This is a genomic window from Bacillus sp. DX3.1, from assembly GCF_030292155.1.
GTDB lineage: Bacteria > Bacillota > Bacilli > Bacillales > Bacillaceae_G > Bacillus_A.
Window position 1 is genome coordinate 5121713 of record NZ_CP128153.1, and the last position, 56906, is coordinate 5178618.

55 protein-coding genes and 4 tRNA genes (1 of these 59 cut by a window edge) are annotated in these 56906 nt (G+C 35.6%); 7 read left to right on the plus strand and 52 right to left on the minus strand.

Annotated elements, in window-relative coordinates; translation table 11 throughout:
- Positions 1–1218: the final stretch of an efflux RND transporter permease subunit gene (locus tag QRE67_RS25640; protein WP_286122962.1), read on the plus strand. It extends 1896 nt beyond the left edge of the window; only the last 1218 of its 3114 coding nucleotides appear in the window; the start codon falls outside the window, past its left edge; the stop codon is at positions 1216–1218.
- Between the two features lie 25 nt (positions 1219–1243).
- On the opposite strand, the gene msrB is transcribed toward QRE67_RS25640, so the two are convergent.
- From msrB to QRE67_RS25685, 9 genes are all read right to left on the minus strand, one after another.
- Positions 1244–2209, minus strand: a complete 966-nt coding sequence (gene msrB, locus QRE67_RS25645; RefSeq protein ID WP_286122963.1) for a peptide-methionine (R)-S-oxide reductase MsrB — start codon at positions 2207–2209, stop codon at positions 1244–1246.
- Positions 2210–2308: 99 nt separating this feature from the next.
- Positions 2309–3343 carry an AI-2E family transporter gene (locus tag QRE67_RS25650; RefSeq protein WP_286122964.1) on the minus strand — a complete coding sequence of 345 codons (1035 nt, stop codon included), beginning with the start codon at positions 3341–3343 and terminating at the stop codon, positions 2309–2311.
- Between the two features lie 229 nt (positions 3344–3572).
- Positions 3573–4265 carry an antiholin-like protein LrgB gene (lrgB, locus tag QRE67_RS25655; RefSeq protein ID WP_286122965.1) on the minus strand — a complete coding sequence of 231 codons (693 nt, stop codon included), beginning with the start codon at positions 4263–4265 and terminating at the stop codon, positions 3573–3575.
- Between the two features lie 35 nt (positions 4266–4300).
- On the minus strand, positions 4301–4732 hold the full coding sequence (lrgA, locus tag QRE67_RS25660) for an antiholin-like murein hydrolase modulator LrgA (RefSeq protein WP_286122966.1): 432 nt from the start codon (positions 4730–4732) through the stop codon (positions 4301–4303).
- 132 nt (positions 4733–4864) lie between these two features.
- The gene (locus tag QRE67_RS25665; protein ID WP_286122967.1) at positions 4865–5605 is read right to left on the minus strand and encodes a LytR/AlgR family response regulator transcription factor; all 741 of its coding nucleotides are present in this window, start codon (positions 5603–5605) and stop codon (positions 4865–4867) included.
- Positions 5580–7355, minus strand: a complete 1776-nt coding sequence (locus tag QRE67_RS25670; protein ID WP_286122968.1) for a sensor histidine kinase — start codon at positions 7353–7355, stop codon at positions 5580–5582. Before QRE67_RS25670 ends, QRE67_RS25665 begins: the two co-directional genes overlap by 26 nt.
- 384 nt (positions 7356–7739) lie before the next feature.
- Positions 7740–8810 (minus strand): nitric oxide synthase oxygenase, encoded by a 1071-nt coding sequence (locus tag QRE67_RS25675; RefSeq protein WP_286122969.1) that lies wholly within the window; start codon positions 8808–8810, stop codon positions 7740–7742.
- Between the two features lie 347 nt (positions 8811–9157).
- A complete protein-coding gene (locus tag QRE67_RS25680) occupies positions 9158–10036 on the minus strand; it encodes an NAD-dependent epimerase/dehydratase family protein (protein WP_286122970.1) in 879 nt (292 codons plus the stop codon).
- 196 nt (positions 10037–10232) lie between these two features.
- Positions 10233–10823, minus strand: a complete 591-nt coding sequence (locus tag QRE67_RS25685) for an AmiS/UreI family transporter (RefSeq protein WP_286125380.1) — start codon at positions 10821–10823, stop codon at positions 10233–10235.
- A gap of 578 nt (positions 10824–11401) precedes the next feature.
- On the opposite strand from QRE67_RS25685, the gene QRE67_RS25690 reads away from it, so the two are divergent.
- Positions 11402–11740 (plus strand): SPW repeat protein, encoded by a 339-nt coding sequence (locus tag QRE67_RS25690; protein WP_286122971.1) that lies wholly within the window; start codon positions 11402–11404, stop codon positions 11738–11740.
- 169 nt (positions 11741–11909) lie between these two features.
- Here the strand turns inward: QRE67_RS25690 and trhA are convergent, their stop codons facing one another.
- Positions 11910–12557 carry a PAQR family membrane homeostasis protein TrhA gene (gene trhA, locus QRE67_RS25695; protein WP_286122972.1) on the minus strand — a complete coding sequence of 216 codons (648 nt, stop codon included), beginning with the start codon at positions 12555–12557 and terminating at the stop codon, positions 11910–11912.
- A 189-nt stretch (positions 12558–12746) separates the two neighbouring features.
- Here trhA and QRE67_RS25700 point away from each other — a divergent pair, with 189 nt between their 5' ends.
- Positions 12747–13310, plus strand: a complete 564-nt coding sequence (locus QRE67_RS25700) for a DUF1836 domain-containing protein (RefSeq protein WP_286122973.1) — start codon at positions 12747–12749, stop codon at positions 13308–13310.
- A gap of 207 nt (positions 13311–13517) precedes the next feature.
- Here QRE67_RS25700 and QRE67_RS25705 read toward each other — a convergent pair whose 3' ends face one another.
- The 6 genes from QRE67_RS25705 to QRE67_RS25730 form a co-directional block, all read right to left on the minus strand.
- On the minus strand, positions 13518–14132 hold the full coding sequence (locus tag QRE67_RS25705) for a hypothetical protein (RefSeq protein ID WP_286122974.1): 615 nt from the start codon (positions 14130–14132) through the stop codon (positions 13518–13520).
- Positions 14125–14673 carry a sigma-70 family RNA polymerase sigma factor gene (locus tag QRE67_RS25710; RefSeq protein WP_286122975.1) on the minus strand — a complete coding sequence of 183 codons (549 nt, stop codon included), beginning with the start codon at positions 14671–14673 and terminating at the stop codon, positions 14125–14127. The genes QRE67_RS25705 and QRE67_RS25710 overlap by 8 nt, the downstream gene beginning before the upstream one ends.
- Positions 14674–14783: 110 nt before the next feature.
- Positions 14784–16229 (minus strand): DEAD/DEAH box helicase, encoded by a 1446-nt coding sequence (locus QRE67_RS25715; protein ID WP_286122976.1) that lies wholly within the window; start codon positions 16227–16229, stop codon positions 14784–14786.
- Between the two features lie 168 nt (positions 16230–16397).
- Entirely contained in the window at positions 16398–17675 is a 1278-nt protein-coding gene (gene dctP, locus QRE67_RS25720) for a C4-dicarboxylate transporter DctP (RefSeq protein WP_286125381.1), read from the minus strand.
- A 122-nt stretch (positions 17676–17797) separates the two neighbouring features.
- Complete coding sequence (locus tag QRE67_RS25725; RefSeq protein WP_286122977.1) at positions 17798–18496, minus strand: response regulator; 699 nt, start codon at positions 18494–18496, stop codon at positions 17798–17800.
- On the minus strand, positions 18486–20087 hold the full coding sequence (locus QRE67_RS25730; RefSeq protein WP_286122978.1) for an ATP-binding protein: 1602 nt from the start codon (positions 20085–20087) through the stop codon (positions 18486–18488). The genes QRE67_RS25725 and QRE67_RS25730 overlap by 11 nt, the downstream gene beginning before the upstream one ends.
- A gap of 88 nt (positions 20088–20175) precedes the next feature.
- Here QRE67_RS25730 and QRE67_RS25735 point away from each other — a divergent pair, with 88 nt between their 5' ends.
- Positions 20176–21228: a TRAP transporter substrate-binding protein gene (locus QRE67_RS25735; protein WP_286122979.1), complete on the plus strand. Its 1053-nt coding sequence runs from the start codon at positions 20176–20178 to the stop codon at positions 21226–21228.
- A 508-nt stretch (positions 21229–21736) separates the two neighbouring features.
- On the plus strand, positions 21737–22720 hold the full coding sequence (gene guaC / locus QRE67_RS25740) for a GMP reductase (RefSeq protein ID WP_286125382.1): 984 nt from the start codon (positions 21737–21739) through the stop codon (positions 22718–22720).
- A gap of 379 nt (positions 22721–23099) precedes the next feature.
- Here the strand turns inward: guaC and QRE67_RS28740 are convergent, their stop codons facing one another.
- The gene (locus QRE67_RS28740; protein ID WP_353507049.1) at positions 23100–23198 is read right to left on the minus strand and encodes a lysozyme inhibitor LprI family protein; all 99 of its coding nucleotides are present in this window, start codon (positions 23196–23198) and stop codon (positions 23100–23102) included.
- A gap of 375 nt (positions 23199–23573) precedes the next feature.
- Here QRE67_RS28740 and QRE67_RS25745 point away from each other — a divergent pair, with 375 nt between their 5' ends.
- On the plus strand, positions 23574–24935 hold the full coding sequence (locus QRE67_RS25745) for a pectate lyase family protein (RefSeq protein WP_286122980.1): 1362 nt from the start codon (positions 23574–23576) through the stop codon (positions 24933–24935).
- Positions 24936–25353: 418 nt separating this feature from the next.
- On the opposite strand, the gene QRE67_RS25750 is transcribed toward QRE67_RS25745, so the two are convergent.
- From QRE67_RS25750 to QRE67_RS25870, 25 genes are all read right to left on the minus strand, one after another.
- Positions 25354–26232, minus strand: coding sequence for a radical SAM/SPASM domain-containing protein (locus tag QRE67_RS25750; RefSeq protein ID WP_286122981.1), 879 nt, complete (start codon positions 26230–26232; stop codon positions 25354–25356).
- A gap of 409 nt (positions 26233–26641) precedes the next feature.
- Complete coding sequence (locus QRE67_RS25755; RefSeq protein ID WP_286122982.1) at positions 26642–27697, minus strand: glycosyltransferase family 2 protein; 1056 nt, start codon at positions 27695–27697, stop codon at positions 26642–26644.
- Between the two features lie 186 nt (positions 27698–27883).
- Positions 27884–28363, minus strand: a complete 480-nt coding sequence (gene rlmH, locus QRE67_RS25760; protein ID WP_286122983.1) for a 23S rRNA (pseudouridine(1915)-N(3))-methyltransferase RlmH — start codon at positions 28361–28363, stop codon at positions 27884–27886.
- 59 nt (positions 28364–28422) lie between these two features.
- Positions 28423–28608 (minus strand): CxxH/CxxC protein, encoded by a 186-nt coding sequence (locus QRE67_RS25765; protein WP_286122984.1) that lies wholly within the window; start codon positions 28606–28608, stop codon positions 28423–28425.
- Positions 28609–28663: 55 nt separating this feature from the next.
- Positions 28664–29845, minus strand: coding sequence for a S1C family serine protease (locus QRE67_RS25770; RefSeq protein ID WP_286122985.1), 1182 nt, complete (start codon positions 29843–29845; stop codon positions 28664–28666).
- A 63-nt stretch (positions 29846–29908) separates the two neighbouring features.
- Positions 29909–30703, minus strand: a complete 795-nt coding sequence (yycJ, locus tag QRE67_RS25775) for an exodeoxyribonuclease YycJ (protein WP_286122986.1) — start codon at positions 30701–30703, stop codon at positions 29909–29911.
- A gap of 6 nt (positions 30704–30709) precedes the next feature.
- Positions 30710–31525, minus strand: coding sequence for a two-component system regulatory protein YycI (locus tag QRE67_RS25780; protein ID WP_286122987.1), 816 nt, complete (start codon positions 31523–31525; stop codon positions 30710–30712).
- Entirely contained in the window at positions 31506–32855 is a 1350-nt protein-coding gene (locus QRE67_RS25785; RefSeq protein WP_286122988.1) for a YycH family regulatory protein, read from the minus strand. The genes QRE67_RS25780 and QRE67_RS25785 overlap by 20 nt, the downstream gene beginning before the upstream one ends.
- On the minus strand, positions 32852–34687 hold the full coding sequence (gene walK / locus QRE67_RS25790) for a cell wall metabolism sensor histidine kinase WalK (protein ID WP_286122989.1): 1836 nt from the start codon (positions 34685–34687) through the stop codon (positions 32852–32854). The genes QRE67_RS25785 and walK overlap by 4 nt, the downstream gene beginning before the upstream one ends.
- Positions 34688–34690: 3 nt before the next feature.
- On the minus strand, positions 34691–35398 hold the full coding sequence (walR, locus tag QRE67_RS25795; RefSeq protein ID WP_286122990.1) for a cell wall metabolism DNA-binding response regulator WalR: 708 nt from the start codon (positions 35396–35398) through the stop codon (positions 34691–34693).
- Positions 35399–35701: 303 nt separating this feature from the next.
- A tRNA-Phe gene (locus tag QRE67_RS25800) sits at positions 35702–35774 on the minus strand.
- A gap of 42 nt (positions 35775–35816) precedes the next feature.
- Positions 35817–35892: transfer RNA gene (locus tag QRE67_RS25805), tRNA-Asp, on the minus strand.
- A gap of 24 nt (positions 35893–35916) precedes the next feature.
- Positions 35917–35988 (minus strand) — tRNA-Glu (locus QRE67_RS25810).
- Between the two features lie 13 nt (positions 35989–36001).
- Positions 36002–36077, minus strand: a tRNA-Lys gene (locus QRE67_RS25815).
- Between the two features lie 149 nt (positions 36078–36226).
- Positions 36227–37516, minus strand: coding sequence for an adenylosuccinate synthase (locus QRE67_RS25820; protein WP_286122991.1), 1290 nt, complete (start codon positions 37514–37516; stop codon positions 36227–36229).
- Positions 37517–37731: 215 nt separating this feature from the next.
- Positions 37732–39093 (minus strand): replicative DNA helicase, encoded by a 1362-nt coding sequence (gene dnaB, locus QRE67_RS25825; RefSeq protein ID WP_286122992.1) that lies wholly within the window; start codon positions 39091–39093, stop codon positions 37732–37734.
- 27 nt (positions 39094–39120) lie between these two features.
- The gene (gene rplI / locus QRE67_RS25830) at positions 39121–39567 is read right to left on the minus strand and encodes a 50S ribosomal protein L9 (protein ID WP_286122993.1); all 447 of its coding nucleotides are present in this window, start codon (positions 39565–39567) and stop codon (positions 39121–39123) included.
- A complete protein-coding gene (locus QRE67_RS25835; RefSeq protein WP_286122994.1) occupies positions 39564–41537 on the minus strand; it encodes a DHH family phosphoesterase in 1974 nt (657 codons plus the stop codon). Before QRE67_RS25835 ends, rplI begins: the two co-directional genes overlap by 4 nt.
- A gap of 188 nt (positions 41538–41725) precedes the next feature.
- Positions 41726–42664 carry a YybS family protein gene (locus tag QRE67_RS25840; protein WP_286122995.1) on the minus strand — a complete coding sequence of 313 codons (939 nt, stop codon included), beginning with the start codon at positions 42662–42664 and terminating at the stop codon, positions 41726–41728.
- A 79-nt stretch (positions 42665–42743) separates the two neighbouring features.
- Positions 42744–42980, minus strand: a complete 237-nt coding sequence (gene rpsR / locus QRE67_RS25845) for a 30S ribosomal protein S18 (protein ID WP_020059677.1) — start codon at positions 42978–42980, stop codon at positions 42744–42746.
- A gap of 44 nt (positions 42981–43024) precedes the next feature.
- Positions 43025–43540, minus strand: a complete 516-nt coding sequence (gene ssb / locus QRE67_RS25850; RefSeq protein ID WP_286122996.1) for a single-stranded DNA-binding protein — start codon at positions 43538–43540, stop codon at positions 43025–43027.
- A 30-nt stretch (positions 43541–43570) separates the two neighbouring features.
- Positions 43571–43858 (minus strand): 30S ribosomal protein S6, encoded by a 288-nt coding sequence (rpsF, locus tag QRE67_RS25855; protein WP_286122997.1) that lies wholly within the window; start codon positions 43856–43858, stop codon positions 43571–43573.
- Positions 43859–44048: 190 nt separating this feature from the next.
- Complete coding sequence (gene ychF, locus QRE67_RS25860; RefSeq protein WP_286122998.1) at positions 44049–45149, minus strand: redox-regulated ATPase YchF; 1101 nt, start codon at positions 45147–45149, stop codon at positions 44049–44051.
- A 116-nt stretch (positions 45150–45265) separates the two neighbouring features.
- Positions 45266–45463, minus strand: a complete 198-nt coding sequence (locus QRE67_RS25865) for a DUF951 domain-containing protein (RefSeq protein ID WP_286122999.1) — start codon at positions 45461–45463, stop codon at positions 45266–45268.
- 22 nt (positions 45464–45485) lie between these two features.
- On the minus strand, positions 45486–46343 hold the full coding sequence (locus QRE67_RS25870) for a mechanosensitive ion channel family protein (RefSeq protein WP_286123000.1): 858 nt from the start codon (positions 46341–46343) through the stop codon (positions 45486–45488).
- 330 nt (positions 46344–46673) lie between these two features.
- On the opposite strand from QRE67_RS25870, the gene yyaC reads away from it, so the two are divergent.
- A complete protein-coding gene (yyaC, locus tag QRE67_RS25875) occupies positions 46674–47270 on the plus strand; it encodes a spore protease YyaC (protein ID WP_286123001.1) in 597 nt (198 codons plus the stop codon).
- 17 nt (positions 47271–47287) lie between these two features.
- On the opposite strand, the gene QRE67_RS25880 is transcribed toward yyaC, so the two are convergent.
- From QRE67_RS25880 to rpmH, 10 genes are all read right to left on the minus strand, one after another.
- Positions 47288–48139, minus strand: a complete 852-nt coding sequence (locus tag QRE67_RS25880; protein WP_353507050.1) for a ParB/RepB/Spo0J family partition protein — start codon at positions 48137–48139, stop codon at positions 47288–47290.
- The gene (soj, locus tag QRE67_RS25885; protein ID WP_286123003.1) at positions 48132–48893 is read right to left on the minus strand and encodes a sporulation initiation inhibitor protein Soj; all 762 of its coding nucleotides are present in this window, start codon (positions 48891–48893) and stop codon (positions 48132–48134) included. The genes QRE67_RS25880 and soj overlap by 8 nt, the downstream gene beginning before the upstream one ends.
- Positions 48894–49080: 187 nt before the next feature.
- Complete coding sequence (noc, locus tag QRE67_RS25890) at positions 49081–49953, minus strand: nucleoid occlusion protein (protein WP_286123004.1); 873 nt, start codon at positions 49951–49953, stop codon at positions 49081–49083.
- A gap of 105 nt (positions 49954–50058) precedes the next feature.
- Entirely contained in the window at positions 50059–50778 is a 720-nt protein-coding gene (gene rsmG, locus QRE67_RS25895; RefSeq protein WP_286123005.1) for a 16S rRNA (guanine(527)-N(7))-methyltransferase RsmG, read from the minus strand.
- A 21-nt stretch (positions 50779–50799) separates the two neighbouring features.
- Positions 50800–52689, minus strand: a complete 1890-nt coding sequence (mnmG, locus tag QRE67_RS25900; protein ID WP_286123006.1) for a tRNA uridine-5-carboxymethylaminomethyl(34) synthesis enzyme MnmG — start codon at positions 52687–52689, stop codon at positions 50800–50802.
- 46 nt (positions 52690–52735) lie between these two features.
- A complete protein-coding gene (mnmE, locus tag QRE67_RS25905; protein WP_286123007.1) occupies positions 52736–54112 on the minus strand; it encodes a tRNA uridine-5-carboxymethylaminomethyl(34) synthesis GTPase MnmE in 1377 nt (458 codons plus the stop codon).
- 232 nt (positions 54113–54344) lie between these two features.
- Positions 54345–54962: an RNA-binding cell elongation regulator Jag/EloR gene (jag, locus tag QRE67_RS25910; RefSeq protein WP_286123008.1), complete on the minus strand. Its 618-nt coding sequence runs from the start codon at positions 54960–54962 to the stop codon at positions 54345–54347.
- A complete protein-coding gene (gene spoIIIJ / locus QRE67_RS25915) occupies positions 54959–55726 on the minus strand; it encodes a YidC family membrane integrase SpoIIIJ (RefSeq protein ID WP_286123009.1) in 768 nt (255 codons plus the stop codon). The genes jag and spoIIIJ overlap by 4 nt, the downstream gene beginning before the upstream one ends.
- Before the next feature lie 58 nt (positions 55727–55784).
- Positions 55785–56132: a ribonuclease P protein component gene (gene rnpA, locus QRE67_RS25920; protein WP_286123010.1), complete on the minus strand. Its 348-nt coding sequence runs from the start codon at positions 56130–56132 to the stop codon at positions 55785–55787.
- A gap of 76 nt (positions 56133–56208) precedes the next feature.
- Positions 56209–56343: a 50S ribosomal protein L34 gene (gene rpmH / locus QRE67_RS25925; RefSeq protein WP_000831901.1), complete on the minus strand. Its 135-nt coding sequence runs from the start codon at positions 56341–56343 to the stop codon at positions 56209–56211.
- Between the last annotated feature and the right edge of the window lie 563 nt (positions 56344–56906).

Genomic DNA, 56906 nt, shown 5'->3' on the forward strand with positions numbered 1-56906 from the left:
CAAGCTATGTTCTTCGTTCAGTATGACAATGACACGAAAAACTTTGAAAAAGAGAAAGAACAAGTTGTCAAAGACTTACAAAAAATGACAGGTAAAGGTGAATGGAAAAACCAAGATTTCGGAGCTAGCGGAGGCAGCAACGAAATTAAGCTATACGTATACGGAGATAGCTTAGAAGACATCAAACCTGTCGTAAAAGATATTCAAAATATCATGAAAAAGAATAAAGATTTAAAAGATATCGACTCTAGTATTGCAAAATCCTATGCAGAATACACATTAGTCGCAGATCAAGAAAAACTAAGTAAAATGGGCCTAACGGCTGGCCAAATTGGAATGGGACTTTCTAATCAACATGATCGCCCTGCTCTCACAACAATTAAAAAAGACGGTAAAGATATTAACGTCTATGTAGAAGTAGAAAAACAAAACTATGAAACTGTTGATGATTTAACAAACCGTAAAATTGAAACACCACTTGGCACTGAAGTAGCTGTTAAAGACGTCATGACTGTAAAAGAAGGCGAAACTTCCAACACAGTAACACACCGTGATGGACGTACCTATGCAGAAGTGACTGCTAAATTAACGACAGATGATGTTTCAAAAGCATCAGCTTCCGTCCAAAAAGAAGTAGATAGAATGGACCTTCCTACTGGCGTAGACGTTTCTATGGGCGGTGTCACAGAAGATATTCAAGAATCATTCACACAACTTGGCTTAGCTATGCTAGCTGCGATTGCAATTGTATACTTCGTTCTTGTTGTTACCTTTGGCGGTGCACTAGCACCATTTGCGATTTTATTCTCGCTACCATTTACAATTATCGGGGCTCTCGTTGCACTATTGATTTCTGGTGAAACATTAAGTGTATCAGCAATGATTGGGGCGCTTATGTTAATCGGTATCGTTGTAACGAACGCTATCGTTTTAATTGACCGTGTGCTTCATAAAGAGCGCGAAGGACTCTCTACTCGTGAAGCGCTACTCGAGGCTGGTGCAACTCGCTTACGTCCAATTTTAATGACAGCAATTGCAACGATTGGAGCGCTTATCCCACTTGCACTAGGATTTGAAGGAAGCGGCTTAATTTCAAAAGGACTTGGAGTAACCGTAATTGGTGGATTAACAAGTTCAACATTATTAACGCTTCTTATTGTTCCAATTGTATACGAGGCTTTGAGTAAGTTTAAAAAGAAAAAGAAAACAGTAGAATAAAAAAATGACCTCGCATATAGCGAGGTTATTTTTTATTTCCAAACAAGATTAAAAAATCTCCATATCCTTCTTTCTCTAACTCTTCTCTCGGAATAAACCGAAGCGCCGCTGAATTAATACAGTAGCGTAATCCATTGGGGCCAGGACCATCCGGGAATACATGACCTAAATGAGAATCTCCTTCTTTACTTCTCACTTCTGTACGTGTCATATTGTGGCTGACATCCATTTTCTCTTTTACACTCGCCGACATAATAGGCTTTGTAAAACTCGGCCAACCACATCCACTATCGAATTTATCAAGTGAAGTAAAAAGTGGCTCACCTGAAACGATATCTACATAAATGCCTTCCTGTTGATGATTCCAAAATTCATTTTGAAAAGGAGGCTCTGTTCCATTTTCTTGTGTTACATGAAACTGCATATCTGTTAATCGTTCTTTTAAATGAGCGTTATCTCTTGGCCAATGTTGTTTAATAAAAGCATCACGGCCTGATCCTTGGCGATATAACTCATAGCGGAATGTATTTTTCTTATGATACCCTTGATGATACTCTTCAGCTGGATAAAACGTAGCAGCAGGAAGAATCTTTGTAGCGATTGGCTTTGTAAAGCGTCCACTCTCAACAAGCGCTATTTTTGACGCCTCCGCTTGTTCACGTTGCTCTTCATTATGATAAAAAATTACGGTTTCATAAGATTGCCCACGATCATGAAATTGACCTCCTACATCGGTTGGATCAATCTGTCTCCAATACATACCTAACAGTTTTTCGTATGGCATTTTATTGGCATCAAAGGTAATTTGTACTGCTTCATAGTGCCCTGTTGTTTCTGAACAAACCTCTTTATAAGTCGGGTTCTCTTTATGCCCACCCGTATAACCTGAAACGATCTGTATAATGCCTTCCATCTCTTCAAATGGTGAAACCATACACCAGAAACATCCTCCAGCAAACGTAGCCAGTTCTATCTTTTCAGTTATAGCCATTTTTTCACCCCAATTATTTATTCTCCTTACAGTATGGCATACAAGGATAGAAGTTATAAAAGAAAAAGCATCGATATCCGATGCTTTTTCTCATACTCTCTATTTTTCAGCAGAATTTTTTTCTTTCTCATCACTCGTCACTTCTAATACATCTAGTAAAAATATAAAGATTGGAATACCAATAATTAGTCCCCAGACACCTAAGAAGTGTTCCGAGAAAATTAACACCATAAAGGTATAGAAAATTGGTAGGTTTGTTTTTTGAGACATGAATTTTGGATTTAGTACATAACTTTCAAGTGCATGAATCACAGCAACAATAATTAATATATAGACAACATATGTGATACTGCCAATATTATAAGCAATCATACAAAGCGGGAATAGTGAGATAATCACACCTGCCACTGGAATTAGACCTAGCAAGAAGATCATTAATGCTAAACCAAGCAATTGCGGGAATCCTAAAATCCATAAAGCAATAACAGATAAAACACAATTAACAACTGCAATTAAAAATTGGGCTTCAATTACTTTACCAAAAGAACGAGCAAATTTTCTTCCGAAATATTCAATCTCAGTATAGAAAATTGCTAGCCTGCTCCCTTTAAATTTTGCAGTAAATGCAACAATACGAGATTTCTCTAATAAGAAAAATAAACTTAAAATCATGGAAAGTAAAAATTGCAATCCAACTTTTCCGACATTGGCAATTGATTTATAGATAATATCGACGCCTTGTTCAATATATTTAGAAAGTTCCATATGGTTAATTGTAGAAAGTAAATATTTAATAATTTCATTATCCGGTGGGTTTTTGTAGAATACATTGAACTGATAGATTAATTGTGAAATTTGTACAGTCAATACTGGTAAATATCTATATAATGTAATAGCGATGCCACCCACTAACATCACATATAAAAAGGCAATAATAATTTTTCTATTAATCGGCATAAAGTGATCAAACTTACGAGAAATAAACTTCTGGAATCGATCCATCAAATACGTAAGAATAAACGTAATTAATATTAAATTAAACATACTTCGTAGCCCGTATAACATAAGGGCCAGTAAAAGTAGTACAAGTAATCTCTGAAATCCTTTACTTTGAAACAGGTTTTTCATTTGCATAATCGACGAGTGATCTCTCCTGTCCTATAAATCATGTTACTTTCTATTTTACAATACAATGGCCCTTTTCAGAACGCATTATATAAAGTATTAACGAAGATTTAAAAAAAATCTCATTTTCTCTCATATAAAAGAGGTCTTACCACCACTGTAACACAAAAAGCAAGCTATCAGTAGAAATCTGTTCTACGAATAGCTTGCTTTTTTGTTTTGACAAAGATATGTCATATTATGCTATGAATGGCATGAACATTGGGATGACAACCACGGTTACAACCCCGACAACCGTTACTGCAATGCTTGCCATCGCTGCTTCTACTTCACCCATTTCAATCCCAACTGCAACGCCAAGTGCGTGTCCTGCAGTTCCTAACGCTAACCCTTTCGCAATTGGGTTTTTCACTCTAAATGTTTTTAAGAAGAGAGCGCCAAGTGCATATACGATAACAGCGTTAAAAATAACTGCAAAGGATGTAATAGCTGGAATACCACCAATGCCTTCAGAGATTGGCAACGCAATTGCTGTTGTAGCAGCTTGTGGTAGCATAGAATTCATAACAGATGTATCTAATCCAATCGCTTTTGCGACAATGAACACGACAACCACTGAACAAATGGAACCAACGACGATAGCGGATAAAATTTGCCACCAATATTTTTTCAATTTATCAACCTGTTTATATAATGGAATTGCAAAAGCAATTGTTGCTGGCTCTAAGAAAAAGCTAATCATTTTACCGCCAGTGTTGTACTCTTCAAATGTAAAGTTTCCAACCTTTAAAAAGACAATTCCAAGTACCATTGCTACAAACAGTGGTGTAAATAAGAAGAATCCTTTTGAGTGTTTAAATAAGAATGTTCCGATTCCGTATGCGATTAATGAAACGACGATTCCAAAATAGGGAGTCATTGTGCTTGCCATATTCATTACCTCCTAACCATATGTGGTTCAATCTATTACGCAACTTTTCCGTGCTTGCGTCCTTTATTTACAACATCTAATTGTTTTGTATCTGTAGTTTCTTTTTCATCTTTGCCGAGAATAAATTGTGCAAATAAACCTGTTACCGCTAATAAAATAACAGTTGCAACAACGATTACAGTTATAATTTGTACAAAATATTGGCTCATTACGCCAAGAGAGTTAATAACGGAAATACCAGATGGTACGAAAAGAAATCCGATAATACCAGTTAACGCTGTTCCAAGTGATTCCACTTGTTCTAATTTAATGACCTTTAAGCATAATAGACTAAACAAAATAACTAATCCGATTACTGATGAAGGCATTGGAATTGGTAAGTGTGTTGCAATAATATGAGAAACAAACATAATAGCTGAAAAAACAAATGCTTGTGATAGAAAACTGTATACTTTTTTTGTACTCATTTTTGCCACCTCTTTCGATTTGGTACCTTTATTGTATATGATGAAACCGCTTAAGTAAGCGTTTTCAATACGGAGCGTCAAATACATGGAATCAGTTACAAAAAAAGCGGGTTGAAATACAAAAGCTGCTTCTTAAATACGAAGCAGCTTTTTTAATTCCTTTGCATATGTACGGCTCACCGGCACTTTTGATTCGTCTTTCATAATTAAATTATAGGTGGAATTAAACCAAGGTTGTATTTCAGAAATATGATTGATATTCACAATAAAACTACGGTGGACACGCATAAAGCTTGTTTGTGGCAATTTCTTCTCTAAAATAACCAATGTATCGTGCGTTACATATGTATCATGCATTGTCTTTACAATCACCTTTCCATCTACGAGTCCTGCATAGACAATATCACCTATACTTACTAGCACAATGGATTCTTCTATTGGAAGGGCAAGCTTGTGCATCCCATTTGCTGCATCTGGCGCTTGCACCTCTTGCTTTTTTGCCGTTTCACTTTGCTTTTGTTTCTTATATTTTTTCAGCGTCTGTGCAATTCGTTCTTCATCAAATGGTTTTAAAATATAGTCTAGCGCATCTACCTCAAATGCTTGCAATGCATATTGATCATACGCTGTTGCAAACACAATAGCCGGTGGGTTCTTCATTTTCTTTAATATATTTGCAATTTCAAATCCGTTATCATCCGAAAGCTGAATATCTAAAAAGACAAGATCTGGCTTACTATCCATTAGCTTTTCTAACGCATCTTCTACACAGTCCGCCTCCTCGATTACATCGACTTCTTTCGTTCGCTCTAATAAATATTTCAACTCGTCCCTTGCTAGCATTTCATCATCTACTACTAATACTTTTAACACCACTCTCTTCCTCCTCTATTCTTTGAATCGGAACCGTAAAAGAAATCTCTGTCCCTTTGTCTACTCCACTAGCAATATGAAGCGTTATATCTTTCCCAAACAATCCTATTAACCGTTGATTAATATTATATAAGGCCGTCCCCGTTCCTTTTTTCGACGGTACCACGGCTTTCCCTAATTGCTCTAAACGTTTTTGTTCAATTCCCTGCCCATTATCTTTCACCTTAAAATGAACCATACCCTGATCAGTATAGGCATGAACTTCTACTTGGCATATTGGCTGTTTCTTTGGAAAAGCATGGCGAAGTGCATTTTCTACTAACAATTGCAGTACAAATGGAGGCAACAAAATCGTATTTAAGCCTTCTCCAATATATGTTTTCACCTCATACTTATTTGGAAATCTTGCTTGCTCTAATGATAAATACGCATGTACATGATTCAGCTCTTGCTCAAGTGGAATGAGAAGCTGACGTGCACCTTGTAAATTACAGCGGAAGTATACGCTAAGCTGCAATAAAAGTTTTCTCGCCTTTTCTACATCTGTACGACATAAAGCCGACACCGTATTGATTGCATTAAATAGAAAATGCGGGTTAATTTGTGCTTGTAGCGCTTTTATTTCTGCATCCTGAAGCAACTTACTCTGCAATTCGGCTTCTCCTAATTCAAGCTGCGTAGAAAAGATTTTTGCTAATCCTTCTGCTAGTTCTTCTTCCACACGACTTAATCGGTTTGAATTTTCAAAATACAGCTTTAATGTCCCAATCGTATTCCCATGTGATGTTAACGGAATTACAATAGCAGCTTGCAATGGGCACCCTTCATGCTGGCAATTAATCTCCTGCCGTGATTTCGCTTTCATAATTTTTCCGGTCTTTAACACTTCCTTTGACAACCCCGTAATTAAGCTATGGGAAGGAATATGGTGATCAGATGCTAAACCAACATGTGCTAATATTTTTTCTGTATCTGTTAAAGATACCGCATCTGTTCCCGTAAAGCGATGGATAATCTGTGCCACATGCTTACAAGACTCTTCTGTTAACCCACGGCGGAAATAAGGAAGTGTTTTATCAGCAATACGTAACACTTTATGTGTTTGTAATGCTTTTGCATTTTCCTCTTGGCGCAAAATGGCTTGTACCATAGAAAGTAAAATAAAACTACCAAAACTGTTTACAAGAATCATTGGAATCGCAATCGTTTTTACAATATTCCAGCCATCCTCGACAATACAAAGAATCATCACCATTTCTAAAGATACAATCAGGACACTTAAAACCGCCGAAAACTTAGGTGTTATCACACGGTTATATTTTTGATAAATAAGACCAATATAGCCAGTAATAATTCCAGCTAAAATAGAAGAAATTGCACAACTAAGGGCTGTCGTTCCTCCCAGCATATAGCGGTGAATTCCAGCGATAAATCCAACTCCCACTCCGACAACTGGTCCACCAAGTAAACCACTGATCCCAACACCCATAATACGCGTATTTGCAATTGTACTAGATGAAGAAACGCCTTGCAGCCAGTTTTCGTTCATAATCGTATTCCCTGCAATTTCAATCCCTGTATAATTGCTTACAATTGTAAATAACGAAAAAATACAAATGAGCATAAGATTATCTTTATATCCACTTTGTTTATGAAGAAGGCGTCTGAATATTTTAATATGCGAAAGTAAAAAACCTAAAATAACAATTAAACCAACACGTTCAATCATCATTAGCAATAAATCGAGCATCTTGCATTCATCCTTTATTTGTTTAGTTAGTTTTATTATCGGAAAATAATGGAGTAAGAGTCAAGAAAGAAACTACCACGAAGAATATTATATAAAAATAGGATGTTTTCTTTCCCTTCCTTTTCTGTATAAATACAAATTAAAAAACCGACATAAGCCCCTTCTTTTTAGGTGGGAGAGAGCATACGACCATGCATAGAAGCGGTCAGATCCTTTTCCTGCCCTATGCCAAGTGAAAACAAAGAGAGAAAACGAGTGTAGGTCACCTTTTGTTATCCATAGCCGCGGCTATATATCAAAAAATCAAAATGGATTTATATACTCATGAAATGGAACCAAATAAAAAAGCATTGAAATCCTCGATTTCAATGCTTTTTTAACAAATTACTTATGAAAGAAATTCGGTGTAAGAATTTCATTCGGATAAGGTTTATGATACATATGCGTCGTAGCTGGAGATAACGGTGGGATTAACCAGACCCAATTTCCTGTTACAACACGTCCACAAGCTGCTTCTTGCTTCTCAAACTGTTGAAATTGCTGGGCTGCCGTATGATGATCAACAATACTTACCCCTTGTTTTTTGAATGAATGTAATACAGCTACATTCAATTCGACTAACGCCTTATCTTTCCACAATGTACTGTTTCGAGAAGTATCTAAATTCATGATTTCTGCAACAGCGGGAAGCAAATTATAGCGATCATGGTCAGCTAAGTTACGAGCACCAATCTCCGTTCCCATATACCAGCCGTTAAAAGGAGCAGCTGTATACGAAATACCTCCAATTTCTAAGCGCATATCTGAAATCATTGGTACACCATACCATTTTACCCCTAATGATGAAAATGGGTATTCTGGATGTTCAATCTCGATCTCTTTTACATCTTCTTTAGGAACTGGCATGCATACAGGCTCGCTTCCATCAATAGAAAATACGAGCGGCAATACATCAAAATGTGTTCCTTCACCATTCCAACCGAGCTCTTTACAAAACGTTGTAAACGAAATTGAATTAGAATCACCAATGACCCCCGCCGCTGTTTCGTACCCCGCATAGCGAATCAACTGATGATTATAAATTCGAATGTTATTTTTTTCCCCACTATGCTGCTTAAAAATGGTAATAGTCGGTTTAATCTTTCCATCATTTGTTGCATAGCGAATATGATGAAGTAACGCGTTATATACATCTTCTGTATCGTTTACTTCACGGGCATCTAATATGTGCATTTTGTTCCAAAAAAGACGACCTATACAACGATTACTATTGCGCCATGCCATACGAGCACCATGAACAAGTTCCTCAAACGTATGCTCATACGTTCCTGTCTCCAATATTTCCGCTTCTATTTGAGCTAAGCGTTCTTCTATTTCAAGAGCTTTACCAAGCTCTTGATAGCAACTTGTAATAAACTTTGTTGCTTCCTCTATTAATTGTTTCATCGTAATCATAGAAAATTCCCTTCTACTTCATAAAGGCATTGTTACCTTTCAGTATAGCAAAAAGAGAGATGGTAACAAACAAAATGAAGTTATTTTACTTTCTTCTACAACCAACAAAATATAAGGTTTCTTCAGAAAATTAATATCATTATCCGTTTTATTGTTGTGTTGACTTATATAAATACAAATTAAAAAACCGACGTAAACCCCTTCTTTTTAGGCGGGAGAGAGCATCCGGCCATGCATAGGAGCGGTCAGATTCTTTTCCTGCCCCATGCGAAGTGAAAACAAAGGGAGAAAACGAGTACAGGTCACCTTTTGTTATCCATAGCCGCCGCGGGATATATGAATGATTATCAAATTACATTAATATACTTTTCTAATAAACTGTATATATCGCCCTTCAATTCTCTAAATTGAAATCCTAATGCTTCTGCTCGTGTATTATCTACAGTGCAATTCGTCAATCCATTATACGGAGCTATATTTTCTCCCGTTTCTTGGACGATAGCTTTCACTCCTGTATTCTCTTCTATAAAATGAATCACTTCTTGCATCGTAATAACACCATTACTACATGCATTAATGGGTCCTCTTATATCTACTGTATTTAGCCATGCTAGAAATTTCCCCGCTTCTTTTGCATGTATAAAAGACATTTCACCTTCTATATCTTCTACTACAAAGGGCTTTTGTTTCACAATGTTATCAACATAGAAGTACAATCTTTTTGTGTAATCATCACTTCCAATTACAACGGGAAAACGAACTGAAATAACTGGAAATGTGGCATGTGTAAACAACACAGTCTCTGCTAACCTCTTCCCTTCACCATAAGAAAAATCATGTCTATTTCCATAGATAATGGGATATGTATATGGATTGAAATCTTCTTCATTTAAAGAACGTGCTGGCTTATAAACAGCCATCGAAGATGTAACAATATATTTTTTTACTTTGCCCTGTAATACATTGCATATTACCTTTGCCGCATTTGGGCTATAACAAAGATTATCATACACAACATCATAACTTTTCCCTGCTAATTTTTCTTTCAACGCTTTCTCATCTTCTCGATCTACGATAATTCTCTTTACTCTTTTACCAAATTGATCTCCTGCAATTCCTCTCGTTGCAATTGTTATATCATGCCCATCTTGTAAGAGCCTTTCAACTAGTCTTTTTCCAAAAAATCTTGTTCCACCCAATACTAATATTTTTTTCAAATTCACCATTCCCACCTAATCATTTGAGTTTTTCATGATGACTGAATAAGTTGTTGTTACTTCATTATAATTGAATTTATTACCATTTATATATATAAAAGCAGAGATCGTATTTATAAGATCTCTGCTTTTCGATTTCATTTACCCGTATTGTCTCTAAACCATTATAATTTGTTTGTGCATCCATCTGTTTACATTTAATGTCTTACGTTGCTTTTAATTTAAAAGTACGATAACCAAAATAGATAATAGAAAGGATTGATACATATACCCATGCTTCATATACAAGTGGAGTTTCCCATACCCCCATGAAATATAGAAGTGATGGAAGTGTTAGTGTCACCCACGATTGTACAAACGCTATCCTTCCCAGGTATTGATTTATATCCTTTTTTTGTACATTTAATACATAGAACAAATACCATAGAAATGCCCACATAAACCACGTTAATGCATTAACGATATCTTGAAATTGTATAATCGATACAATCATATAGAATAGTGCAATGATAGCTACCCATAAGCAAAACCAGCCCAATCCATTATTACTCATTCCTGTAATAAAAGTGATTCCTACATATAAGTAAGTTAAACCAAATAAAAAAGTAGCAGCATACGAATAAACTGTCCAATTGCTTTGATCAGAGACTAAAATTAAATAAAAAGGAATTACAATTTGTAAGACACCTACAAATAAATTAAATACACCTACACTTTTTTCTTCTGCCTTTCCTAATATAACAAGGCTATTTAAAAACAGCGCTGCACCTGAAAGTAATAATCCAACATAACCCATATGTATTCGAGTGAAAAGCAATAGTGCTTCCCTCTACCCCCTCATATTATAAATTCGTCTTAAAAAGAATATAACAACAAAAATAACGCCTCAGCTCCGATAATATGTAACAGAGGCAATTCCTTTTGTTGTAGAAGTTTCGTTTTATATACGCTTTAAATAAAACGCTTACAAAAAATACTTAACATATCGAATATTAGGTAGATTCTCTTTTCATCTACTCTGATCTAAACCTTCTTCTGAAAACGATACCAACATCATAACAGCATCAACTCAAAAAATAAACACTAAAAACACTGGAATAAAACGCCATCAAGTGAAACTTTAATCAACCCTCACCGATCGGGCTTTTTTACGGGCTGTTTATCCTCCACCTAACTTCTTTATTTTTTGCTGAACTTTGAGGTGGGGTTATTACTATCCGCTAATAGCGGGATAAATAATGAAGTATATGCTCATTTATAATGTACATAATTGTTACGAAATAATTATTCAATTTTTGATGCAATTTTTCATTTGTCCAATCATATAATTTATTAAACAAAATATTTAATACTATCAACTTCATAGGGGGTGACATGATGAAAACAAGAAGTGCATTAAACGGATTAATTGGTTTATGGTTTATTATTGCGCCATGGGCTCTTGGATTCTCCGATAATGACAAAATGCTTTGGTCTAGTGTCATTATAGGGCTTATTCAATCCATTGTTTCATTTTGGGGTTATGATAAATTCGGATGGAATTCCTGGCAACATTGGGTATCCCTACTGACAGGACTTTGGTTCGTTATTTTTCCATTCACTTATTCATTATCAAGCGGTGAATTCTGGGCGAGTGTTATTTTAGGGGCTATTACAGTCTTATTTAGTCTGTGGAATTTAGGCTCAGCTGAGCAAAGTACAGATGTGGAGTAAATGTTTATCCCGCATTAACCGGCAGGAATCCCCACTGAATGAAAATTTCACTTTATATTAGCCCCTCTGATGAAATGATAGAGGGGCTTTTTAATTTGTATTTTCCTATACCTAAACAAGTCGTTCACTGAGCAAGTGTGTTAACGCGGGAGAGCATACATACCTCTCCCTAAATTACGTAGAAGTAAACACATAAAAAGTGAGCTAAACTTCCAAGTAAAACAAAAATATGAAAAATTTCATGATGACCCATATATTTAAATTCTAACCATCTTGGTTTTGCACCATAAATGAATCCACCAATTGTATAGAAGACCCCGCCAAGCACTAAAAGCATAATGCCATTGCTACTCAGATTTTGTGATAATGGCGCAAAGAAGAAGATGATTAACCATCCCATGACAAGATAAATAGCTGTCGATAGCCACCTTGGACAACTAAACCAAAACATTTTAAAAGCAATTCCACATACAGCGGTTGCATAAACTAACGTGAATAATAGTAAGCCGTTTTCAGCTTGTAATGTAATTAAACAAAAGGGTGCATATGTGCCTGCAATTAACATAAAAATCATGGAATGATCCAGTTTTCTAAAGAAATAAATAACACGTTCATTCGCCACAACCATATGGTATACAGTTGAAGCACCATAAAGAATCATCATCCCCACTCCAAACAGAATAACCGCTGAAATTGTAGGAACAGAAGGCATTTTCACAGAAACTTTCACGACCATGGCAAGAAGGGCAACAAATGATAAAACTGCGCCTCCTAAATGCGTAAACGCATTAACTGGTTCTCTTACATAAGCATTCACATTAACAACTCCTTATATAATTACATGTAGTTTTGATAACTACATGTAATTATATAAGAATTAAATCCACAGGTCAACATTTACAAGTAATTCGTTTCGTAATACTATAATTGGATATATAGTGGTAATTATAGAGCGTTATACCCACTAACTAAATTCACATCATTCCTATAAAGGTGAGGGTTTCATATGGAAAACGTAAACGATTTACTGGAAACATTACATTTAGAAAAAAAAATTACACTTGAAGATATTCCTAACGTAGATTTATACGTGGATCAAGTCGTTCAGTTATTTGAAAACAACTACAATCTGACGACGAGAACAGCGGATGAAAAAGTACTAACAAAAACAATGATTAACAACTATGCAAAAGGAAAGTTATTCATCCCTATAAAAAATAAGAAATACTCGAAAGAGCACATGATCTTAATTAGCCTCATTTATCAATTAAAAGGCGCACTTTCCATTAACGACATCAAAAGCTCTTTAGCTGGTCTCAATGAAAAATTAGTAAACGAAGACAATTTTGAACTGGATGCCCTTTATAAAAGTTACCTCAATCTCACAGAAACCAATGTCGATAACTTTCAAAAGGACGTTAACAATCGGATAGACGAAGTAAAAGCAGAGGCAACTACTTTTGAAGATGAAGATCTTGAAAAGTTCTTATTACTTACCTCTTTCGTAACGATGAGTAATATGTATAGACGCTTGGCAGAAAAAATGGTAGATGATCTGCAGCAATCCTAAATACGTAATAAAGCCACCTATTTCTAGGTGGCCTTTATTCATTTTTATTTTTCACCATTTTCTAATGCCCTCATTAGTTTCAACAAATGAATTTGTAGCGGTTTACGGGGAGCTATTCTATGAATAATACCTTCCTTCGTTAAATCATTTAATAATCTTGTTACTGTTAAAGCGATGTACTTTTTATATTCTTGATTAAAATCTTTACTAATTCTTTCTTTTTATATTTATCTCCCTATCCAAATACTTAGCTATAATATCTCTATCCAAACTATTAATCACCATATTAATTCTCCCTTGTAAATACCCATATAACATCCAACTTGAGCACTCTCTTAAATGTTTATACTTATCCTTTTTAGCTTTAAAACACAATACTGTATAGTTCTTTCTTACTTTGTAATAGTATTTAAAGATATCATCATAATCAATAATATATGCTCTTTGAATTTGATAAAGCTCCTTTACTTCATAAATCATAATTTTATTTCTTGTCCCAAAAACAACAAATCGATTTCCTACATCCATAAGGACTAACGGCATTGCTGCATAATCTGCTGAACACATGACTGCTCCATAATAGTATCCACCTGTAGCGCTTGCTTGAAATTGCAATTCAATAAATTCATTTTCTTCTAATTCATCATTTGCCTTTGCTTCTATCTCTTGAAAATTTTCTCTAGCAATTCGTCTTCTTATGTCTTTTTTCTTATTTTCCAAATTCCCAACAAGGCGCTCTCCTATTTCTTCAAATTGGGATATTTCCTGCTCATTCCACTGCTCGAAAACAATTTGATCTATACTATAGTCTGCACTATTCATAATATCCCTCCATTACCCTTTTTAATTTTTGCTTTCCCCTTGATAATCTTGTATAAATGGCACTTGTACTCATATGTAACCTTTTCGAAATATCCTCTATACTTTCATCTGCAATATACCTTTGATAAAAAATACTATTGTCTACATCATCTAGTTGATTGATTGCCTGCAAAACAAATTCTTTTTCCTCTTCTTGCAGCAATACCTTTTCTACATCTTCACCATCTTGTAAAATAAGTTGTTCTATTGTCTGCTCAATCCTTTTTCGCTTAATTTTCCTTTTATAATCTAGCGCCTTAAACTTTGCAATAGAAATTAACCAATTCTTAAATTGTCCTTTCTCAATTCGAAAACTATCTATTTTATACCACAGTATGAGAAGAACATCGTTGTAGCATTCTTCAATTTCTCCTCTTTCATGGTGCTCTCCTAATACACTTCCAATTACGCCATAAATTAAATTGCTATATTGAAGAATCAATTGATCCAATGCTTCCGTATTTTGTTTTTTTATTTCATCTACTAATTCCATATCATTCATATTCATGATCCCTTTACTTATATATACGAATGTAATAATTATATCCTTACACGATTTCCTTATTTTTCAAAAACAAAAAACTACCCACCTGTTATAGTGGGTAGTTCCTTTTACTTAATGGCCTCATGAACTTTTAACTGCTTACCTTTTATCGTTGTATTCTTCATTACCTTTAAGACAAGAGGACCTTTACCATTTAATATATCAACATACGAAACATTATCCTGTATCGTAATAATTCCAATATCATCCGCTGCCACTCCTGGAATTTTCGCAATGGTCCCAACGAAATCTACCGCTCTAATCTTCTTTTTCTTACCACCATTGAAATAGAGTTTCATGATTTCTTTATTTAATCCTGCACTCTTATCTTTTTTAATCATTGGTCTAGCGTTGATTTTCTCCTCAAAAGCAGCCTTCCCTTTTGTAACATCTTCTTTTGATGGAGCATCCATTTGCGGGATTTCAAAACCAATATAACCTTCAATTTCTGCTAAAAATTTCTTTTCGTAAGGTGTTACAAAGGTAATTGCTTTTCCACTTTTACCAGCTCTACCTGTTCTACCTGTTCGATGTACATAGCTTTCTTTCTCTAATGGAATGTCATAGTTGATAACATGTGTAATATTATCAATATCAATTCCTCTTGCGGCTACATCTGTAGCAACTAAATAACGGAATTCTCCTCTTTTAAAATCGTTCATTACATCAAAACGATCTTCCTGCACCATACCCCCGTGGATTTTATCACACGGATAGTTTGAATGATTTAATTGTCTAAACACATGATCTACTTGTTCTTGTGTCCGACAAAAGATAATACAGCTATCTGGATTTTCAACAGTTGTTACATCTTTAAGAAGAGAAAACTTAGCTTCTTCTCTCACTTCTAAAAGGGCATGTTCAATTTTATCTGTCGTAATTCCAGTTGCTTTAATCTCAATATTCATTGGAGTTTCCATGTATTTATGAGATAGTTTTTCAACATCTTCTGGTAATGTCGCAGAGAATAGCATCGTCATTCTATCCGTAGGTAATTCCTCAATAATTGCCTCTACTTGATCAATGAATCCCATATTCAGCATCTCGTCCGCTTCATCAATTACAAGATATTTTAAACGGTCTAAAGCAAGCGTTCCTTTTTCAATATGATCTAACACACGCCCTGGAGTCCCAACGACCACATGTGTCTTTTGCTTTAATTCTAATTTTTGTCTAGCAAACGGTGATTTTCCATACACAGCAGTCGCTTTAATACGTTTAAATCTTCCTATATTCGTGATATCCTCTTTCACCTGTGCAGCAAGTTCACGCGTTGGTGTAAGGATTAATGCTTGTGGTTTATTCTCTTCCCACTCCACCATTTCACAAAGCGGAATACCAAAGGATGCCGTCTTACCACTTCCTGTTTGTGATTTCACGACAAGGTCTTTTCTTTCTAGTGCAACTGGAATTACTTTCCCTTGCACCTCTGTTGGATATTCATATTTCAAGCTAGCAAGTGCTCTTACGATTTCTTTACTTAATGCATAATCTGCAAAACTTTTTTTACTCATGTAGTAACCTCATTTTATTTTATATTCTTTTATTTATTTTTCACCATCGTATAAACATCATATACGTTATTGCACCATATTTCATTATACTTGAGTCTACCTCTAAATCGGGATTAATATATATTTCAAAATAAAAAGCAGACTTATTATTAAGTCTGCCTTCTTATACTATACAGCTTCTTTCGTTTCCTTCAATACTTTCATATCAGAAACGGCTTCTGCATGTTTTACTTCATCAAATTCATTTTCACTCTTTGCAACAATCATTGTAGCAATTCCATTTCCAATTAAGTTTACAATCGCTCTTCCCTCACTCATAAAACGATCCACACCTAAAAGCAATGCTAATCCTTCTAAAGGAATAACCTTTAGTGCCGCTAACGTAGAGGCTAATACAATAAATCCACTTCCTGTTACACCAGCAGCGCCTTTAGATGTTAGCATGAGCACTAAAATAATTGTAATTTGCTGCCCAATCGTTAAGTCTACACCAAATACTTGTGCCAAAAAGACAACCGCCATCGATAAATAAATAGATGTACCATCTAGGTTAAAGGAATAGCCTGTTGGAATAACAAGGCCCACAACGGATTTTGAACATCCATATCGTTCCATCTTATTCATCATTCTTGGTAATACAGATTCCGAAGAACTCGTCCCTAATACGATTAATATTTCATCTCGAATAAACTTTAAGTAATTCCATAAACTAAATCCATATATCTTACAAATAATATTTAAAACGACAAACACGAATAAGAACATCGTAATATATACTGACATCATCAATTTTCCAAGCGGTACGAGTGAAGCCAGCCCGAAATGACCAATTGTGTAGGCCATTGCACCAAATGCGCCAAGCGGAGCTGCTTTCATTACATAACCAATAATTTTAAAGAATACATGTGAAAGTTTATCTAAGAAATCAATTACTGTTTTTCCTTTTTCCCCAAGGGCAGCCAGCCCAACCCCAAATAAAATTGAAAAGAATAATACTTGTAAAATGTCACCCTTAGCAAATGCATCAACCATATTAGAAGGAACAATATGAGTCACAAAATCAATCCAATTAATACCTTGGCCCCCGCCTTGTGTGTATTGTGAAACATCACCTTTTGCAAGTTCGTTAAAATTAAGACCTTCTCCTGGCTTTATAACATTTACGACAATTAACCCAACAATAAGTGCAAATGTTGTTACAACCTCAAAATAAATAAAGGCTTTTCCTCCAACCTTACCAACCTTTTTCATATCTCCCATTTTGGCAATACCAAGTACAATTGTTAAGAAGATAATCGGTGCAATTACCATTTTTACAGCATTAATAAATGTGTCACCTAATGGCTTCATCTCTTTTCCTACGCTTGGCCAAAGAAGACCGACTAACACACCTAGTGCAATCGCCGTTAATACTTGAAAGGTTAAATTTTTGAACAGTCGTTTCACCTTCAACTTTTCTCCCCCTTTTTTTTGAAAACTTTCCCATCCCTATGTTTTAAATAATGATAGCGTTTTCAGTTTAAAGTGAGAAGTTTATGGTCATAACGAATGTTTTGGTCATTTTGGTCTCATTTTTTCACTTCACGAAATACATAACGATTAATTGGTCTTCCAACTCCACCATATTGAACCGCTAAACGAATCAAACCGCTCTTTTCTAGATAATCTAAATAGCGCCTAGCAGTTACTCTAGCTATCCCAATTGCACTTGCAACTTCTTCTGCAGAATGCGGTTCATCTTGCTTTTTTACATAATCCGCAATTTCATTTAATGTAAATTCATTTAACCCTTTCGGTAAGTTATTTTCTACTTTCTTAGATCGCCCAGAATATAATAATAAATCAAGCTGTTCCTGTGAAATTGCCCCAGATTCCTTCAAACTCATTCTATATTGCCGATATTTTTCTAAAGATTGCTGAATTCGATACAATTTAAACGGCTTAATAATATAGTCCATGGCTCCGTTTTGAAGCATAAGTTTAATTGTTTCTCTATCTTTAGCAGCAGACACAACAATGACATCCGGTTCTAATTCTTGCTTTCTAAATTCCTGTAATACCTTAATGCCATCCTTTTTCGGCATGAAAATATCTAAAATCACAAGATCTGGATTCATTTCTTTTACGAGGTCAATTCCTTCCTCACCATTACTAGCAACAGCGATTACCTGAAATCCACTTACACTTCTTATAAACTCTTTATTTACTTCCTGAACCATCGGATCATCTTCAATTAACAGCACTTTGATTTCCTCTTTATATGCCATACAATTCCGCCCCCATCTCCATTGGAAAAGTAATGATAAAAGAAGTTCCCTCACCATAAAAAGATGAGACTCTAATTTCCCCTCTCCCTTTTTCAACAATTTGTTTTACTAAAAAAAGCCCATAACCTGTACCACTAATTTTATTTACAGTAAATCCTTTCTCATACAGTCTCGGTAAATGTTCTTCACTTATGCCGCATCCATTATCCTCAATCAATATCGCACATACATCTTCCAATTGTTCAATACTAATATCAATTCTTTTATTCTCCACCTCGGTTTGCTCAAATGACCCAAAAGCATTTTCAATTAAATTACCTAATAATACAACGAAATCATGTTGATCTAATTGATACGGAAAATTTTCCAAATAACTATTTTGATCAATACTCACCTGAATCCCAAGTTCTTTTCCTCTGCTTACTTTACTTAATAAAAGACCTGCAACTGCATCATTTTTAATTGTCTCATTTAAAAAATTAGTTACACTCTCTTTCTCCTCTGATGTGTTATAGGCAAGTTGTAATGCCTTATCAGCTTTTCCAAGTTGAATTAATCCTGCTATTGTATGAAGCTTATTCATATGCTCATGGCTTTGTACTCGAAGTGCCTCTACAAAATTTTTAACCCCAGTTAATTCCTCAGCAAGTTTTGTAACCTCCGTACGATCTTGAAAGATTGCTACAGCCCCAATCAATTCATTATCCTTCTTAATTGGTATACGATTGCTCAAAATAACCTTGCCACTTACTTTTATCTCTTCATTATATACTGGCTGATTCTTCTCCACGATTTCTGGAAGCCTTGTATCCTCTAGCACTGTACGAATCGGCTTTCCTACAACATCTCCATCCACACGAAAAACCTGCCTTGCTTTCTCATTGAAAATCGTAATAATCTCTTGATTGTCAATTGCAATCACACCCTCATTAATTGAATGAAAGGTTGCTGTTCTTTCTTCTAGCATTCTTTTAATTTCAAACGGCTCCAATTGAAACATTTGCTTTTTAATATGATTAGCTAGCATTAATGAACCTATCAATCCAAATATTAAAGTTAATATAACAATAAAAGAAATCTCTTCTGCCAGTCCAAGCATAATCTCCCAAAAGTTTGGTACCCTATTTCCTACAACGACAACCCCAATTTGATTTAGATCTTGATCTTTAACAGGCATAAATGCACGAATTACAGTACCTATTTCTCCCTTTGCTTTTGAAAAATAAATATGCTCAGCAAATGCCGGCTCTTCATCCGCTCCCTCTGAAGGTCTCCCAATCATTTCTTTTACGGGATGAGAATATCGAATATGCTCCATATTCATTACTACAATATAATCTGTTTCATTAATTACTCTAATATTTTCAACAACAGGATTTAATGTAAACCAACCGTGTTTTTCCTGAAGAGATTTCTTTACATCTGATAATTCAGCTACCGTCCGCGCTGTATTCATCGATCTAATTCGGAGCTCTTTCTCTTCTTTTTGTTGAATATTTGCGATGATAACAATACCACCTATAAGCAATGAAAAAATAACTACTACATAGGATAAAATTGTAATTTTCCAGCGAATTGGTAATTGTTTCATTAACTATCCCCCCTTTCATCTAAAGGCACCTTTACGAATTAAAATCTTCTCGGTATGCTTACCATAACAACCTAAGAGGAGGTTTAAGATGAAAAAAATAGCTATTATCATACTCTTTTTCATCGCTTTCATTGCTAGCTCTTTCTTTGTAGGGTACCATAACTTTTCTTCTCAAGATGCCATTTCGTATGACGATGATCAAGAAGGACTTAAAGAACAAATTGTTTTTAAATTTAGCCACGTTGTTGCAGAAAATACCCCTAAGGGACTTGCTGCCAGTAAGTTTGCTGAACTTGTTAATGAAAAATCAAATGGCGATATAAAAATAGAAATTTTCCCTAACGGAAGCCTATATTCCGATATAGAAGAAATCCGCGCATTAAAGGCTGGACAAGTTCATTTTATTGCTCCCTCTACATCAAAACTCGGCATGTTATCTCAAGAATGGGGCGTCTTAGATTTACCATTTGCTTTTCCGAATTATGAAGCCATTCAAGAAGGCTTAAACGGAAAAATTGGAGAACAATTACTTCAGTCCTTACAAAAAGATAACATTAAAGGTCTTGCCCATTGGTCAAATGGTTTTAAACAAATCACCTCGAATAAAGGACCTATTTATACCCCAAAAGATATACAGGGACAGTCCTTTCGCATTATGCAAAGTGATGTAATTCAATCTCAGTTTGATTTACTAAAGGCTGACGCCCATCAAGATTCCTTTAACTCCACATATAAATTAATTGAAAGTGGTAAAGTTGATGGTGAAGAAAATACAATTTCAAATATCTACTCTAAAAAATTCTATAACGTTCAGAACTATTTGACAATTAGTAACCATGGATATTTAGGCTATGCCGTAATGATGAATCAAAAAACATGGAATCAACAGACTAAGAAAACGAAGCGAATATTACTTGAAGCAATGAAAGAAGCCACCGCTTGGAACAATCAGCAGGCCAATCGAATGAATGAAGAACAACTCGAGCTTATTAAACAAAATTCACCCATCCAAATTCATAAACTAACTGATGCAGAAAGGAAAGAATGGGAAAAGGCACTAGCCCCTATATATGAAGATCTTGCTCCTACAATTGGAGAAGAATTGGTAAATGATTTGAAGGCATTACAGAAAAAGTATTAAGTTTTTAAAGTTAGTAACTAAAAAAGAAAAAGAGTATTTTTTAATACTCTTTTTTCACATCATCATTCTATATAAATACCAATTAAAAAACCGACATAAAACCCTTCTTTTTAGGTGGGGGAGAGCATCCGGCCATGCATAGAAGCGATCAGATCCTTTTCCTGCTCCATGCCAAGTGAAAACAAAGAGAGAAAACGGGTGCATGTCACCATTTGTTATCCATAGCCGCGGCTATATGTCGAAAAATCAAAATGGATTTATATATATCAAAATAATATTGTGATATTACTAATCAAACTCTTGAAATATATAATTTTGAAGAACGAAAAGAACTCTCCCCGAATAAGAATTTGATTTACTATTGCTTCTGTCACGATTAAATTTCACATCCATATTCGATATATAAATAATAAAACTTTGACTTACTGGGAAAAATAAGGTACATTATCAAATGAACGAACATTTTTAGTTATAATTAATAAAACATTCGTATTTAGAGGTGTAAATGATGGAAAACGTATTCGACTATGAAGATATTCAATTAATTCCTGCAAAATGTATAGTAAATAGCCGTTCTGAGTGTGATACAACTGTAACCTTAGGTAAACATACATTCAAATTACCTGTAGTACCTGCAAATATGCAAACAATTATAGATGAAACAATCGCAACTTACCTAGCTGAAAATGGTTATTTCTATGTAATGCATCGCTTTGAACCAGAGAAACGTATATCCTTTATTCAGGATATGCACTCACGCGGATTAATCGCATCTATTAGTGTTGGAGTTAAAGAAGAAGAGTATGGATTTGTACAACAATTAGCAGAAGAACATCTTTCACCAGAATACATTACAATAGATATTGCACATGGTCATTCCAATGCTGTAATAAAAATGATTCAACATATTAAAGAATACTTACCTGAAAGTTTTGTGATTGCAGGAAATGTAGGAACTCCAGAAGCAGTAAGGGAGTTAGAACATGCTGGTGCTGATGCAACAAAAGTAGGCATTGGACCTGGTAAAGTATGTATTACGAAAATTAAAACTGGCTTTGGCACTGGTGGTTGGCAATTAGCTGCGCTACGTTGGTGTGCAAAAGCAGCAAGCAAACCAATTATTGCTGACGGAGGCATTCGTACACATGGTGATATAGCTAAATCAATTAGATTTGGTGCAACTATGGTTATGATCGGTTCATTATTTGCTGGACATGAAGAATCTCCAGGAGAAACAATTGAAAGAGATGGAAAACTCTATAAAGAATACTTTGGCTCAGCTTCAGAATTCCAAAAAGGTGAAAAGAAAAATGTGGAAGGCAAAAAAATGTTTGTCGAACACAAAGGCTCTTTAGAAGATACATTGATTGAAATGGAGCAAGATCTTCAGTCTTCTATTTCTTATGCTGGCGGAACTAAATTAGAAGCAATTCGTACTGTAGATTATGTTGTCGTTAAAAACTCAATTTTTAACGGTGATAAAGTATATTAAGAGTTATCTATTATTTTTATATTTATTAAATAGGTGAGCAAGATACTTTATTTAGTGCTTGCTCACCTTTTATCTTATACTTATTTATTTTTCAGGGTTTTATTTAAATTATTTTTAACCTCAAAATAATATTTGATCTTTATTTCTTCAGAACGTAATATAAAACTCAGAGTTTTATGATCTCTCTCTGGTTCAGGCTACTGTTTTAACAGCATTATTATTAAGTCTCATTTACTTATGATACAGTTCACTGTAACAAATTAACCTGCAATTTTCTAAACATACAAAGATACCCCGTATTATTTCATATATTGCTCAACTAATTCATAACATCTTTATTTTGTAGTTGTTGCCAAGGATTCAATATATCCTACCCTTCCTAATGTTCACGTTGTTTTTCCTTTAATGCTTTCATTTCGTTATTAGAAAGTTGTGTTTTTAGTACACCGTAAATCTCGTTTAAAGCATCATCCCACACTTTATTTTTTTAATTGCTCCTTTTTCTCTCAATATCACTATCTTTTCTCCATACTTCTTCTCCTCATAAAGAGCTTCGCTTTTTTATTCCGTTTAAACTACCTGTTATACTAGAGAGTCTTAATCCACTATTTAAATTTTAATGTAACTTTAGTTTATCCCGCATTAACGGGCAGTAATACCCCCACTGATTAAAGTTTCACTTTATAAAAAATATGATAAAATCGTATCTATTAAATTTATAGTCATTATGTTGTGAGCATTTTGCAAAATTGAACACTTATTTAGCGAAAGTGTTCAATTCTATTCAGTGGCCACAGTTATACTAATTAACAAAAAAACGCTGGCATCAAGAGCTTTTATAAGGAGAGAAAACATGAGAAACCTTTATAAAAAGAAGTGGATATACCTGGTTCTATGTATTTTTTTCAGTGCATTTTTTTTCAATGCCTTAAACCATTTGCGAAACTCCTCTAATTCAAAAACTTTTTATTATACACCTATTACGCCTGAGCAATTTGGAGCAACTGGACTTGGTAAAGAATTCGATACAAAAGCTTTACAAAAAGCCATTAACAGTGGTTCACACCTTATTTTAGAGAGTGGTGCTACCTATCTCATTGATAAACCTCTTATTATCAATCATTCTATTAAAATTGAAACAAGTAAAAAGAACGGAAAACCAGCTATAATTTTACAAAAAAATAAAGATAGTGCACTTATTTTTAAAAATGATCCCGTGAAATCAACTTATGTAAAACAAACAATTACCCCTAATCAATCTTATGTTGTATTAGAAAGTACAGAAGGAATGAAAATTGGTGATCTACTACATTTAAAGTCTGATAAGTTATGGTATTGGGATAATCGGCGTTATTTGACTAAAGGTGAATTACATAAAATCACAAAAATCCAGGGAAATAAAGTGTATCTTGAAAGCCCAACAAATGAATATTATAAAATAAAAGAAGAGGAAAAAGTTACAGCCACCACATATCCTGAACAAAATCTAGAATTGTATAACATTTCATTCAAGCATCCAAAACCTCAAAATACAACAATGCTAAAAATAAATTATGCGAGCAACGCCAGAATAGAAGGTATTTCTGTAATAAATTCTAAAATAACAGGTATTTTCCTAAACAAAACATTTCATACATATGTTTCGAATAGCTATGTAGAACTAGGTACAACAAAAGAAATACCAACTGGTTATGGTATACAAGATTACGGAGGGTTAGGAAACGTTATTACAACCAGTACCTTTAAAAAAGTGAGACGTGGAGTAGACTTTTCCGGAGATACACCATCTCGTTATGGAACAGTTTCCTATTCAAAATCCTTTGGATATAAAAAAGGTACATTGGCAGCAGGAAACAGTGGCTTTGGTACCCACTCAACAGCTGAACATATTGTCTTTGAAAATAATTATATTGAAAATTTCAATCATGCTTTTATTACACGAGGAAATCATATTTTAATCAGAAATAATATATTAAAAGGTTTTAGTCAAGGTTTCGTAACTACTTCATATGGTGATAATGTGAAAATATGGGATAATGTGTATGAGAGTAAAAATGGGAGCAAGTTAGATTATTTCGCAATTATTCATAAGCAATACCACGGAGCGTTTACTGTAACAGAAAATACTATCAATGGCCTGACTGGACCATTGATTAAAAAAAATTCAAAAAATATTCGTTATCTACACGTTAACTCTAATCATACTATGCCTTAAAATAAAAAGGAGTTTATCAATTTAAACTCCTTTTTAAAAAATCACTTATGATAAGGCTCACTGCGTTATATCTAAATGAGATAATTCCATTAATTTCACATTTCGTTTTTGTTCCTTGAGATCTGTTTATATAAATCCATTTTGATTTTTCGGCATATAGCCGCGGCTATGGATAACACAGGGTGACCTGCACTCGTTTTCTCTCTTTGTTTTCAATTGGCATGGAACAGGAAAAGGATCTGACCGCTTCTATGCATGGCCGGATGCTCTCCCCCACCTAAAAAGAAGGGTTTTATGTCGATTTTTTAATTTGTATTTATATAGTGGTCTTAACTAATTAATTCTTTTTATGATTTCAGCAGGAGTAATGGATTGGGATGAATCCGTCTAACTTACTCAATCCTGGCCATTTTCCTATCTATTTTCCAAATCTTTTGCGATATCCGCATTTTCTACATAGTTCTTCCACTGCCACTCTTTGTGAAAATCCATCTACAAGATTTTTCGCTCTATCTCCTTCGATAATATCAGAAAATGAGGCATCATTAATATTTCCAAGGTTGATAACTCCCTCACCATCTAAACAACAAGGGATAACAGTCCCGTTCGCTAAAATACCTGCCTGATTTCGAAGACCATAACAGAAACCCTTCCCGTCGTCCTCTTCTTCATGTAATGCAGGCCATTGAAACTCATAATCTTGATTGATGAAGATGCGGTCCGCAATTTTCACACCACTCCCTGGTGTGACCTTCTCTTCAATTTTGTAGTTTAAATCAAATTCTTTCTCAATGATTTCTAACAAATTTCTGTTTCGTTGTCTTTCAAGATTCGTCGCATTATCTCGTGTGAGATTCCATAGTCTGAGCGAAACAATCATTTCCGATTGACTCGTTGCTTCTTTAATAAAAGAAAGTATACTCCTTACATATCCTTCCTTATCTTTAGAACCAGCATGGCCATCAAAGCTATGAAGTGAAAAATTCATCTGTCTTATTGCAGGTTTATTTAATAACTTGTGCTTCCTTTTATTAATCAATGTTCCATTGGTTGTAATATTAACTTTAAACCCTTTTTCATGACTTAAATCTAACAATTGATCTATTTTAGGATGGAGCAGTGGCTCACCTTTTACATGTAAATAAATGTAGTCTGTGTGAGGTTTAATTTGGTCTAATCTCTTAGAAAAATCCTCCACAGAAATGAATTGCTTCTGCCGTTCTGTTGGCGGACAAAAGCTGCATGCGAGATTACATACACTTGTAATCTCTAAGTAAAACTTCTTAAACTTTTTCAACCTCAATTCCTCACTTCTTTGGCTACTTAGAACAGGATGAAATATTGTTCTATCACTATTACAGCATAATTTTTCATAAATGGAAACATGCTTATTCAAGGAAACTAATGTTACCATTTTCTCTGTTTGAAAGAATGCAATTGTATTTTACTCATTACTTATCCTGCTACAATCTAAACAGGGATTCCTTCACTTATTATGATCTATATAAATCCATTTTGATTTTTCGACATATAGCCGCGGCTATGGATAACAAGAGGTGACCTGCACTCGTTTTCTCTCTTTGTTTTCACTTGGCATGGAGCAGGAAAAAGATCTGATCGCTTCTATGCATGGCCGGATGCTCTCTCTCACCTAAAAAGAAGGGGTTTATGTCGGTTTTTTAATTTGTATTTATATATACTTTGTTTTAACAAACTTTTGAAAGTATATTAAAAAGTAATTTTCTTGGTCTTTCCCTCTTAAAACTCTTCTTACCTAGCTTATAAAGAAATTCTGTATTTTGGTGTGCTATTGCATCTAGATAATCTTTTTCAAAATATATTTGACATCTTTTATTTGATAAAGATTCTCTAATAGAATTATTTGTAACAAATTCGTTTATTTTATTCTTTATTTCTGATTTATCTAATCCACTATAAAACAAGTTAGTTAAGCATGTTTTAAATGTATTAAGAAGCATAACACTGATTCCGTTATATCTCCTTTGTTTACTATCTTGATAATATTCCTCAATAACCTCTTTTTGTATTTCATAACCGTTAACCATATCATCAAATAGATAAGACATGTATTTGCTTGTAGTTCCACCTACTCTATAATAATATAATGGCTTATTAATAATTTTTACTCTATTTGCTTTCAATAACATTTCCAAGTTATAGTAAAGGTCTTCTCCTAGAAAACATATTCTCTCTAAATAATTCCCACTAGTTATTAACAACTCTCTCTTATATAACTTTGCAAATAGATTTGCTGGAAATGGATATCCATGAAGGTATGCAACTGCTAACTCATTTTTTATTCTATCGCCATTGTATATCTTATCCTCTTTAAAATATCTACTCTCATTCTTTTGTCTGATGAGTGCATGATTTCCTATTACTTTATACATATTACACACTGTAATATCAATATTATGATGAATGGCTTCATTATATAATATTTCAATAGCATTTTTATCAATCCAATCATCAGCATCAACAAACATTACATATTCAGAACTCGAAGTTATGACGCCTTTCCTCCTTGTAGCAATGCACCCTTCATTATTTTTGTTTATCAAGATTATTCTTTTATCCATCCTACTAAATTTATAACAAATATCTAAACTATTATCGGTTGAGCCATCATTGACTAAAATTAATTCAATATCCTTGAATGTTTGATTAATTACAGATGTTATACATTTTTCTAGTTTCTTTCCTGCATTGTAAATAGGTACAACCACACTTACTTTACTCATAAGAACCTCCGAATAAAACTTTAATTATGTATTAACTCTATAAAAAATTATAACATGTCCTTAATAAGGATTTACTTCATACAATCATTAACAAAATAACCGTTAATGAAGGAAATTCACCTACTGAAAAAAGCGTCAAAGACATGGAGTTGTACTTTGACGCTTCAGAAAATAATAACTATGTGCTTACTTGTGATACGGTTCACCACGGTTAATCCGAAATGCTCGATACACCTGCTCTAATAACACCAATCTCATCAACTGATGGGGTAATGTCATTTTCGAAAATGAAAGTGATTCATTGGAACGCTTCATCACGTCTGAACTTAATCCGAGTGATCCCCCAATTACAAATGCCACTTTACTTTTTCCATATGTAGCAAGGCGATCAAGACTCTCTGCAAATTCTTCTGATGATTTTTGTTTTCCTTCAATCGCTAATGCAATGACATGCGTATCATCTGAAATTTTATCCAGTATACGTATACCTTCTTTATCTTTTACAATTAACATTTCTGCTTCGCTTAAATTTTCCGGCGCTTTTTCATCTGGTAATTCAATGACTTCTACTTTTGCATAAGCAGATAATCGTTTTAAGTATTCTGCAATACCTTGTTTTAAATATTTTTCTTTTAATTTTCCGATTGAAATAATCGAGATATTCACACGTCTTCCCCACCTTACAAACACGTTATCCACAGAAGTTATCCACATATCCACATGCATTACCCACATATTGTGTGGGAATCTGTGTTCGATACAACATATGTCGCCTTATTTTGACAAAATTCACATATTTTTTGCTCGTTTTCACAGTTATCCACATTGTTGATAACTGGTGCCACTTCACACTCATCCACAATGATATCTAGTGCTAATTCTACATGTTCTAAACAACAAGGTAACTTCAAATTTTCCACCTCACTTTTCCACAATAGAAAACAGGAGGGCAGGCCTCCTGTTTTTTTAATACTGTTGACTGCCTAACTTCACTGTTGTTGTTGCTCTTTTTGTACCGCGATAAAATGTAATCGTCATTTTATCATTGATTTTTTTATTATATAAAACAGTTCGGAATCCAATAATATCATGCACTGTTTTTCCATCTATAGCTACAATTACATCATGTTCTCGTAAAGCTGCATCTGCCCCCGGTGATGGACTCTTCACATCTAAAATGCACACACCGTCCGTTACATTGCTTGGTAAATGCAATGTTTTATCCCAGTAATAGTTCGGAATTTCATTTAAAGATCTTAGTTCAATTCCAACATATGGGCGGCTTACTTTCCCACGCTTTTCGAGTTCACTTATAACTGGAACTGCTCTGGTAACAGGAATCGCAAGTCCAATTCCTTCCACTTCTTTTGCAGCAATTTTCATTGAATTAATTCCAATCAATTGCCCTGCTTCATTTACAAGAGCTCCACCGCTATTACCTGGATTAATAGCAGCATCTGTTTGAAGCACTTCTACTTGCCAATCATAATGTCCATCTTGATCTAAATCTACAGGAACAATTCGTTCATTCGCCGAAATAATCCCTTGTGTAACGGTACCTGAAAATTGTAACCCAAGTGGATTTCCAATTGCAATGACAGCCTCACCACGGCGAACCTTTGTAGAATCACCGATTTCAATTACTTTCTTTACATGCTTGGCATCTACTTCTAAGACAGCTAAATCTGTAACAACATCGCTGCCTAAGATTTTACCAGGAATTTTTTTACCATCACTTAAGCTCACTTCAATACGGTTCGCTCCTGCGACAACATGATGGTTTGTGACGATATAAGCACGGCCATTTTCTTTCTTGTAAATCACACCTGATCCCGTTCCTGCTTCTGCATCTGCTTCTGAAAAACTATCGCGCTGTATGTTAATTACACCTACAACCGCTTCAGATGCACGATCAACAGCGTCAACAAATCCTGAACGACTTGTCTGTGACTGCGCTACATATGTTTTCCCTTCACTTGCTTCCACTTGTTGCACTGTTTTTGAACCAGGCTTAGAAAATATTGGAGCCCCAAATGCAAACAATGTAGCCCCAACAATTGTTCCTACTATACTAGAAATGAAAATACCTCTATGCTTCTGTTTACCTTTTCGTTTCATACGGAATTCTTCTTCATCAATAAAGGACATACTTGTTCACCAATCCTTCCGAAAACAACTGTATTCCCCTTTATTGTTTACTAAAAAAAAGAATTATACGTATTGAATTTTCGTTGGTGCTTTTGGATCCGTATTATGTATTTTAAATGCGTCTCCTGCGGCAAATCCTTTTTCTTCTAACACCTGTGCGACAGACATACGTGCTAGTTCTTTCATATTGTTATCTGAACTTAAGTGCGCTAAATAAATATGTTTCGTCTCATCTGTAATGACATCGGTCATCGCAAGTGCAGCATCTTCATTCGAAACATGACCTACATCACTTAAAATACGTCGTTTGGTGCTCCATGGATAGCGTCCCATACGGAGCATCTCCACGTCATGATTACTTTCAAAAACAAAAGCATTCGCACCTTTAATGATTCCCTTCATACGGTCACTTACATAGCCTGTGTCTGTAATATGAGCTAACTTTCTACCATTATGATGAAACGTATAAAACATCGGTTCTGCGGCATCATGAGAAACGCCAAATGATTCCACTTCAATATCGCCAAATGTTTTTACGTCTCCAATTGAGAAAATAAACTTTTGATCTGTTGGAATATTGCCTATTGAATGTTCCATAGCATTCCACGTTTTTTCATTGGCATACACAGGCAAATGATATTTACGTGCTAAAACGCCAAGGCCTTTAATATGATCGCTATGCTCATGTGTCACGAGAATACCTGAGATATCACAAATATCTAATTCAGCTTGCTGAAATAAAGCTTCTGTCGCTTTTCCGCTTAAGCCTGCATCAACGAGCAACTTTTCTCGTTCTGTCCCCACATATAGCGCATTTCCCGTACTGCCACTTGCAAGTACACTAAAATGCAAACTCATTTATGCTCACTCCATTATTTGTTCGTTTTCCTTCTCTTTATCCAGCTTAATAACTTGTCCTTCAATAGCATTTACGAAATAGTCTACTTTTCGATCCGTTCTTAAATTCCATGTTGGAGCAAGCACTTGTACATTGGAAGAGGAAGGCGCGACAACAGTTGAATATCCAATCTGTGCCACTTTAAAATTCGTGTTTTGTTTCAATTGGTTTTTCCCGTATAAAGTTTCTAAAGCATTTTGAGCTGTGATAATCTCTTGCTCTTTTGGCTTTCCATCGTCACCCATCTCTTTCAATTCAGTTAACATCGTTTGTGTATATGAAACAAACTCATTTTTTTCATTTAACTCTGCAACAATCATCCCATGATCATTGTAAAAGATCGGTTTATCTTTATACTTTTGAAAGAAATAGATTTTCATTCCATCAGCTTTACCAAATTCATATTTCTGACCATCTAACACATAATTTTTTAAAAACTCACTATAGTTATCTTTTGAAAGTACTTTTGCACTTAACAATGGTTCTTTTAACTTACTTACAATTTTGTTTGAGTCCTGTAAAATAGGTGTTTGATTTTTTAAAGAATGAATATCCTCTTCTGTAAATGTCTTATTTCTCGCCGTGATAAACGAATCTTTCTTTGGCTCTTTTGGTAAGTTACCAATTGTAATTTTATCCGCTTTCAATTGATCACTAACATCTGTTTCCGTCATCAGTTCTAATTGATTACTATCTTGTTTTTGAATGAATTGAAAAACGAGAAAGAGATCTAAAACAAAAAAGGTAACAATAAAAATTGTTTTAATCCTGTTCCAGTCCAATTAACTCTCCCTCCTTCTCCTCATTCCACTCATATACCAAATGATTCTCGCCATAAACCACATACCAAATCGGTTTTAAATTAACCGCTGCTACATTTCCGTTTATTCCAGTAACCGGTAAAAGTTTATAGCCGAATCTAATATCTTGAATTAACTCTTTATTAATTGCTGGGTTCTTTTCTAATGATTGAATAACAACCCATCCACTTGGAAGAGACGTAGGTTTATCGTCCCCTTTATTAGTAAGCAACTTAAATAACGGACGTTTATAACTAATTAAATCCTCCGCACCCCACACTTGTGTTAATGTAGATAACCCTTCTTTGTTAAACACTGGGAAGTCACCCACATATAAACGAAATTGCGTTTCACCTGTCGAATCCATGTAATCAAAATGGTAATCATCCGTTAAACCACTATGACCATTAATAAATTCAAAACTACGGTCCACGAGAAGAGATCCGTACATATGCCCACCATCTGCTACAGATGAATTTGTGTATTCTAACACTGGGTTATGTTTATTTACTTGCATAAGGCGAATACCATCCGTATATGTGTCCTCTGTTTCACCAGGGATTCTCTTCACATAACGAGGGTCTCTAAACAATGCATTTTTAAATGAATCTACCTCAATGTCAGTGGTCATATAAAACTTAGCTTGCATTTCTATTTGACCATCTGGTAAAAATATTTTTTTCATATCATTTATGTCGTATGCAAAATACGGTCTTGCTAGTTCCGAAAATTGATTTTGTGCATTTATCACATCTCTAAGGGCAACACCGGTCAATGTCATTTTATATATTTTCCGATTACTATATGAAACAAAATTCACATCAATATTTTGATCACGGCTTCTAGAAGGATCCACAACAATACGATCAAATGTATACTTTTCTAACTTTTTATCCTTAATTGTTAATACGCCTCTGATTGTATCAAATGGAATTTCTGTCGGGAAAATAATTTCCATCTTACCATCACCGTGCACATAAGAGAGGAACTCACTCTTAGGAATTGAACCTGAAATATCCTTAAAATCGTGAAACTCCCCTCTCTCAAGTATTGTATATAGTAAGTTAATAAGTTCCTTCTTTTCACTTGCAAAATGCTTGTTTTCCTTATTATCCTTATGAATAATCATAGAAGACGGCACAATGACATTAGAAACGTCTTGTTTTGTTTCCGTTGTATTCCCTTGTCCAAAAAACTTTGTACTTTGCAATGGATTAGATTCAGGTACATATGTCCATAAATTAAAAGTAAGAAATAAACTAATGACAACTAAATTAATTAGAACAATGGTTTTAAAGTTTTCCATATTCATTCCCATTCGTCCTCTTCTTCCTTCGCCATTGGAAGGATGAAATAAATAGTTGTCCCTTTTCCTTCCTCACTTTTCGCCCAAATAGATCCACCATGTGCTTGAATCATTTCCTTAGCGATGGCTAAACCTAGACCCGTTCCACCCATCTGTCTGGAACGCGCCTTATCTACACGATAAAAACGCTCAAAAATCTTATCTACATTTTCTTTCGGAATCCCCATTCCCTGGTCACTTACACTAATTTCTAGCATATCCTCTCGATCGCGCAAACGATATGTTACCGTTCCACCTTCTGGAGAGTACTTTAAGGCATTCGAAATAATGTTATATAAAACTTGGGTAATTTTATCAGTATCCATGTCGATGAAACGAGATTTTTTAGAGAATGAACGTTTAAAGATGACATTTTGTTCTTTTGACATTTCGAAACGATCAATTATGTTATTAAAGAAATCTGTGAAATCAACCCATTCTTTCATTAAACGATATTCTGTACTATCTAATTTAGATAATTGTAATAAAGCATTTACAAGTCGAATCATTCTTTCTGTTTCATCTTGTGTTACCGCTAAAAATTGCGGTGCAATATTCGGATCTTGCCATGCACCTTCGCTTAATGCTTCTAAATAACTGCGCATCGTTGTTAGCGGTGTACGAAGTTCATGCGAAACATTCGCGACAAATTCACGACGTTCTCGATCAATACGCTCTTGTTCTGTCACATCATACAACACAGCAATTAAACCGTTTGCTTTACCAGTGTCTTTTTGAATAACAGAAAAACTAGCCCGTAAAATATATGGCTCATCTCGCGTACTAAAATCTAATAACACAGAGTCTGGTTCTTCATATAAATGATCTAACGTAAATTCTTCTTGAATACCTAACACTTCTAAAATTGACTGATCTAGAGCCGTTTCACGTGAAACGTTTAACATTTTTTCAGAAGGATCATTTAATAAAATAATATCCCCTTTTCGATCTGTAGCAATTACACCATCTGTCATATGAGATAAAACAGATGACAGCTTACGTCTTTCACTTTCTGTAGAAGAACGTGCTTGTTGTAATTTTTTCGATAAATTATTAAATGATAAGGCTAACTGACCAATTTCATCATGACTATGCACTTTTACTTTACGCGAGTAATTTCCTTTCGCCATTTCAATCGCTTGTCTTCGCATATCCGAAATCGGTCTTGTAATTGTCTGAGCTAATAAAATTCCTAGGACTGCAGTCACTAATAAAGCAATCACTGTCCCAGTCGCAAAGATTTGATTAATATCTTTCATCTGCTTATAAACATCTTCCATAGAAGCAATGATATGGATAACACCAATTATTTTTCCGTTTTTCCCTTCAATTGGAGTTGCCATGACCTGGACACGCCGACCCGTCTTGCCATCCTTCTCATCCTTACTATTTGTCTTTTTTTGTACGATTGCCCGCTGCACCGATATATCAGTTACCGTCTTACCTACCATATCTTGCCTAGATTGATCAGATGTTGCTAATAAGCGTCGGTTCGGATCAATGACACGCACTTCTTGAATAGCTGTATTTCGATTCGAAGAAAATTCCTCTATAGTCGTTTTAATAACCTGTTCTAACGGCGGATCTGTTTTCTCACGCTCTTTTGTAAACTCTTGTTTCAAATTGTAAGAGAGTAAATTCGTTTGCTGCGTTAGCGAATCTTTAAAGCTCATTACAAGACTTTTTTCTAACTCTCGAACAAAATATACACCAATAACCTGCATGGCTATTAAAATTAATAGCATATAAATGAGCACAAACTTTAAATGAATGGACTGAAAAAAACCAACTTTCTTCATATATTATTCCTGCTCTGGATCACGCAAGTAATAGCCTACTCCACGTCTTGTTACAATTAAAGTTGGGTGACTTGGGTTATCTTCAATTTTCTCACGTAAACGTCTTACTGTTACGTCTACTGTACGTACATCTCCAAAATAATCGTAGCCCCAAACTGTTTGTAATAAGTGTTCACGCGTCATAACTTGTCCTAGGTGCTTTGCTAAATAATGAAGCAATTCAAATTCACGATGCGTTAGCTCAATACTTTCTTCCCTTTTTGTTACACTGTACGCATTTGAATTAATAACAATTGGTCCAATGACCATTTCCGTGTTTTCTTCTTTTTCTGCTGAACTACCTTGTTGATGGCGACGCAAGTTTGCTTTTACACGTGCGAGTAATTCACGCGTACTGAATGGTTTTGTTACATAATCATCTGCACCAAGTTCTAAACCTAATACTTTATCGATTTCGGAATCCTTTGCAGTTAGCATAATGATTGGCATTTCATGATTTTTTCGTATTTCACGACAAACCTCTAAACCATCTTTCCCTGGTAACATAATATCTAATAAAACCATATCTGGTTGCTCTTCATTTGCCTTTTCAATGGCTTCATCACCATCATGTGCCATTACAATTTCAAAACCTTCTTTTTCTAAGTTAAATTTTAAAATATCTGCAATCGGCTTCTCATCATCAACGACTAAGATTTTTTTTCCCATCATCGTTTGTTTCCTCCTAATAAAAATATGGTCAATCATCCTCAAACATACGTAGGCATCTATATGTAGTCTACATCCTACATATAGATGTTCAATACAAACACATCCACTGTCTGAGTATTTTCTCCTCTATTCTCATAGAATCATGTATGTTCCACTTACAAGCGGAACCTTATACGATCTACAGAAAAGCCTCTAGCTTCAACTGCTAGAGGCTCCTCATTCTATTGTAAAAGAACTGCTCTCATTTGTAAAATTGAACAATATAAAAAGGATATTAAGTGGGCCCACTTAATATCCTGAGAGTGGCTCGGGACGGAATCGAACCGCCGACACGAGGATTTTCAGTCCTCTGCTCTACCGACTGAGCTACCGAGCCAAAACATATATATAAAACCACTAATGGTGGTATAAACAAAAGTGGCGGTCCCGACCGGGGTCGAACCGGCGATCTCCTGCGTGACAGGCAGGCATGTTAACCACTACACCACGGGACCACAAAAAATATATATAAATAAAAATGACCCGTACGGGATTCGAACCCGTGTTACCGCCGTGAAAGGGCGGTGTCTTAACCACTTGACCAACGGGCCACGAAAAATTAAATGGTGAGCCATGAAGGATTCGAACCTTCGACCCTCTGATTAAAAGTCAGATGCTCTACCAACTGAGCTAATGGCTCATTCTCACCAACGTCATATTTTCGTGACGACAAGAGTTATCATATCATGAAGTGATTTGTTTTTGCAATACTTTTTTTTATTTCTTATACAAAACATGAAAAAAGAACCCATGTGAACATGGGCTCTTTACTAATATCAATGGCAATGATTAGATGCCGTATACATTACGAACAATGTTTGTTTGGTTACGGTCTGGTCCAACAGAGAACATAGATAATGGAATACCTGTTAATTGAGATACACGCTCTACATAATGTCTTGCATTTTCAGGAAGTTCAGCTAATGTTCTCATGCCTGTAATGTCTTCTGTCCAACCTGGAAGCTCTTCATATACTGGCTCACATTTTGCTAAAATATTTAAGTTCGCTGGGAACTCATCGATTACCTCACCGTTATATTTGTATGCAGTACAAATTTTCACAGTTGGAATACCTGTTAATACGTCGATAGAGTTTAAAGATAAGTCTGTCAGACCACTCACGCGGCGTGCATGTCTTACTACAACACTATCGAACCAGCCTACGCGACGTGGGCGACCTGTAGTTGTACCATATTCACGACCAACTTCACGAATTTGATGACCAATTTCATCATTAAGTTCAGTTGGGAATGGACCATCACCAACACGGCTTGTATATGCTTTACATACGCCTACTACATGTTTAATTTTAGAAGGACCAACACCAGAACCAATTGTTACACCACCAGCAACTGGGTTAGAAGATGTAACGAACGGGTACGTACCTTGATCGATATCAAGCATAACGCCTTGTGCACCTTCAAATAATACACGGCGTCCTTCATCTAACGCATCATTTAAGACAACAGATGTATCACATACATATTGTGCGATTTGTTGACCGTACTCATAATATTCTTCAAAAATTTCTTCAGCAGTGAAACCTTCAGCATCGTACATTTTTTCAAACAAACGATTCTTATCTGCAAGGTTACGCTCAAGCTTTTCTTTAAATGATTCACGATCTAAAAGATCAGCCATACGGATACCAATACGAGCAGCTTTATCCATATATGCAGGACCGATACCTTTTTTCGTTGTACCAATTTTATTATCACCTTTACGATCTTCTTCTAACTCATCTTGTTTTAAATGATAAGGTAAGATAACGTGTGCACGGTTACTAATACGTAAATTATCAGTGCTCACACCACGATCGTGTAAGTATTTTAATTCTTCAAGCAATGCTTTTGGATCTACTACCATACCGTTTCCGATAACACAAATTTTTTCTTTATAGAAAATACCAGATGGAATTAAGTGCAATTTATACTTTACACCGCCAAAAACGATTGTATGTCCTGCATTATTCCCACCTTGATATCTTGCAACTACTTCCGCATGTTCAGAAAGGAAATCAGTAATTTTACCTTTTCCTTCGTCGCCCCACTGTGTTCCTACAACTACTACTGAAGACATTATTCAAGCACCTCCGCAATTTTCAAACGATCTTTTCAAACAATATAATTGTACCAAAATGAAAAGAGAAGTCAATTTGAAAACGAACATTTTTTAAACTTTTATCATTTTCGTTCGTAAGAATTCTTTGTTTCCGCTGTGAAAGCCCTATCTTTTATACACAAAAAAAGAAACACATCTTATTATAAGAAATGTGTTTCTTTTTTATACTTTCCCTATGCCGGCGGTGCATGTCCATCATCAAAACGGCGCTCTAAGTTTACGAATTTGTTAAATTCCTTCACAAACGCAAGCTCTACAGAACCTACCGGACCATTACGTTGCTTTGCAATAATAATTTCAATCGTATTTTTATTTTCCGTTTCACGATCATAGTAATCTTCACGATATAAGAACGCTACAATATCAGCATCCTGCTCGATACTTCCTGATTCACGAATATCAGACATCATCGGACGTTTATCTTGACGAGATTCAACGCCACGAGATAGCTGAGATAAGGCAATAACTGGAACTTGTAACTCACGCGCGAGCCCCTTTAGTGTACGTGAGATTTCAGATACTTCTTGTTGACGGTTTTCACCTGATTTTCCGCTACCTTGAATCAACTGCAAGTAATCAATTAGGATCATCCCAAGGCCATGTTCTTGTTTTAATCGACGGCATTTCGCACGAATCTCACTCACACGAATACCTGGTGTATCATCAATAAAAATCCCGGCATTTGAAAGACTTCCCATTGCCATCGTCAATTTTGCCCAGTCATCTGAATTTAATGAACCCGTACGTAGCCGCTGTGCATCGATATTTCCTTCCGCACAAAGCATACGCATAACAAGCTGATCAGAACCCATCTCTAAACTGAAAATCGCAACATTCTCATCTGTTTTCGTAGCTACGTTCTGTGCAATGTTTAACGCAAAAGCCGTTTTCCCTACTGATGGACGGGCTGCTACAATAATTAAATCATTACGCTGAAATCCCGCTGTCATTCGATCTAATTCAGTAAAACCAGTGGGGATACCTGTAATATCACCCTTTTGATTATGCAATAATTCAATTTTATCGTAAGCAGTTACGAGAACATCTTTAATGTTTTGGAAGGCTTTTGTATTAGTTTGCTGTGATACCTCTAATATCTTTTTTTCCGCCTCATTTAAAAGCGCCTCTACATCGTCTTCCCGTTCATAGCCATCTGACACAATGTGCGTTGCCGTTCGAATCAAACGACGCAAAAGTGATTTTTCTGCAATAATGCGTGCATAGTACTCTACGTTAGCAGCTGTCGGAACAGCTTCTGCTAATTCTGCTAAATAAGAAACACCGCCAACTTCCTCTAATAGCCCTTGGTCAGCAAGTGATGCTGTTGCCGTAACTAAGTCAATTGGTTCTCCTTTATCAGATAGTTCAAGCATAATTTGAAAAATCTTCTGGTGTGCCGTTCGATAGAAAGCCTCAGGCAGCAGCATTTCTGAAGCTGAAGTTAACGCTTCTTGATCGAGAAAAATAGCCCCTAAAACAGCCTGTTCAGCCTCTATATTATGCGGAGGGGTACGATCAGCAAATACGTCACTCATACGCAATCCTCCTTGCCTAAACTATTTTTATTGTTCACTAACATGAACTTTTACTGTCGCTGTTACTTGTGGATGTAATTTCACAAGTACATTTGTATATCCTAGTGCGCGAATTGCATCATCCATTTCAAATTTACGTTTATCAAGCTTAATGCTGTGTGCTTTTTGCATTGCATCTACAATTTGTTTACTTGTAATGGAACCAAATAAACGACCGCCTTCACCTGATTTCGCTTTAATTTCTACTGTTAGCTTTTCTAAAGTCTCTTTTAACTTTTTAGCATTTTCAAGCTCAGCAGCTGCATCTTTTTCTTCTTTACGTTTTTGCGCATCTAATATTTTCATACTGCCGCTTGTTGCTTCCGCAGCTAATCCTTGTTTTAATAAGAAGTTATTTGCATAACCATCCGGTACGTTTTTTACTTCTCCTTTTTTCCCTTTACCTTTTACGTCTTTTAGAAAAATTACTTTCATGATTGTGTGCCTCCCTGTAAATAATCCTCAATAACAAATTGAAGTTTTTCTTCTGCTTCATCTACGGTTACATTTTTCATTTGTGTGGCAGCATTCGTCAAATGCCCGCCACCTCCTAAGTTTTCCATAATTAGCTGCACATTCACTTCTCCTAAAGAACGACCACTAATTCCGATGAAGCTTTCCCCACGTTTTGCAATGACAAAAGAAGCAATTACTCCTGTCATAGTCAGCAACGTATCAGCTGATTGTGCAATTAATACTTGATCGTAATATTCATCACCATTTACTTTGGCGATTGCAATTCCTTTTTTATAAATGTAAGCATTTTGAATTGTTTTTGCAACTTGTAAATAATGTTCCATATCTTCTTTTAACAGTTCCTGTACAAGAACTGTATCCGCCCCATGCGAGCGTAGATAGGAAGCTGCATCAAATGTACGAGCACCCGTCCGGAACGTAAAACTCTTCGTATCCACAATAATACCAGCCAGCAAAGCAGTGGCTTCTAGCATTGTCATTTTTAAACGTTTTGGCTGGTATTCAAGGAGCTCTGTTACTAATTCTGCTGTTGAAGACGCATATGGCTCCATATACACAAGAAGAGGATCCTCAACAAACTCCTCACCCCGGCGATGATGGTCAATGACAACTACATTTTCAATCTTATGTAGAAGCTTCTCTTCCATCACCATCGAAGGCTTATGCGTATCTACCACGACGAGCAATGAATCGTCATTTGCAAATTCCATAGCCTGTTCTGGTGTAATAAAGTGAGACCATAAATCATCATTCCGCTTCACTTTATCCATTAAACGTTTAATTCCTTTATCGGAGTCATTCTCATCTAACACAATGTATCCTTCACGCTCATTTAGCTGCGCTACCTTTAAAATACCAATTGCCGCTCCAATAGCGTCCATATCAGGAGCACGGTGACCCATTATAATGACATTACTGCTCTCTAATACTAAATCTTTTAAAGCGTGGGATATGACGCGTGCACGTACACGTGTGCGTTTTTCAACAGGGTTCGTCTTACCACCGTAAAATTTCACTTTGCCAGTCGCCTGTTTGATCGCAACCTGGTCTCCACCTCTTCCTAATGCAAGATCTAAGCCAGACTGCGCCATCGCTCCAAGTTCCGATAAAGATAAATCACCCGATCCAACACCAACACTTAATGTAAGTGAAATGTTTCGTTTTGATGTTTCTTCACGCACTTGGTCTAAAATATCAAACTTACTTTTCTCCATTTGTGCTAAAATACTTTCATTTAACACAGCGAAAAAACGTTCAGACGAGGCGCGTTTTAAATATGCACCATACTTTAAAGCCCATTCATTTAAACGAGATGTAACAAGACTCGTTATATTGGTACGCAATTGATCATCTAGTCCTTGTGTCACTTCATCATAGTTATCCAAATAAATAACTGCCAACACTGTTCGTTGATCCTCATACATTTTTTCAATTTCAGTTTGTTCTGTTACATCGAAGAAATAAATCAGCTTTTCTTCTTTCCTTACAAACACACGAAATTTACGATTATTTAAAGAGACGATATCGTCCGCTGTTTCCCCTTTACTAAAGAGAAGGAGCGTTTCTGACACATCGTACAAATGCCAACCAGCCAAAGAATGCTGTCCTAAACAGGAAGACAAATAAGGATTTGCCCAGTCGATTCCATAATCCTTATTGTATAACAAAATACCAATTGGCATTTGATTAAACGCTTCGTTACTCACTTTCTTTACTCTTGTAATCATATCCGTTGTATACTTTTCGAAACTCCTTTGAAACGCAATCTCGAATCTAATAACGAAAAAGAGGACAATACAAAAAATAAAAAAAGCGGTCATCCCCATAATCCAGTGAAAATAACCGAGAATGGTAATGAGCACAAACACAAAAAATGCCAATACATAAACAGGATATAAAAACCGCTGTTTCTTATAAAATTCAGGCATGTATCCAACTCCTATAAAGTAAAACTTCCATAAATGATTGAACCCTCGATTCCTGCCAATGGCTAGTTGAACGAATTAAGCTCTTCCAAGTAGCGATTTTCCAAGTCCTCTTTTTTACTATGATACAAGGACCTTACTACAAGTTAGAGCGACCATAAAAAGCTGATATACTTGTCTTCCGTTCCTACTTATTTTGATTGTATTTTAGAACGCAATGCAAAGCCTAAATCAATTATACCTAAGATTATCACAAGAGGAAACAGCATAGGAACAAACATCCCTATAACAAAGATGAAAATGGGAATAGCTTTCGTATATCCTTTCACATGCGTAAAGAAGGAAATAAACGAAAACCCTTGAAAGAACAGCAATAATGAAAAAATTGCATATAAATTAGAGAATGCCATATTTGCATATGAGTCTGATTCTACTTTCATAAATGTCGAAAGTAAAATAAACAAAACGTAATACCAAACAATGCTTTTTGGTAATTGCATATCTCGAAATTGAGGCCATGGCTGCACCTTGCATTTTAATCTTCTTAAAACATTCCCTGCCATTAAAACTGTAATCCAGGAATAAATGAAAGAAACCATTACAAGTAAACTCGGCAAAAGGATTCGAAGTGTATCACCCAGTTGTTCAAACATTTCTTTTTGTTCCGGATTTACCGGCGCACCTACCACCTTCATCATTTTTTCACTTTGCTCCATTGCTTGTCTGAACGTATCTTGCATTTGTTTAATGAAATCTATGTTGAAGAATTTTACACTTACAACATAAATTAATACAAAATTAATAAGATATACAAGTGTCCCTACTAATAATATTCCCGCCGGACTTTTTTGCTTTTTATACATATATCCTAAAGAAATACCAATTATGCCAGACATAAATGTATTTACAATACTGAGTGGTGAACTAACGATAACCGTAACTAACAGGGCTGCCCCAAAAAGCATACAAGCGCTACGAAATGGGTATCTTATCATAAAAATAAGAAATGGTATTGGAAGTGCAAACATGACAACAGTACCAACAATAGGTATATACCGAGACACTAATAATAAAACTGCGTATATAGCTAATAAAACTGCGCCATCTGTAATAAGTCGTGTCTGTTTCATCTTTTAACCTCTCTCTCAAAAAGAAAAGCATAGCAAAATGCACAGTAGAGTCTCACTCTACTGTGCATTTCATACGCTATTATTCACCAACATATGGTAAAAGTGCCATTTGACGAGCACGTTTAATTGCAACTGTTAATTTACGTTGATATTTCGCGCTAGTTCCTGTTACACGACGAGGTAAAATTTTACCACGTTCAGAAACAAAGCGTTTTAGTAAATCTACATCTTTATAGTCGATGCGAGTGATACCGTTAGATGTGAAGAAACACACCTTACGGCGTTTCGCACGTCCACCTTTGCGTCCTCCTGCCATGTTCATTTCCCTCCATTCTGTTTTAAAATAACCGATCTACACCATTAAAATGGTAAATCGTCGTCCGAAATATCGATCGGTTGACCTACATTTGAAAATGGATCGTCATTCTTCGTAAATCCAGAGTTACCTGAGTTACCCGGATTACCAGATTGACCACCAAATGGGTTAGAGCCTTGATTTCCGTAACCAGCTCCTGAGGGCTGCTGATTGAATGAACCGCGTTGCTCACCACCGCTATTACGCGGCTCTAAAAACTGTACGTTCTCCGCAAGAACTTCTGTTACATATACACGTTTACCATCTTGTCCATCGTAATTACGAGTTTGAAGACGTCCATCTACGCCCGCTAAACTACCCTTTTTCAAATAATTCGCCACGTTTTCTGCTTGTTTACGCCATATTACACAGTTAATAAAGTCAGCTTCACGCTCACCTTGCTGATTCGTAAATGCGCGATTCACAGCTAACGTGAAAGTAGCTACTGCAACACCATTTGGCGTGTAACGTAAGTCAGGGTCCTTAGTTAAACGACCAACGAGTATAACACGATTCATCAATCGAACCACTCTCCCTATATATCATAATTATTATTCTTCGATTTTAACAACGATATGACGAATGATATCTTCACTGATCTTCGCTAAACGATCGAATTCTTTAACCGCTTCTGCGTTAGAATTTACGTTTACGATCATGTAGAAACCATCACGTAAGTCGTTGATTTCGTAAGCTAAACGACGCTTACCCCAGTCTTTCGTGTTAATGATTTCTGCACCGTTTTCAGTTAAAACTCCTGCAAAACGTTCAACTAAAGCTTTTTGAGCTTCTTCCTCCATGTTTGGACGGACGATGTACATAATTTCGTACTTTTTCATTACACTTTCACCTCCTTTTGGTCTAAACGGCCCATATTGGGCAAGGAGCAATTAATTATAGTAATTACTCACGAGTTTAGATTATATCATAGTAGGTTAGATGAAGCAACTCACTAATATATAAAAAACCCGGCAAACATATTATATATTTGCCAAGTTAATATTCATATCTTTCCTAGGAAAGATAAAATTACACGTTAAAGCGGAAGTGCATAACATCTCCGTCTTTTACAATATATTCTTTTCCTTCTAGGCGTACTTTCCCAGCTTCTTTAGCAGCTGTCATAGAGCCGTTCTCCATTAAATCATTGAATGAAACAGTTTCAGCACGAATAAATCCACGCTCGAAGTCTGTGTGAATAACACCTGCACATTGCGGTGCTTTCATGCCTTGCTTAAATGTCCATGCGCGTACTTCTTGTACACCCGCTGTGAAATAAGTAGCAAGACCTAATAAATCGTATGCAGCACGAATTAACTGATCTAAACCTGACTCTTCAATACCTAATTCTTCAAGAAATACTTTTTTCTCTTCGTCATCTAGCTCAGCAATTTCTGATTCGATTTTTGCACATACAACAATTACTTGTGAATTTTCTTTTGCAGCAAATTCTTTTACGATTTTTACGTATTCGTTTTCAGATGGATCCATGATGTCATCTTCACTAACGTTTGCCACATAAAGCATTTCTTTCGTTGTAAGTAAATGAAGACCTTTTACAAGTTTCATCTGCTCATCTGTAAACTCAACTGTACGAGCTGGCTTTCCTTCTTCAAACGCTTCTTTTAAACGAACTAAAATTTCATGCTCATATACTGCTTCTTTATCTTTTTGTCTCGCTAATTTTGCTACACGATCGATACGTTTATCAACAGATTCTAAATCCGCTAAGATTAATTCTAAATTAATCGTTTCAATATCATCAATTGGATCTACTTTTCCTGAAACATGTGTAATATTTTCATCTTCAAAGCAGCGAACTACTTGGCAAATTGCATCTACTTGGCGAATATGAGATAAGAACTTATTTCCTAATCCTTCACCTTTACTTGCACCTTTTACGATACCTGCAATATCAGTAAATTCAAATACAGTTGGAACGGTTTTCTTAGGTTCAACAAGTTCCGTTAATTTATCTAAGCGATCATCTGGTACTTCTACAATCCCTACGTTCGGATCGATTGTACAGAATGGATAATTTGCAGATTCTGCTCCCGCTTGTGTAATTGCATTAAATAATGTCGATTTACCTACGTTTGGTAAGCCAACAATCCCAGCCGTTAATCCCATATTTTTCACTCCTATGTCTCAATCTTCCATCATTATAGATAGTAACGAATAAAATGACAAGTTCCCTACAGGTCCAAAAAAATAACAGCTGCGAGGCGCAGCTGTTATTTTCTTCTTTATTCTTCGTGCTTTACAAGCACTTTTTTTACCTTACGATCAAACTCTCTTCGAGGAATCATTACCGAATGATCACATCCCTCGCACTTAATGCGGATATCCATTCCCATACGAATAATTTTCCAGCGATTTTCACCACATGGATGGGCTTTCTTCATTTCCACAACATCGTACAAGTTATATTGCTTTTGTTCCACTCTCTAAACTCCCCCCTCGGTATTAATTTGCTTTTTGATTAACCATCTCTTTACGATTATATAAAACCATATGTGGATATGGAATCTCAATGCCGTGTAAATCAAGGCGATTTTTAATTTCTTTACGAAGCGCTCTAGCGATAGGTGCATGCTGCATCGGTTCTACTTCAGCAATTACACGGAGCACAACTTCAGATGCACCAAGTGTTTGAACACCTAATAATTGTGGCGTTTCTACCATTTTCTCATATTTTGCTGGTAACTCTTCTAATAACTCTTCAATTATTCGTTCTGCACGTACAATATCACTATCATAGGAAATCGATACATCAACAAACGCAACACTATTACTAACGGAAAAGTTTGTTACTTGTATAATACTTCCGTTAGGTAAAATATGAATTTCCCCTGTCCAGCTTTTCATCTTAGTTGTACGCAATCCAATTTCTAACACAACACCTTCAAATTGTCCAATGCGCACATAATCGCCTACTGAAAATTGATCTTCTAACAAAATAAACAATCCTGTAATAACATCTTTCACTAAACTTTGTGCACCAAAACCGATTGCTAAACCAATTACCCCAGCACCGGCTAATAAACCTCCTGCATTGATGCCAAATACCCCTAAAATCGCAATTAGCATAATAAAAATAACAACGTATGCTACAATATTTTCAAGTAATTTCGCTACCGTAACTGTACGACGCTCTGAGATTTGAATCGGTGAGCGACTTCCCATGCGAAATGCATTTCTAACAATCGCTCTAGCAAGACGAACTACTATTGCACCAAGTACTAAAATAATTAATATTTTTAGTGTCGCCATTCCTATATGAGTCCAATTTATAGCATCAAACCATTTCGTCAATACATCCATATGCTTCTACCTCGCCAACTAAAATTTCTTTTTTTATTCCTTATTTATTGTATCAGAAGTTTTCCCTATTTCTGAACAATTTTTTATTACAGTATTTTTACTGACTCACTTTAATTGAGGTATAAAATGGTAGCTATATATATATACTAGTACTATTATTTCTTGTTTTATAATCAGCTTACAACAATAACGAACTTATAATTTTCCATACTAATTTTTCTTTAACTACCTATAATTAATATCCCAATTAGTGAAGCTTTATAAAATAAATTCTACAACCAAAAAACTTTTACAGTGAATCGTAAAATTTATCAAAAGGATGGATGCTTCATGAATATCGGAAGTTTTCGCTTACCTTTTTTTGAAAAAGAATCGCAAAATGTCATGCACCACGACTCAGAAGCCGCCGAGACAATTGGTAATTTCTTACTCTCGCATATACCTATCCAACAAACTACACCTCTCATTCTAATCTGCATCGGAACAGATCGTTCTACCGGTGATGCACTTGGACCATTAGTCGGGTCTAAATTAGAACAAATGGACATTCAAAACTTCCATATATTCGGCACACTCGACGAACCTATCCATGCATTAAATCTCGAAGATAATATTCAGAATATAAAATCTTCTTTTCCAGATTCCTTTATTGTCGCAATTGATGCCTGTCTTGGAAAATCCCAAAATATCGGTTCAATTACCGTTGGTGAAGGGCCTAGTAAACCTGGAGCAGCAATGAACAAAAAATTACCTGCCATTGGTCAAATGCACATACATGGCATCGTTAACTTAAACGGTTTTATGGAGTTTTTTGTTTTACAAAATACTCGCTTAAATCTTGTTATGAAAATGGCAGACGTTATTGCACAAAGCATAAAAGAAACGGATCAAAAATTATCTGTACTGAAAAAAGCAAACCATCTATAAAAAAGATGGTTTGCTTTTTAATGTTTATCTGATAACAGTTCTAAAATGCGATTTAAATCTTCTTTATTGAAAAATTCTATTTCAATTTTTCCTTTTTCTTTCTTTGTTTCTTTAATTTTTACGCCTGTCCCAAATTTCTCTCTTAACAATGTTTCTCGCTCTTCAAAAAATATATTTCGTTTCTGTTTTGCTTTCTTTGTTTCACGTGAAACACGTTGATTCATCTGTTGAACAATTTGCTCTAGCTGTCTGACGTTCAAACCTTCTTTTTCAATACGCTTTAATAAATTGTTCAACTGCTCTTTATCTTTTACTGCAAGCAATGTCCTTCCATGCGCCATCGATAGTTTTCCTTTTTCAATCATTTCTTGTACGAATGAAGGGAGTGTAAGTAACCGAATATGATTTGCAATGTGTGGTCTACTTTTGCCAAGGCGCTTTGCTAATTGCTCTTGTGTTATTTTCAACTCATCCATTAACATTTGATAAGCTACCGCTTCTTCCATGGAGTTTAAATCTTCCCGTTGCAAATTCTCTAACAAAGCGAATTCCATCATTTGTTGATCATTCAATGCCCGAACAACGGCTGGAACCTTTTCAAAACTCGCCTCTTTTGCAGCACGATATCTTCGTTCTCCAGCAACAATTTCATATCCTTTAATACTTTTCCTTACAATCAGTGGCTGTAAAATACCGTGTTCCTTAATGGATGCTGCCAATTCTTGAATTGCTTCTCTTTGAAAGGTTTTTCGCGGTTGGTATGGGTTCGGACGTAATTCATTTACTGCAATTTCTTGAATTGTTTCTTCCTCTTTCACATCTAAATCTGGAAAGAACGCATTAATTCCTCTTCCTAAGCCTTTAGCCACCTGCAATCACTTCCTCTGCTAAATCTATATATACTTCAGCTCCCCTTGATTTGGCATCATACTGCATAATTGGTTTCCCATGGCTTGGTGCTTCACTAAGACGGACATTACGCGGAATAATTGAACGATATACTTTATCTCGGAAATATTTTTTCACTTCATCTATGACCTGAATCCCTAAATTTGTGCGTGCATCTAACATTGTTAACAAAACGCCTTGAATTGCTAAATTTTTATTTAAATGTTTTTGTACAAGTCGAACTGTATTGAGTAGTTGACTTAATCCCTCTAGTGCGTAATATTCACACTGAACAGGAATAATAACAGAATCTGCTGCTGTTAATGCATTAATTGTTAACAAGCCTAAAGATGGGGGACAATCAATAATAATATAATCATACTCATTACGAATTGGTTGCAAGGCCCTTTGTAGACGAACTTCCCGGGAAATTGTTGGTACAAGTTCAATTTCAGCACCTGCCAATTGAATTGTAGCAGGTAGGACATCTAAGTTTTCTGTTGCTGTTTTCTGTATAATTGCCTGAACTTCCGCATCCTCTACAAGAACATTATAAATACATTGATTTAACTCGGATTTTTCGATTCCTACGCCTGTCGTCGCATTTCCTTGAGCATCAATATCAACAAGAAGTACTTTCTTCCCTACCTGTGCCAAGCCGGCCCCTAAATTAACGGATGTTGTCGTTTTTCCAACACCGCCTTTTTGATTAGCAATAGCAATGATTTTTCCCATGATGTCACCTACTTTCAACCTTTCTATCTTATTCTACAAATAATTATGTTTATTGTAACATGAAATAACCTTTTTCTTTTGCATCCTTATTAAACTTCAAAATTTATTACAAAACTCCTTCTTCAATCAAAAGAAAAATATAGAAAAAAGACCTCCCCCAAAGGGTGAGATCTCTATCACATATTGATTACTTCTTTTTAGGAATTTTAATTGTGATCTGGTAATACTCATCAAATTCTTCTTCCTCAGAATTCACATTTAGACCACTGTTTGTAACCATTTGTAATGATTGTCTAATCGTATTCATTGCAATTCGCGTATCGCGACTTACTGCTTTTTGCTTAGCCTTTCGTTTTGGCTTCACTTCTTCCAACAGCTTTGCGATACGTTCTTCTGTCTGCTTTACATTTAATTGCTTTTCTACAATTTCTTGTAAAACTTTTAGCTGCAATTCTTCATTTTTTAAAGGAATAAGGGCACGGGCATGACGTTCTGTAATACTCTTGTCTAATAACGCTCGTTTAATTTCTTCGGGCAACTTTAATAACCGCAATTTATTTGCAATTGTCGATTGTCCTTTTCCGAGTCGCTGCGCTAATGCTTCTTGCGTTAAATTATGTAACTCAATTAGTTTTTGATAAGCAACAGCCTCTTCAATTGCCGTTAACTCCTCACGTTGCAAGTTCTCAATTAAGGCAACAGAAGCTGTTTCCGTATCATTTAAGTTTTTAATAATTGCCGGGACCTTTTCCCATCCTAATTTCGTTGCAGCACGAAAACGTCTTTCCCCGGCAATAATTTCATACTTATCTTCCTCATATTGCCTCACAACAATTGGTTGAATAAGTCCATGCGTACGAATAGTCAAAGCGAGTTCTTCAATACGAGCATCATCGAAAACTGTACGTGGCTGATAACGATTCGGAATGATGTTTGCTATTGGAACTTGTTGTATTTCTTCATTTATTTTTTCATTTATTTCTTCATGGCTTTCGTCTTGTAATTCCAATTCGCTCTCTTTATCTCCAAAGCCAAATAAACGAGAAAACGTATTTTTCATACATATTCCACCACCTTTGGGCCTATTGAATGTTCTACACAAAAATGTTTCCCAAGAAACATTTACGTTTCCATTTATATAATTTCATCTTACGTCTAATAAGATTTATTTTTCAATAGGTAATTTATTGGGTGTCCCTGGCTTACGCGGATATTTCTTTGGTGTTTTTCTCTTTTTCTCGATAGATAAGATATTACGTTCACTTTCTTCAAATGGTAATTGGAACGTATAAATCCCTTTTAACTCGCCACCAAGCACTTGCAAAGCATGCTTACCTTTTTCAATTTCTTCTTGAGCAGCTGCGCCCTTCATGGCAATAAATGTCCCACCGACCTTCACAAGAGGTAAACATAATTCGCTCAGTACAGAGAGACGAGCCACTGCACGTGCCATTACAATATCAAAAGATTCACGTACTTCTTCTTTTTTTCCAAACGTTTCAGCACGATCATGACAGAATGCTACATCTTTTAGCTCTAACTTTGCAGCTAAGTGATTTAAAAAGTTGATACGTTTTTGCAGTGAATCAACAATTGTTATTTTCAAATGTGGAAAACAAATTTTCAAAGGAATACTCGGAAACCCTGCACCTGCACCAACATCACAAATAGAAAACGGCTTTGAAAAATCATAATAAAAAGCAGCTGTAATTGAGTCGAAAAAGTGTTTTAAATACACTTCTTCTTTCTCTGTAATAGCTGTTAAATTCATTTTTTCATTCCATTCCACCAATGTTTCAAAGTAAATTTCGAATTGCTCTAATTGCCGAGGAGAAAGGTCAATTCCTCTTTCTCCTAGCATAGATTGAAATTGTTCTATGTTCATCTTGCCATATCCCCTAACTATTTATTGGTTCGATACTCGCGCAATTTTTCCTTGTTCTAAATACACAAGTAAGATGGAAATATCAGCTGGGTTTACCCCGGAAATACGGGATGCTTGCCCCATGGACAGAGGACGAACATCTTTTAATTTTTGTCTCGCTTCAGAAGCGATTCCAGAAATTGCATCATAATCAATATTAACTGGAATCTTTTTATTCTCCATTCGCTTCATTCGATCCACTTGTTGTAAAGATTTTTCGATATATCCTTCATACTTAATTTGAATTTCAACTTGCTCTGCGATTTCATCATTGATTTCCACTTCACTTGGCGCAAGAAGACGAATATGCTCATACGTCACTTCCGTACGACGTAGTAAATCACTTGCTCGTATACCGTCTTTTAATTCACTTCCACCAATGCTACGAATTAATTCCTGTACTTCAGGACGCGGTTTAATAATAATGCTCTCTAAACGTGCCTTTTCTGTCTCAATCGTTCCTTTTTTCACTGTAAAACGTCCATAGCGTTCTTCAGGAATTAAGCCGATCTCATGACCAATTTCCGTCAGGCGAAGATCCGCATTATCATGACGTAGCAATAAACGATATTCAGCACGAGATGTTAAGAGACGATATGGTTCATTTGTCCCTTTTGTAACAAGATCATCAATTAAAACGCCAATATAAGCATCCGAACGATTTAAAATAACCTCTTTTTTCCCTAAAGAACGACATGCTGCATTAATTCCAGCCATAATTCCTTGACCTGCTGCTTCTTCATAGCCAGATGTACCGTTAATTTGACCTGCTGTATATAAATTTTGTATTTTCTTCGTCTCGAGTGTTGGCCAAAGTTGGGTTGGTACAATTGCATCGTATTCAATTGCATAACCTGTACGCATCATCTCCACATTTTCTAAACCAGGAATCGTTCTTAACATTTCGCGTTGTACATCTTCCGGTAAACTTGTCGACAAACCTTGTACATATACTTCTTGCGTATTACGTCCTTCTGGTTCTAAGAAAATTTGGTGACGTGGTTTATCATTGAAACGTACCACTTTATCTTCGATTGAAGGACAATAACGTGGGCCTGTTCCTTTAATCATACCAGAATACATAGCCGAACGATGTAAATTTCTATCGATTAAACGATGTGTTTCTTCACTCGTATATGTGAGCCAACATGGAATTTGATCCATGATAAATTTTGTTGTTTCAAAAGAAAAAGCACGAGGTTTCTCATCACCTGGTTGAATTTCTGTTTTGCTATAATCAATCGTATTGCTATTTACACGAGGAGGCGTACCTGTTTTAAATCGAACAAGATCAAAACCTAGTTCTTCTAAATGCTCAGATAATGTGATAGAAGGTTGTTGGTTATTTGGACCACTTGAGTATTTTAGATCCCCCATAATAATTTCACCGCGTAAAAACGTACCCGTTGTAATAACAACCGTTTTCGCTGTATATTCAGCACCTGCTTGTGTAATTACACCTTTACATACATTGTCCTCTACAATTAGACGTTCTACCATACCTTGACTCAATGTTAAATTGGGTGTTTCTTCAATTGTTTTTTTCAATTCATGTTGATAGGAAAATTTATCTGCTTGTGCGCGAAGGGCACGTACGGCTGGTCCTTTTCCCGTATTTAACATACGCATTTGAATATGAGTTTTATCGATATTACGTCCCATTTCGCCGCCTAATGCGTCAATTTCACGAACAACAATCCCTTTTGCAGGTCCACCAACAGAAGGGTTACATGGCATAAAAGCCACCATATCTAAATTAATTGTTAACATTAATGTTTTTGAACCCATACGTGCTGCTGCAAGACCAGCTTCACATCCTGCATGACCTGCACCGATTACTATGACATCGTAAGAACCGGCATTGTATCCCATTATTTATTCCTCCTAAGATCATCTATCCTTTTAAAACGTGTATATTTTACTTTCCTAAGCAGAATTGAGAAAATAATTGGTCGATTAAACTTTCATGGACAGTGTCCCCAGTAATCTCACCAAGTATTTCCCACGTCCTTGTTATGTCAATTTGAACCATATCGATTGGAACACCACTCTCAATTGCCTCAATTGCATCTCCAATTGTCTTTTCTGCTTGCGTTAATAAACCGATATGCCTTGCATTAGAAACATACGTTATATCTGCCGACTCAATTGCCCCTTCAAAGAAGAGGTCTGCAATAGCAGTTTCTAGCTCATCTATACCTTTTTCTTCAATTAGGGAAGTTGTAATTATACGACTTGAACCCGCTAGCTGTGTAACGCGTTCCATGTTAATGTGCTGTGGTAAATCTGTTTTATTTACAATGACAATAAAATCTTTTCCTTGTACAGCACGGAATAACTCCTCATCTTCGTCTGTTAATATTTCACCATAGTTCACAACGATTAAAACTAAATCAGCCTGCTCCATCGTTTCCTTTGAGCGCTCTACACCAATTCGCTCAACAATATCTTCCGTTTCACGAATTCCAGCTGTATCAATCAACTTAAGCGGTACACCACGTACATTAACATACTCTTCAATTACATCACGAGTCGTTCCTGCTATATCTGTTACAATCGCTTTTTTCTCTTGTACGAGACTGTTTAACAACGAAGACTTCCCTACATTTGGTCTTCCGATAATTGCCGTTGCAATACCTTCGCGTAAAATTTTCCCTTGCTTAGACGTTTCCAATATCTTTTTAATTTCGCTACGAACATGCGTAGCCTTTTCAATTAAAATATTGTGCGTCATCTCTTCTACATCATCGTATTCTGGATAATCTATATTCACTTCTACATGAGCTAATGTTTCTAAAATTTCTTGACGAAGACGGCCGATTAAATTAGATAATCGCCCTTCCATTTGATTAATTGCCACGTTCATTGCCCGGTCCGTTTTTGCACGAATTAAATCCATCACAGCTTCTGCTTGAGACAAGTCAATGCGTCCATTTAAAAATGCACGCTTTGTAAATTCTCCTGGCTCTGCTAAACGAGCTCCTTGAGCCAAAATAAGTTGTAATACTTTATTTACAGAAACAAGACCACCATGACAGTTTATTTCTACTACGTCTTCACGCGTAAATGTCTTTGGCGCCCGCATAACGGACACCATTACTTCTTCGATAATTTTATCCGTATCTAAATCAACAATATGACCATAGTGGATCGTATGAGAAGAAACTTTCGTCAGATCTTTCCCTTTAAAAATGCGATTGACCTGCTCAACCGCATTCTCTCCACTTACTCGAACAATGGCAATTGCTCCTTCCCCAAGTGCCGTGGAAATTGCAGCAATTGTATCAAAATCCATGTCCTTTCACCTCACTTGTTTATTTCTCTCTATTTCAACATGATTTTTTCCTTCACTAAACTATTAGGATACCATAATGAACCTATCTGCAAAAGAATAATAACTCATTTTATTATGTCCTCATGTGAAAACCACTAAACTTATTCACAGTGGATAAGTTTAGTGGTTTTTAGTTATCCACATTTCATTTTTCTTTTTCAAAAAAAAACCGGTACTCAAATGAGCAACCGGTTTATTTGGAAGATATTACAACATGTCGATGTGGCTCTTTACCTTCAGAAGTTGTAATTACGTTCGGATGATTAGATAATGCTTGATGAATTATTTTTCGTTCAAAAGAAGGCATAGGTTCTAGTACAATATTTTTCTTTGTAGCCATCACTTGTTTTGCTAATCGATAAGAAAGTGATTCTAACGTATCTTTTCTTTTATTACGATAGTTTTCAGCATCAATTGTCACGCCAATATATTGCTTTGTACTACGATTCGCAACAAGTTTTGTTAAATATTGTAAAGAATTTAATGTATGACCTCTTTTTCCAATTAATACGCCAACATCATTCCCAGAAAGTGTGAATTTGATTTCTCGGCCTTTTACTTCTTTCGTAATCATCACATCCACGCCCATTTCCTGAACAACACTCTGTAAGTACTGCTCGGCTTCTTGGATAGGATCTTTTTTCAATACAACTTCTACGATAGCAGGACGGCTTCCTAGAAACCCTAGAAACCCTCTCTTACCCTCATCAACAATTTTCACATCTACTTGATCTCTTAAGACTTCTAGTTGTGTTAATGCTTCTTGTACTGCCTTCTCGACTGTTTGTCCTTTAGCAGTAATTATACTCACTTGCTTGATCCTCCAGCCTTACTAGCCTTAATTTCAGGCCCTTTGATCATATACATTTGAGCAATACCAAAAATATTACCGACTACCCAATATAGGGATAATGCTGCTGGGAAGTTAATTGCAAAGATTAAAATCATAATCGGCATAAGCCAAATCATCATTGCCATTTGCGGATTTTGTCCAGCAGTACCTGCCATTGCAAGTTTTTGCTGAATAAATGTTGTGATTGCCGCAACCACTGGAAGGATATAGTACGGATCTGCCTGTCCTAAATCAAACCATAAGAATGTATGTTTACTAATCTCTTCCGTTCTCATAATCGCATGATAAAATGCGAATAAAATCGGCATTTGAACAAAGATTGGTAAACAACCTGCTAATGGATTTACACCGTGCGTTTTATACAACTGCATCATTTCTTGTTGTAACTTTTGCTGCGTCGCTTGGTCTTTAGAACTATATTTCTCTTTCAGCTTCGCCATTTCTGGTTGTAACGCTTGCATTGCTTTTGTACTCTTCGTTTGTTTAATCATTAGTGGTAATAATGCAAAACGAATAATAAGAGTTGTAACAACAATCGCTAAACCATAATTACTACCAAATAAGTTTGCAAAATACGTGATTAACTGAGAAAGCGGGTATACGAAATATTCATTCCAAATTCCCGTACTTTTCGGCGTAATCGGCTGATTCGTTTCAGTACAGCCAGTAGCGATTGCCATTAAAGCAACAACCATGACTAGTAAGCCTATCTTTTTTTTCACAGCCTGCTCCTCCTTGTTTCGGTATGTATATAGTGTAATTCATTTCCCTTTTACCGTGCTACTTGTTTGTTATTTTAACACCTGAGCGCTTTAGGGCATGAATTAAGCTTTTCTTCAATAGTTCATATGTCATATCTGCACAAGGCTTTCTTGCTATTATAACAAAATCTTTTCCAAAATCTATTTCATCGTTTAATTCTGTAATCGCTTGGCGAATCATACGCTTGATTCGATTACGTACCACTGCATTCCCTAACTTTTTACTAACAGAAAGACCGATTCGAAAATATGGTTGTTTTGCTTTTTCAAGCTGATACACAACAAACTGCCGATTTGCATTCGATTTTCCATTTTGAAAAACAGCCTGAAACTCATCATTCTTTTTTATACGGTTCTTTTTCTTCATATCAATTGACACTCCTGTATTTCATCAGCGGAAATTCATTATTACTAGAAAAAAAGACCACTGAACGATCAGTGGTCTACGCAGATAATACTTTTCTTCCTTTACGACGACGAGCTGCTAGCACTTTACGTCCGTTCGCTGTGCTCATACGGCTGCGGAAACCATGTACTTTGCTGCGCTTACGTTTATTTGGTTGGTAAGTTCTTTTCATTATATGACACCTCCCTGAGGAATATCTGTTAAAGACAGTCTAATAAATTATAGTTAATTACCTAGGAAAATGTCAATGGTTCTCAAAATTTTCATCAAATATTCATTTTGAACCTATTCACACTTTTTTTCACAACCACTTCATTTCATTGTGGATAATATATTTTCTGCGTTTTTATATCCACAAATTATTTTTTCACTTTTACACAGTATATCGTATTGTGGACAAGTTTATTCCACAAGGTATTGATTTTGTGGATAACTTTTTGAAATACATTGCTATCGCTACCTTTTTTTGATATTATAGTTGTGTTTTCACCTTGAACAAGTTTTCCACATTACTATTTTATCCACAAATTGTGCATAACATGTGGACAGATATAATCACATGTGGGTAAATAGTTGTCCACATATGTGTTTTTTGTCGAAAATCCTATCTCGTATACAGACGACGTTTTTAGGTTTTAAAATACGTTTCGTATAAATATACAATGTTATTTTTTTGGGTTGTACATTTGTTGCACAACCTTATTCTTCTACCATCTTTGTAAAGGAGGGACACCT

Coding starts and splice junctions, on each gene's coding strand:
- mnmE (WP_286123007.1), bottom strand. CDS start 54,112: ATGGATTTTGATACAATTGCTGCAATTTCCACGGCACTTGGGGAAGGA.
- soj (WP_286123003.1), bottom strand. CDS start 48,893: ATGGGAAAAATCATTGCTATTGCTAATCAAAAAGGCGGTGTTGGAAAA.
- QRE67_RS25705 (WP_286122974.1), bottom strand. CDS start 14,132: ATGAATAGTGCAGACTATAGTATAGATCAAATTGTTTTCGAGCAGTGG.
- lrgA (WP_286122966.1), bottom strand. CDS start 4,732: ATGAGTACAAAAAAAGTATACAGTTTTCTATCACAAGCATTTGTTTTT.
- rpsF (WP_286122997.1), bottom strand. CDS start 43,858: ATGAAAAAGTACGAAATTATGTACATCGTCCGTCCAAACATGGAGGAA.
- QRE67_RS25745 (WP_286122980.1), top strand. CDS start 23,574: ATGAGAAACCTTTATAAAAAGAAGTGGATATACCTGGTTCTATGTATT.
- QRE67_RS25670 (WP_286122968.1), bottom strand. CDS start 7,355: ATGCTCGATTTATTGCTAATGATGATTGAACGTGTTGGTTTAATTGTT.
- walR (WP_286122990.1), bottom strand. CDS start 35,398: ATGATGGGAAAAAAAATCTTAGTCGTTGATGATGAGAAGCCGATTGCA.
- QRE67_RS25840 (WP_286122995.1), bottom strand. CDS start 42,664: ATGAAACAGACACGACTTATTACAGATGGCGCAGTTTTATTAGCTATA.
- QRE67_RS25675 (WP_286122969.1), bottom strand. CDS start 8,810: ATGATTACGATGAAACAATTAATAGAGGAAGCAACAAAGTTTATTACA.
- QRE67_RS25785 (WP_286122988.1), bottom strand. CDS start 32,855: ATGAATATGGAAAACTTTAAAACCATTGTTCTAATTAATTTAGTTGTC.
- guaC (WP_286125382.1), top strand. CDS start 21,737: ATGGAAAACGTATTCGACTATGAAGATATTCAATTAATTCCTGCAAAA.
- yyaC (WP_286123001.1), top strand. CDS start 46,674: ATGAATATCGGAAGTTTTCGCTTACCTTTTTTTGAAAAAGAATCGCAA.
- QRE67_RS25735 (WP_286122979.1), top strand. CDS start 20,176: ATGAAAAAAATAGCTATTATCATACTCTTTTTCATCGCTTTCATTGCT.
- rsmG (WP_286123005.1), bottom strand. CDS start 50,778: ATGAACATAGAACAATTTCAATCTATGCTAGGAGAAAGAGGAATTGAC.
- QRE67_RS25755 (WP_286122982.1), bottom strand. CDS start 27,697: ATGAGTAAAGTAAGTGTGGTTGTACCTATTTACAATGCAGGAAAGAAA.
- ychF (WP_286122998.1), bottom strand. CDS start 45,149: ATGGGATTAACGGCTGGGATTGTTGGCTTACCAAACGTAGGTAAATCG.
- QRE67_RS25835 (WP_286122994.1), bottom strand. CDS start 41,537: ATGCCTGAATTTTATAAGAAACAGCGGTTTTTATATCCTGTTTATGTA.
- QRE67_RS25820 (WP_286122991.1), bottom strand. CDS start 37,516: ATGTCTTCAGTAGTAGTTGTAGGAACACAGTGGGGCGACGAAGGAAAA.
- QRE67_RS25710 (WP_286122975.1), bottom strand. CDS start 14,673: ATGAATGATATGGAATTAGTAGATGAAATAAAAAAACAAAATACGGAA.
- rpmH (WP_000831901.1), bottom strand. CDS start 56,343: ATGAAAAGAACTTACCAACCAAATAAACGTAAGCGCAGCAAAGTACAT.
- QRE67_RS25730 (WP_286122978.1), bottom strand. CDS start 20,087: ATGAAACAATTACCAATTCGCTGGAAAATTACAATTTTATCCTATGTA.
- msrB (WP_286122963.1), bottom strand. CDS start 2,209: ATGGCTATAACTGAAAAGATAGAACTGGCTACGTTTGCTGGAGGATGT.
- noc (WP_286123004.1), bottom strand. CDS start 49,953: ATGAAAAATACGTTTTCTCGTTTATTTGGCTTTGGAGATAAAGAGAGC.
- QRE67_RS25685 (WP_286125380.1), bottom strand. CDS start 10,823: ATGGGTTATGTTGGATTATTACTTTCAGGTGCAGCGCTGTTTTTAAAT.
- rnpA (WP_286123010.1), bottom strand. CDS start 56,132: ATGAAGAAAAAGAACCGTATAAAAAAGAATGATGAGTTTCAGGCTGTT.
- QRE67_RS25770 (WP_286122985.1), bottom strand. CDS start 29,845: ATGTCCTTTATTGATGAAGAAGAATTCCGTATGAAACGAAAAGGTAAA.
- mnmG (WP_286123006.1), bottom strand. CDS start 52,689: ATGGGATACAATGCCGGTTCTTACGATGTCATAGTAATCGGTGCAGGT.
- rplI (WP_286122993.1), bottom strand. CDS start 39,567: ATGAAAGTAATTTTTCTAAAAGACGTAAAAGGTAAAGGGAAAAAAGGA.
- QRE67_RS25715 (WP_286122976.1), bottom strand. CDS start 16,229: ATGAGTAAAAAAAGTTTTGCAGATTATGCATTAAGTAAAGAAATCGTA.
- QRE67_RS25725 (WP_286122977.1), bottom strand. CDS start 18,496: ATGGCATATAAAGAGGAAATCAAAGTGCTGTTAATTGAAGATGATCCG.
- QRE67_RS25650 (WP_286122964.1), bottom strand. CDS start 3,343: ATGCAAATGAAAAACCTGTTTCAAAGTAAAGGATTTCAGAGATTACTT.
- walK (WP_286122989.1), bottom strand. CDS start 34,687: ATGAAGAAAGTTGGTTTTTTTCAGTCCATTCATTTAAAGTTTGTGCTC.
- QRE67_RS25700 (WP_286122973.1), top strand. CDS start 12,747: ATGGAAAACGTAAACGATTTACTGGAAACATTACATTTAGAAAAAAAA.
- QRE67_RS25690 (WP_286122971.1), top strand. CDS start 11,402: ATGATGAAAACAAGAAGTGCATTAAACGGATTAATTGGTTTATGGTTT.
- dnaB (WP_286122992.1), bottom strand. CDS start 39,093: ATGAGTGACGTATTTGCTGATCGTACCCCTCCGCATAATATAGAGGCT.
- QRE67_RS25870 (WP_286123000.1), bottom strand. CDS start 46,343: ATGGATGTATTGACGAAATGGTTTGATGCTATAAATTGGACTCATATA.
- yycJ (WP_286122986.1), bottom strand. CDS start 30,703: ATGAGTTTGCATTTTAGTGTACTTGCAAGTGGCAGTACGGGAAATGCG.
- lrgB (WP_286122965.1), bottom strand. CDS start 4,265: ATGGCAAGCACAATGACTCCCTATTTTGGAATCGTCGTTTCATTAATC.
- rpsR (WP_020059677.1), bottom strand. CDS start 42,980: ATGGCAGGAGGACGCAAAGGTGGACGTGCGAAACGCCGTAAGGTGTGT.
- QRE67_RS25680 (WP_286122970.1), bottom strand. CDS start 10,036: ATGGTGAATTTGAAAAAAATATTAGTATTGGGTGGAACAAGATTTTTT.